The 56,205-nt window shown below is 71.1% G+C and carries 52 protein-coding genes, 1 tRNA gene, 1 other RNA gene and 1 pseudogene (1 of these 55 cut by a window edge); 26 read left to right on the top strand and 29 right to left on the bottom strand.

What is annotated here, in order from left to right:
• Positions 1-158 precede the first annotated feature (158 nt).
• Complete coding sequence (locus AB0P06_RS00995; protein WP_363604060.1) at positions 159-686, top strand: DUF5994 family protein; 528 nt, start codon at positions 159-161, stop codon at positions 684-686.
• Between the two features lie 34 nt (positions 687-720).
• Here the strand turns inward: AB0P06_RS00995 and AB0P06_RS00990 are convergent, their stop codons facing one another.
• The 3 genes from AB0P06_RS00990 to AB0P06_RS00980 all read right to left on the bottom strand — a co-directional run bounded on the left by AB0P06_RS00990 (position 721) and on the right by AB0P06_RS00980 (position 1,865).
• On the bottom strand, positions 721-972 hold the full coding sequence (locus tag AB0P06_RS00990; RefSeq protein WP_363604059.1) for a hypothetical protein: 252 nt from the start codon (positions 970-972) through the stop codon (positions 721-723).
• 87 nt (positions 973-1,059) lie between these two features.
• Positions 1,060-1,305, bottom strand: coding sequence for a hypothetical protein (locus AB0P06_RS00985; protein WP_363604058.1), 246 nt, complete (start codon positions 1,303-1,305; stop codon positions 1,060-1,062).
• 68 nt (positions 1,306-1,373) lie between these two features.
• Positions 1,374-1,865 carry a DUF5994 family protein gene (locus tag AB0P06_RS00980; protein ID WP_363604056.1) on the bottom strand — a complete coding sequence of 164 codons (492 nt, stop codon included), beginning with the start codon at positions 1,863-1,865 and terminating at the stop codon, positions 1,374-1,376.
• Between the two features lie 413 nt (positions 1,866-2,278).
• Between AB0P06_RS00980 and AB0P06_RS00975 the strand changes: the two genes are divergently transcribed.
• Positions 2,279-3,373, top strand: a complete 1,095-nt coding sequence (locus AB0P06_RS00975; RefSeq protein WP_363604054.1) for a hypothetical protein — start codon at positions 2,279-2,281, stop codon at positions 3,371-3,373.
• Positions 3,374-3,747: 374 nt separating this feature from the next.
• Here the strand turns inward: AB0P06_RS00975 and AB0P06_RS00970 are convergent, their stop codons facing one another.
• A complete protein-coding gene (locus AB0P06_RS00970) occupies positions 3,748-6,492 on the bottom strand; it encodes an AAA family ATPase (RefSeq protein WP_363604053.1) in 2,745 nt (914 codons plus the stop codon).
• Positions 6,493-6,710: 218 nt separating this feature from the next.
• Here AB0P06_RS00970 and AB0P06_RS00965 point away from each other — a divergent pair, with 218 nt between their 5' ends.
• The 3 genes from AB0P06_RS00965 (at position 6,711) to AB0P06_RS00955 (ending at position 10,666) form a co-directional block, all read left to right on the top strand.
• Complete coding sequence (locus AB0P06_RS00965; RefSeq protein ID WP_363604051.1) at positions 6,711-7,088, top strand: nuclear transport factor 2 family protein; 378 nt, start codon at positions 6,711-6,713, stop codon at positions 7,086-7,088.
• A gap of 128 nt (positions 7,089-7,216) precedes the next feature.
• Positions 7,217-8,629, top strand: coding sequence for an MFS transporter (locus AB0P06_RS00960; protein ID WP_363604049.1), 1,413 nt, complete (start codon positions 7,217-7,219; stop codon positions 8,627-8,629).
• Between the two features lie 135 nt (positions 8,630-8,764).
• Entirely contained in the window at positions 8,765-10,666 is a 1,902-nt protein-coding gene (locus AB0P06_RS00955; RefSeq protein ID WP_363604047.1) for a prolyl oligopeptidase family serine peptidase, read from the top strand.
• A 64-nt stretch (positions 10,667-10,730) separates the two neighbouring features.
• Here AB0P06_RS00955 and AB0P06_RS00950 read toward each other — a convergent pair whose 3' ends face one another.
• The 11 genes from AB0P06_RS00950 to ffs form a co-directional block, all read right to left on the bottom strand.
• The gene (locus AB0P06_RS00950; protein WP_363604046.1) at positions 10,731-10,991 is read right to left on the bottom strand and encodes a hypothetical protein; all 261 of its coding nucleotides are present in this window, start codon (positions 10,989-10,991) and stop codon (positions 10,731-10,733) included.
• 255 nt (positions 10,992-11,246) lie between these two features.
• The gene (locus AB0P06_RS00945; RefSeq protein WP_363604044.1) at positions 11,247-12,038 is read right to left on the bottom strand and encodes an SURF1 family protein; all 792 of its coding nucleotides are present in this window, start codon (positions 12,036-12,038) and stop codon (positions 11,247-11,249) included.
• A gap of 239 nt (positions 12,039-12,277) precedes the next feature.
• Entirely contained in the window at positions 12,278-13,708 is a 1,431-nt protein-coding gene (locus AB0P06_RS00940; RefSeq protein ID WP_363604043.1) for a hypothetical protein, read from the bottom strand.
• Positions 13,701-14,246 (bottom strand): SigE family RNA polymerase sigma factor, encoded by a 546-nt coding sequence (locus tag AB0P06_RS00935; protein ID WP_363604200.1) that lies wholly within the window; start codon positions 14,244-14,246, stop codon positions 13,701-13,703. Before AB0P06_RS00935 ends, AB0P06_RS00940 begins: the two co-directional genes overlap by 8 nt.
• A 235-nt stretch (positions 14,247-14,481) precedes the next feature.
• Entirely contained in the window at positions 14,482-15,534 is a 1,053-nt protein-coding gene (locus AB0P06_RS00930; protein WP_363604041.1) for an aspartate-semialdehyde dehydrogenase, read from the bottom strand.
• Positions 15,531-16,811, bottom strand: a complete 1,281-nt coding sequence (locus AB0P06_RS00925) for an aspartate kinase (RefSeq protein WP_363604040.1) — start codon at positions 16,809-16,811, stop codon at positions 15,531-15,533. The genes AB0P06_RS00930 and AB0P06_RS00925 overlap by 4 nt, the downstream gene beginning before the upstream one ends.
• Positions 16,812-17,255: 444 nt before the next feature.
• Positions 17,256-17,999, bottom strand: a complete 744-nt coding sequence (locus tag AB0P06_RS00920) for a DUF5063 domain-containing protein (protein WP_363604038.1) — start codon at positions 17,997-17,999, stop codon at positions 17,256-17,258.
• Positions 17,992-18,591 (bottom strand): recombination mediator RecR, encoded by a 600-nt coding sequence (recR, locus tag AB0P06_RS00915; RefSeq protein ID WP_363604037.1) that lies wholly within the window; start codon positions 18,589-18,591, stop codon positions 17,992-17,994. Before recR ends, AB0P06_RS00920 begins: the two co-directional genes overlap by 8 nt.
• A gap of 277 nt (positions 18,592-18,868) precedes the next feature.
• Positions 18,869-19,210, bottom strand: a complete 342-nt coding sequence (locus AB0P06_RS00910) for a YbaB/EbfC family nucleoid-associated protein (RefSeq protein ID WP_363604036.1) — start codon at positions 19,208-19,210, stop codon at positions 18,869-18,871.
• 121 nt (positions 19,211-19,331) lie between these two features.
• Positions 19,332-21,512 (bottom strand): DNA polymerase III subunit gamma and tau, encoded by a 2,181-nt coding sequence (locus AB0P06_RS00905; protein WP_363604034.1) that lies wholly within the window; start codon positions 21,510-21,512, stop codon positions 19,332-19,334.
• A gap of 65 nt (positions 21,513-21,577) precedes the next feature.
• An RNA gene (gene ffs, locus AB0P06_RS00900) (signal recognition particle sRNA small type) lies at positions 21,578-21,668 on the bottom strand.
• A 134-nt stretch (positions 21,669-21,802) separates the two neighbouring features.
• On the opposite strand from ffs, the gene AB0P06_RS00895 reads away from it, so the two are divergent.
• Together AB0P06_RS00895 and AB0P06_RS00890 are read left to right on the top strand one after the other, a co-directional pair.
• Positions 21,803-21,887, top strand: a tRNA-Ser gene (locus tag AB0P06_RS00895).
• A 280-nt stretch (positions 21,888-22,167) separates the two neighbouring features.
• Positions 22,168-23,445: a hypothetical protein gene (locus AB0P06_RS00890; protein WP_363604033.1), complete on the top strand. Its 1,278-nt coding sequence runs from the start codon at positions 22,168-22,170 to the stop codon at positions 23,443-23,445.
• Positions 23,446-23,532: 87 nt separating this feature from the next.
• Here the strand turns inward: AB0P06_RS00890 and AB0P06_RS00885 are convergent, their stop codons facing one another.
• From AB0P06_RS00885 to AB0P06_RS00875, 3 genes are all read right to left on the bottom strand, one after another.
• Complete coding sequence (locus tag AB0P06_RS00885; RefSeq protein ID WP_363604031.1) at positions 23,533-24,783, bottom strand: site-specific integrase; 1,251 nt, start codon at positions 24,781-24,783, stop codon at positions 23,533-23,535.
• Positions 24,784-24,793: 10 nt separating this feature from the next.
• Positions 24,794-25,096 (bottom strand): helix-turn-helix domain-containing protein, encoded by a 303-nt coding sequence (locus AB0P06_RS00880; RefSeq protein ID WP_363604030.1) that lies wholly within the window; start codon positions 25,094-25,096, stop codon positions 24,794-24,796.
• 335 nt (positions 25,097-25,431) lie between these two features.
• Positions 25,432-26,004, bottom strand: coding sequence for a helix-turn-helix transcriptional regulator (locus AB0P06_RS00875; RefSeq protein ID WP_363604028.1), 573 nt, complete (start codon positions 26,002-26,004; stop codon positions 25,432-25,434).
• Positions 26,005-26,234: 230 nt separating this feature from the next.
• On the opposite strand from AB0P06_RS00875, the gene AB0P06_RS00870 reads away from it, so the two are divergent.
• The 8 genes from AB0P06_RS00870 (at position 26,235) to AB0P06_RS00835 (ending at position 34,497) form a co-directional block, all read left to right on the top strand.
• Positions 26,235-27,761, top strand: coding sequence for a DnaB-like helicase N-terminal domain-containing protein (locus AB0P06_RS00870; protein ID WP_363604026.1), 1,527 nt, complete (start codon positions 26,235-26,237; stop codon positions 27,759-27,761).
• Between the two features lie 691 nt (positions 27,762-28,452).
• Positions 28,453-29,832, top strand: a complete 1,380-nt coding sequence (locus tag AB0P06_RS00865; RefSeq protein WP_363604024.1) for a helix-turn-helix domain-containing protein — start codon at positions 28,453-28,455, stop codon at positions 29,830-29,832.
• 104 nt (positions 29,833-29,936) lie between these two features.
• Entirely contained in the window at positions 29,937-30,143 is a 207-nt protein-coding gene (locus tag AB0P06_RS00860) for a hypothetical protein (RefSeq protein ID WP_363604023.1), read from the top strand.
• Between the two features lie 68 nt (positions 30,144-30,211).
• On the top strand, positions 30,212-30,952 hold the full coding sequence (locus tag AB0P06_RS00855; protein WP_363604021.1) for a hypothetical protein: 741 nt from the start codon (positions 30,212-30,214) through the stop codon (positions 30,950-30,952).
• 2 nt (positions 30,953-30,954) lie between these two features.
• Complete coding sequence (locus tag AB0P06_RS00850) at positions 30,955-32,259, top strand: UDP-N-acetylglucosamine 1-carboxyvinyltransferase (RefSeq protein WP_363604020.1); 1,305 nt, start codon at positions 30,955-30,957, stop codon at positions 32,257-32,259.
• A gap of 2 nt (positions 32,260-32,261) precedes the next feature.
• Positions 32,262-33,305 carry a serine hydrolase domain-containing protein gene (locus AB0P06_RS00845; protein WP_363604019.1) on the top strand — a complete coding sequence of 348 codons (1,044 nt, stop codon included), beginning with the start codon at positions 32,262-32,264 and terminating at the stop codon, positions 33,303-33,305.
• A gap of 11 nt (positions 33,306-33,316) precedes the next feature.
• A complete protein-coding gene (locus tag AB0P06_RS00840; RefSeq protein WP_363604017.1) occupies positions 33,317-34,351 on the top strand; it encodes a UDP-N-acetylmuramate dehydrogenase in 1,035 nt (344 codons plus the stop codon).
• 8 nt (positions 34,352-34,359) lie between these two features.
• Positions 34,360-34,497 carry a hypothetical protein gene (locus tag AB0P06_RS00835; protein ID WP_363604015.1) on the top strand — a complete coding sequence of 46 codons (138 nt, stop codon included), beginning with the start codon at positions 34,360-34,362 and terminating at the stop codon, positions 34,495-34,497.
• Positions 34,498-34,639: 142 nt separating this feature from the next.
• Here the strand turns inward: AB0P06_RS00835 and AB0P06_RS00830 are convergent, their stop codons facing one another.
• Both AB0P06_RS00830 and AB0P06_RS00825 read right to left on the bottom strand, forming a co-directional pair.
• Entirely contained in the window at positions 34,640-36,091 is a 1,452-nt protein-coding gene (locus tag AB0P06_RS00830) for a hypothetical protein (protein WP_363604013.1), read from the bottom strand.
• Positions 36,092-36,358: 267 nt separating this feature from the next.
• Positions 36,359-36,556, bottom strand: a complete 198-nt coding sequence (locus tag AB0P06_RS00825; protein ID WP_363604011.1) for a hypothetical protein — start codon at positions 36,554-36,556, stop codon at positions 36,359-36,361.
• Positions 36,557-36,729: 173 nt separating this feature from the next.
• Between AB0P06_RS00825 and AB0P06_RS00820 the strand changes: the two genes are divergently transcribed.
• The 3 genes and pseudogenes from AB0P06_RS00820 to AB0P06_RS00810 all read left to right on the top strand — a co-directional run.
• A complete protein-coding gene (locus AB0P06_RS00820; protein WP_363604010.1) occupies positions 36,730-37,194 on the top strand; it encodes a hypothetical protein in 465 nt (154 codons plus the stop codon).
• A 417-nt stretch (positions 37,195-37,611) separates the two neighbouring features.
• The gene (locus AB0P06_RS00815; protein WP_363604008.1) at positions 37,612-38,412 is read left to right on the top strand and encodes an HNH endonuclease signature motif containing protein; all 801 of its coding nucleotides are present in this window, start codon (positions 37,612-37,614) and stop codon (positions 38,410-38,412) included.
• Between the two features lie 26 nt (positions 38,413-38,438).
• Positions 38,439-38,768, top strand: a pseudogene (locus AB0P06_RS00810) (mobilization protein); the annotation flags it as partial.
• A 278-nt stretch (positions 38,769-39,046) separates the two neighbouring features.
• Here the strand turns inward: AB0P06_RS00810 and AB0P06_RS00805 are convergent.
• Positions 39,047-39,523 carry an NUDIX hydrolase gene (locus AB0P06_RS00805; RefSeq protein WP_363604007.1) on the bottom strand — a complete coding sequence of 159 codons (477 nt, stop codon included), beginning with the start codon at positions 39,521-39,523 and terminating at the stop codon, positions 39,047-39,049.
• 56 nt (positions 39,524-39,579) lie between these two features.
• Entirely contained in the window at positions 39,580-40,497 is a 918-nt protein-coding gene (locus AB0P06_RS00800) for an FkbM family methyltransferase (RefSeq protein WP_363604005.1), read from the bottom strand.
• A gap of 101 nt (positions 40,498-40,598) precedes the next feature.
• On the opposite strand from AB0P06_RS00800, the gene AB0P06_RS00795 reads away from it, so the two are divergent.
• A complete protein-coding gene (locus AB0P06_RS00795; RefSeq protein ID WP_363604004.1) occupies positions 40,599-41,099 on the top strand; it encodes an ATP-binding protein in 501 nt (166 codons plus the stop codon).
• On the opposite strand, the gene AB0P06_RS00790 is transcribed toward AB0P06_RS00795, so the two are convergent.
• From AB0P06_RS00790 to AB0P06_RS00775, 4 genes are read right to left on the bottom strand one after another with little or no spacing between them, the layout of a single operon-like run.
• Complete coding sequence (locus tag AB0P06_RS00790) at positions 41,057-41,947, bottom strand: glycosyltransferase family 2 protein (protein ID WP_363604002.1); 891 nt, start codon at positions 41,945-41,947, stop codon at positions 41,057-41,059. The genes AB0P06_RS00795 and AB0P06_RS00790 overlap by 43 nt on opposite strands.
• The gene (locus AB0P06_RS00785) at positions 41,944-43,179 is read right to left on the bottom strand and encodes a glycosyltransferase (protein ID WP_363604000.1); all 1,236 of its coding nucleotides are present in this window, start codon (positions 43,177-43,179) and stop codon (positions 41,944-41,946) included. The genes AB0P06_RS00790 and AB0P06_RS00785 overlap by 4 nt, the downstream gene beginning before the upstream one ends.
• On the bottom strand, positions 43,176-43,880 hold the full coding sequence (locus AB0P06_RS00780; RefSeq protein ID WP_363603999.1) for a hypothetical protein: 705 nt from the start codon (positions 43,878-43,880) through the stop codon (positions 43,176-43,178). The genes AB0P06_RS00785 and AB0P06_RS00780 overlap by 4 nt, the downstream gene beginning before the upstream one ends.
• Entirely contained in the window at positions 43,877-45,031 is a 1,155-nt protein-coding gene (locus tag AB0P06_RS00775) for a glycosyltransferase family 4 protein (protein ID WP_363603998.1), read from the bottom strand. Before AB0P06_RS00775 ends, AB0P06_RS00780 begins: the two co-directional genes overlap by 4 nt.
• 142 nt (positions 45,032-45,173) lie before the next feature.
• On the opposite strand from AB0P06_RS00775, the gene AB0P06_RS00770 reads away from it, so the two are divergent.
• The 3 genes from AB0P06_RS00770 (at position 45,174) to AB0P06_RS00760 (ending at position 47,805) form a co-directional block, all read left to right on the top strand.
• A complete protein-coding gene (locus AB0P06_RS00770) occupies positions 45,174-46,145 on the top strand; it encodes a helix-turn-helix transcriptional regulator (RefSeq protein WP_363603997.1) in 972 nt (323 codons plus the stop codon).
• A complete protein-coding gene (locus tag AB0P06_RS00765; protein ID WP_363603995.1) occupies positions 46,142-46,711 on the top strand; it encodes a peptide deformylase in 570 nt (189 codons plus the stop codon). The genes AB0P06_RS00770 and AB0P06_RS00765 overlap by 4 nt, the downstream gene beginning before the upstream one ends.
• Positions 46,712-46,824: 113 nt before the next feature.
• On the top strand, positions 46,825-47,805 hold the full coding sequence (locus AB0P06_RS00760) for a TIGR02391 family protein (protein WP_363603993.1): 981 nt from the start codon (positions 46,825-46,827) through the stop codon (positions 47,803-47,805).
• A 159-nt stretch (positions 47,806-47,964) separates the two neighbouring features.
• Here AB0P06_RS00760 and AB0P06_RS00755 read toward each other — a convergent pair whose 3' ends face one another.
• The 3 genes from AB0P06_RS00755 to AB0P06_RS00745 all read right to left on the bottom strand — a co-directional run bounded on the left by AB0P06_RS00755 (position 47,965) and on the right by AB0P06_RS00745 (position 51,653).
• A complete protein-coding gene (locus AB0P06_RS00755) occupies positions 47,965-49,224 on the bottom strand; it encodes a helix-turn-helix domain-containing protein (protein ID WP_363603992.1) in 1,260 nt (419 codons plus the stop codon).
• Between the two features lie 570 nt (positions 49,225-49,794).
• A complete protein-coding gene (locus AB0P06_RS00750) occupies positions 49,795-50,463 on the bottom strand; it encodes a response regulator transcription factor (RefSeq protein ID WP_363603991.1) in 669 nt (222 codons plus the stop codon).
• Entirely contained in the window at positions 50,460-51,653 is a 1,194-nt protein-coding gene (locus AB0P06_RS00745; protein ID WP_363603989.1) for a HAMP domain-containing sensor histidine kinase, read from the bottom strand. The genes AB0P06_RS00750 and AB0P06_RS00745 overlap by 4 nt, the downstream gene beginning before the upstream one ends.
• A 151-nt stretch (positions 51,654-51,804) precedes the next feature.
• On the opposite strand from AB0P06_RS00745, the gene AB0P06_RS00740 reads away from it, so the two are divergent.
• The 4 genes from AB0P06_RS00740 to AB0P06_RS00725 form a co-directional block, all read left to right on the top strand.
• The gene (locus tag AB0P06_RS00740) at positions 51,805-52,746 is read left to right on the top strand and encodes an ATP-binding cassette domain-containing protein (RefSeq protein WP_363603987.1); all 942 of its coding nucleotides are present in this window, start codon (positions 51,805-51,807) and stop codon (positions 52,744-52,746) included.
• The gene (locus AB0P06_RS00735; protein ID WP_363603986.1) at positions 52,743-54,251 is read left to right on the top strand and encodes a hypothetical protein; all 1,509 of its coding nucleotides are present in this window, start codon (positions 52,743-52,745) and stop codon (positions 54,249-54,251) included. The genes AB0P06_RS00740 and AB0P06_RS00735 overlap by 4 nt, the downstream gene beginning before the upstream one ends.
• Positions 54,248-55,048: an ABC transporter permease gene (locus AB0P06_RS00730; RefSeq protein ID WP_363603985.1), complete on the top strand. Its 801-nt coding sequence runs from the start codon at positions 54,248-54,250 to the stop codon at positions 55,046-55,048. The genes AB0P06_RS00735 and AB0P06_RS00730 overlap by 4 nt, the downstream gene beginning before the upstream one ends.
• Before the next feature lie 417 nt (positions 55,049-55,465).
• Positions 55,466-56,205: the 5' portion of a DUF72 domain-containing protein gene (locus AB0P06_RS00725; protein ID WP_363603984.1), read on the top strand. 37 nt of this gene lie beyond the right edge of the window; the window shows 740 of its 777 coding nt (coding positions 1-740); the start codon lies at positions 55,466-55,468; its stop codon lies off the right edge, out of view.

Here is a 56,205-nt window from a genome sequence, read left to right as displayed (position 1 = left end):
ACATCACCGAAGGCACTTCGCATGCCGGCACCGGACACTGGCGTCGTCTCCGGCGAGTGGCAATGCCGGATCCGGCCCCGGGCGGGTCCGGGGACAGGTCCTTGATCATGACTGCGACGCTCGATCGTGCAACGACGCCCGCTGCCCTGGAACCCGCCGTGCGGCTCTCCCTTGCGCCCGACGGCGCGCGGGCCGGACGCCTGGACGGAGCCTGGTGGCCCCGCTCGCGTGATCTTCTTCTCGAACTCCCCTCCCTGGCAGCCGAAATCGACGGGCGGTGGGGCCGGATCACCCGGATCACCGTGAATCCCGCGCAGTGGCCCGTCATCCCCCGGCGCATCCCGGTCACGGGGCACACCGTCCATGCGGGCTGGTTCACCACCGAGCAGGACGAGCACACGATCGCGGTCTACTCCTACGCTCCGCGTCGGCTGAACCTGCTGGTCGTCCCGCCGGCGACGGATGCCGTCGTTGCCGCCCGGCTGATGTCCGAGGCGACCGCTCCCGCCAACACCCGGACCGCGAGTGAGCTGCTCGCCGCCGAGGCGGACAGCGGTGCGGCAGGGCAGGAGTTCCGCCCCGACTTCCTGCCGTCGGCCGCCGCGCCGGGCGACGGCCCCGGCGAGGCGGGAAGGCGCGCGGACGTCGCCCGGAGCAGGGCCGCTTCCTGGCCGGTACCGGCGTAGCCCGCGGACCCTCGTCCGGTCGGGGCCTGGCGCGTCACTCGCGTGACCACTCGGTTTCGGCCTGGGGCTCGCCGGTGGGGTCGGGCCCGTCCCAGAGGCGGATCCTGATCGCCCGGGGGCCGGGAGCGGGCCGGGAGAGGGTGCGGACGAGCACGTCCCGCAGGTGGTTGGCCGCCCGCTGGGGCGGTCCGTCGTACTCCAGCGGGTCCGGCAGGGGTGCGTCGTCGTGCCGGGACCAGCGGCCGTCGTCGTCCTGGGTCTCGAGAACCCACCGGTAGCGCGGCATCCTGGCCTCCTGTGACAACGAACCTGCCCCAGGACAGACCGTAAGGTCCGGACCGGGCGACGGCGACCGGTGAACGTCCGGTGCCGGTTAGTACTCGGAGCCGCTTCGCAAGTAGGTGCCCGCGACCTGGAGCCACGCCGAGGCGCTGAAACACGCTTCGACCGCGTGCGGAGTGTCCTCGAAGACGCGCAGGATCCGCAGTGCCCCGCTCGGGTGCAGGTCGTACTCGTACGTCAAGCCGTCGGCAGTGTCCTGGTACTGCATGTCCAGCGGCCCCTTCGACGGCTCCGATGGCGACCGGGCGTCGGTCGAGAGTTTCACGTAGACGGACATTTCGCCGCCTCGCCTTTCTGTCTTCGAGGAGTCCGCGTTCAAGGAGTCCGCGGTGGAGACCGTCCCCCTCAGGTCGCTTCGGCCGGAGGCTCGGCGCCGATGCCGGTGGCGATGAGGATCTGTCGGGCCGAGTCGGTACCGTCGGCCTGGACCGCTCGCGTCATCGCGGCAAGAGCCGCTTCCTGGCTCGCCTGCGGGGGGACGACGAGCAGACTGAAATGATCGCGGTCGCCCCGCGTGATGATCACCGTGTCGTCACCCACCGGATACCGGTCGATCCGCACCGACCGGCCGTCGACGACCAAACGGGCCGGGACGTCGTCCCACGCCTCCGCGTCCAGACCAACGCTCGCGACGGGCCCCAGATGCTCGGTGAGCGCGGCGACCAGACCGGGCAACTCGGCGCCGATGTCACGCGAACGAGGCCACCACGCGCCGTCGAGCAGCCCCTCGCGCGACCGCGTGGTCTCCAGACGCAGCAGCACCGTACCCGGCCTCGCCGACTGCCGGAACCGGTCCGGCAGAAGCCCCGGGTGCGGAGCACCGGATTCGTCCGACATGGCTCGCCACCTATCCGCAGGAGCAGGTCGGGGCCTGCTGACGTAGGGGGCGCCCCTTCGGTTGCGGCGGCGTTGCGGCGGCTCGGGTCGTCCCGCATATCCCCACGCTACTCCGCCCGTGCCGGGCCGGGCCGGCCGCTCGCCCCGTTTCTCCTTCAGGACATGGGAGAGCGCGCACACGACCGCGCGCACACCGTCCTCCGACCGCCGGCACGGTCGACTCGGTCGATGAGCTGCTCCTCCCCTGCCGTGTTGCCCGGTGCTGTCGCGACCTGAGGGCGGTCGGGTGGGACGGCTGCCGGTGCCGCCGTCACCTGGGTGGCGGTGGGGCCGTTGGGAGGAGTATGAACTCCTTTGCTGAAACGCGGCCCTTTCCTGGCCATCATGGGCCGACGAGCGTGCCGCTTCCGTATGTGGGCCAGCAGATTCAGACCACGCACCTGCAGCGGCTGGACACCGATCGTTGGGATGCGCGGGTGCCGGCCGGGCAGCTGGTGGGGCTTGGCGAAGCCTTCGACGCGGCTGAGCGGTTGGCGGCCAGGCGTGACTTTCTGGCGGGTTCGCCCCAGAACCTGGAGCGGGAACGGGTACTGCGGGAGCGGCCCGAGGACTACGGGGTCGTCGGGCGGTTGATGCTCGGCGCCGAGAACGTCCTCTGGGTTCCGGACGGCAGCCGGACCAGCGGCACGGTCCAGCTTCTCGGGCCCGAGTGCACCGACGGGTACCAGCGGATCGCGCTGGTCGCCCGCCTGGCCACGGACCTCTCGCCGGCGCACCTGGACCGGGCGGTGCTCGATGTCCGGATCGTCACCGGACCGGCCCGTGAACAGGCCCGGGCCGAGCACGACCGGGCGTACCTCTACCACCACCCGACCACCGCGCAGGATCTGCTGACCCGCGAGCCGGTGATGTGCCGGCTGGTCAAGCAGTTCGACCGGGACCGGCTCTACTTCCGGCTGCACCGTGGTGAGCGACGTGGTCCCCACCGGACCGGGTACTCCGTCGACGAGGCGACGACGGCTCTCGCGCTGTTCTCCTGCGACGCCCTCCCCGCTCTGGGGCATCTCGCCCTCGACGAGAGCGGGCGCGAGGAGATCTGGTGGGAGCCGTCCGCGCCGGCGTTCCGGGCACTGTTCAACCAGAAGACGCAGGCGACCGGCGTCCGCATCGCCATCATGATCCGTCGGACCGTTCACCGTGTGCTCGCGGAGATGAGCCGCGTCCGGTCGGACCGGCACTGGCACTTGCTGGAGGACGCGCCCGACCTCGTGGTCTGGGCGGTTGCCCGCAACCTGCCGATCGATCGGCTGCATGACGATGAACGGGCACCTGACGCCCCGGCATGGGAGAGCATCCACGACCACGAGGTGCCTGAGCTGACCCGCCGGACAGCCGAGCGGATGGTCAAGGGCTACCTGAAGGTGCGCCCGAAGGGGGTGCACCGGAAGTCGGAGGTCGGGGAGCTCTCCAAGTGGCACGAGATCCTCCAGGCGGCCAAGGTGATCTGAGCCCCTGAGGGGCCGCCGGGAACGCGCAGTCCACCGCTGTCGCCGTAGGTGCCGATCTTCGCCAGTCCGCCGACCGGTTCGGCGGTGAGCGGCACGGAGGGGCGGACGGGCGGGACGTAGTGCGGCCGGCTCAGGGTGGGCACGACGGACCTGGAGCACCGCGAAGGCGGCCAGGGCGACCGCCATGGCGTCTGCGCCCGGACGTGTGCCTGGTGGACACCAGGATGCCGGGACCGGACGGTACCGACGTCACCCGCGCCCTGGCCGGCCCCGGTGGCTCGGGGTCCGCAACCGGGTGGAGATCGCCGCCTGGGCCTGGGAGAGCCGGCTCATGGACTCCACGGAGCCGCAGGCCGACGGATGGCCTGCGGCGTTCAGAGCAGGGCCGGGAGGTCGGCGCGGGAGGTGATGCCGAGCTTGGGGTAGGCCTTGTAGAGGTGGTGGCCGACCGTGCGGGGGCTGAGGAAGAGCTGGGCGGCGATGTCCCGGTTGGTGAGGCCCTGGGCGGCGAGCCGGACGATCTGGAGTTCCTGCGGGGTGAGGGTGGTGAGAGGGGAGCCGTCGGTCGGCGGGGTGGGCGCGGTGGTGCCGGTGGCGGTGAGTTCGGTGCGGGCGCGGTCGGCCCAGGGGCGGGCGGCGAGGCGCTCGAAGGTCTCCAGGGCGGCCCGCAGGTAGGGGCGGGCGTCGGTGCGGCGGCGTTCGCGGCGCAGCCACTCGCCGTAGAGGAGGGCGGTGCGGGCCTGTTCGAAGGGGCGGTGGGTGCCGTCGTGGAGGCGGAGGGCGGCGCGATAGGCGGCTTCGGCGAGTTCGTCCGGGCCGAGCAGGGCCTGGCAGCGCAGCCGTAGCGCCTCGGCCCAGGGCTGGGCGGCGGCGCCGGCCCAGCGGGCGAAGCGCTCGTACGGCTCCGCGGCACGCTCGGGGGTACCGAGGCGGACGGCGGCCTCGACCAGGTCGGGGACGGCGCGGGTGGCGCTGACATGGTGCCGGTAGCGGCCGGTGGTGAGGGCTCGGAGGCGGTCGGCGGCGCCGGCGGCCCGGCCCTGGCCGAGGTCGAGAACGGCGAGCGCCCACTGGGCCCAGGGCTCGCCGGGGGCGGGGGCGGCGGACCGCGGCGCGGTGGTGAGGGCGGTGGCGGTGCGGGCGGCGCACTCCTCGGCGGCGCCGCCGAGTGCGGCCAGGAAGCCGAGCAGGGCGCTGAGCTGGCTGACCCACTGGTGCTGGCCGGTGTCCCGGGCGAGGGCCAGCGCCTCGGTGGCGGTCACCTCGGCGTCACGGTGGCGGCCGTGGAAGAGCTCCGCCTCGGCGAGGAAGAACTGGAGGGTGGGCAGCACCCCGATGGTGCCCTTGGCCCTGGCCTCGGCGATGAGTTCGCCCGCGAGTTCGATGGTCTCGGCGTCCCGGCCGAGGACGAGGGTCACGCCGCAGAGCTGCACGAGGTCGCTCGGGGTCTCGGCACCGGCCCGGCGGGCCACGGCCGCGGTGTCCCTGGCGGCGGGCAGCGGCGGCGCGGGGTGGCCCAGGGCGGGAAGGACGGCGGCCGGCAGATGGCGGGCCAGCGGGGTGAGCGGGTCGCCCTCGGCGAGCGGGAGCCGGGCCAGCCGGTCGAGGACGACGGCCACCGGCTCCTCGCCGACGTACCAGGCGGTGTGAAAGGCCTGGAGGAGCATGCGGGCCGCGTGCGGCGCCTCGATGTCGGTACCGGCGGCGTCCAGCAGCAGCCGGTAGGCGGTGGGGTAGGAGCCGCGCCAGAAGTGCGCGGTGGCCCGGACCTGGTCGAGCAGGGCGTGGGCGAAGGGGTTGTCGGTCCGGGCTCCGGCCCGGTCGGCGAGCGCCTCGGCCTGTGCCAGCTTGCCCTCCTCGGTGGCGGCTTCGGCGGCGAGCACCAGGCGGCGAGTGGCGCCGTCGCGGTCGGGGGTGAGTCGGGCGGCGCGCTCGTACGCGGCGGCGGCGCCACCGTGGCCGCCCCGGGCCTCGGCCCGTACGGCGGTGCGTTCCAGCGCGTCGGCGAGGTCGGCGTCGGGGGCGGTGGCGGCGAGGGCGAGGTGCCAGGTGCGGCGGTCGCCGTCCTCCAGCGCCTCACCGATCGCCCGATGAACCGTCAGTCGCTGCTGGAGTGGCGCCCGTTGGAGGATGGCGGCGCGCAGCAACGGGTGCCGGAAGGCCAGTCGGCGGTCGGCGGTGGTGGTGACCAGGCCCGACTCCTCGGCGGGCGCGAGGTGTTCGGCGGTCGCCCCGAGGACGGCGGCGGCCGGGAGAATGACGTCCAGGTCGCCGTTCTCCTCGGCGGCGGCGACCAGCAGCAGGTTCTGGGTGGCCGGCGGCAGGCCGGTGACCTGGCCGTGGAAGGCGATCTGCAGGCGACTGGTGAGCGGCAGGACGCCGGGGGTACCGGTCGCGGTGGCGGACTCGCAAAGGGCGATGGGGAGTTCGGTGAGGGCCAGCGGGTTGCCGGCGGCCTCGGCGAGCAGCCGTCGCCGGACCTCGCCGGGGAGTTCCGGCCCGGCGCGGGAGGCGAGGAGTCGGGCCGCGTCCGGCTCGTCGAGGCCGGACAGCCGGAGCTCGGGCAGACCGGCAACCGGGAACGCCTCACCGGGGCCGCCCGGCGGGCCAACGTCCCGGGCGGCCAGCAGCAGGACGACTCCTTCCGCCTGGAGCCGACGGGCGGCGAGCAGCAGCGCGTCGAGGGATGCCCGGTCCAGCCACTGTGCGTCGTCCACCACGCACAACAGCGGCTGTTCGGAGGAGAGTTCGGCCAGCAGGCCAAGGGTGGCAAGGCCGGTGAGCAGCCGGTCGGCGGGCACGGTGGCGGTCTCGCTGAGCCCGAACGCGGCCTCCAGTGACCGGCGTTGCGGTCCCGGCAGAGCGGGGAGCCGGTCCAGGCCGGCCGCAAGCAGCAGACTGAGCCCGGCGAAGGGGAGTTCGGCCTCGCACTCGACGCCGGTGGCCCGGATCACCCGGAACGCGTCACCCGCCGCCGCGACCGCGTGGTCCAGCAGCGCGGTCTTGCCGATGCCCGGCTCGCCGCGCAGCACCAGCACCCCGCTGCGGCCGCCCCGCGCCCCGTCGAGCAGCCCGTCCACGGCGGTCTGCTCCCGCTCCCTGCCGTACAGCGTCCCCATCCCCCGACCCTACCGATCCGGCCGCCGGCCCGCCCCTGGCCGGTCTGCTCGCCCACTCGCCCGCCGACAGCGCACCGGCAGGCCACCAGCCAGGTACGTACGCCGCTACCTATGCGTGACGGATTCGGTCGCCCCGCGATCTCCGTACCGTCATGACCAGCGGGACCGAGCAGCGGGGAAGGCCCACCGAACCACCCCGCAGGACAAGGGAGATGACCATGAACGACATCCAGCCGGCCGACCTCCAGCAGCTTGCCGGGCGCTACGTCGCCACCTGGAACGAGACCGACCCGGCCACCCGCCGCAAGCTGATCGACGAGCTGTGGGCGGAGGACGGCAGCTACACCGACCCACTGGCGGCGGTCACCGGCCGGGACGGCGTCGACGCCCTGATCGGCGCGGCCCAGGAGCAGTTCCCCGGCCTGGAGTTCACCCTCGGACCGGTCGACGCCCACCACAACATCGCCCGGTTCACCTGGAACCTCGGACCGGCCGGGGCGGAGGCCCTGGTGATCGGCTTCGACGTGCTGGTCGCCGGGCCGGACGGCCGGATCGCCTCGGTGCACGGCTTCCTGGACCGCGTGCCGGGCGCCTGAGCCATCGCGGACGGCGGGGGCGGACACGCCTGGTCCGCCCCCGCGCCACGGGCCCCCAAAGACAAAACGCCCCGCCCGCGACCGGCGCCCGACTCCCCCGAGGAGAAACCGAGTGAGGAGCAACCGAGATGAGCACCGCCCTGCGCACCCGGCCGGTCACCGGGGACAACCCGGCCCCCTCCCCCAGGGGCCTGCTGCCGGTGGTCCTGACCGCCACCTTCATGACCGCCCTCGACGCCTTCGTGGTCAACGTCGCCATACCGTCCGTCCAGGCCGATCTCGGAGCCGGACCGGCCGCTGTCCAGTGGGTCGTCGCCGGCTTCGGCCTGGCGCTCGCGGCCGGCCTGGTCACCGCGGGGCGGCTCGGCGACCGCTACGGACGGCGCCGGGTGTTCGCCCTCGGCCTGGCCCTGTTCACGCTCGCCTCGGCGGGCTGCGGCCTGGCCCCGACGGCCTCCGCCCTGGTCGGCGCCCGGGTGGTCCAGGGCCTGGCGGCCGCGTTGATGGGCCCGCAGGTGCTGGCGATCCTGCGGACGGCGTTCAGTGGCGCGGCGCAGGCCCGGGCGTTCGCGAGGTACGGGCTGACCATGGGCCTCGGTGCGGTGTTCGGCCAGCTGATCGGCGGCGCGCTGATCCGGGCGGACCTCTTCGGCCTGGACTGGCGCAGCTGCTTCCTGATCAACCTGCCGGTCGGCCTCACCGCCCTCGCGCTGGTCCGCCGCTGTCTGCCGGAGTCGCGCTCCCCGCACCGGCCCGGCCTGGACCCGGTGGGCGTGCTGCTGATCACCGTCGCGCTGACCGCTCTGGTGCTGCCCCTGATCCAGGGCCGCGAGGAGGGCTGGCCGCGGTGGACCTGGCTCTGCCTGGGCGGCGCGGCCGCGCTGCTGGCCGCCTTCGCCGCGCACCAGCACCGGTCCCGTGGCACCGGCTCGCCGCTGGTCGACACCCGGCTCTTCCGGACCAGGTCCTTCGGTGCCGGTCTGCTCGCCCAGCTCGCCTTCTGGCTCGGGCAGGCGTCGTTCTTCCTGGTGCTCGCCCTGCACCTGCAGCTGGGCCGCGGTCTGGACGCGCTCGGGGCCGGTCTGGTGTTCACCGCGATCGGGGTCGGCTACCTGCTCACCTCCACCACCGCGCACCGCTTCGCCGCCCGCCTCGGCCGCCAGGCGGTCGCGCTCGGCGGGCTGCTGATGACCGCCGGGCTGGGCCTGCTGGGCCTCGCCGCGTACGGCGGCGGGACGACCGGCAGCGTCTGGTGGCTGGCGCCCGGCCTGTTCGTGGACGGCCTCGGGATGGGTCTGGTGATCGCCCCGGTCACCTCCGTCGTCCTGGCCGGGGTCGAGCCGCGGCTGGCCGGTTCGGCGGCCGGGGTGCTGTCGACCGTCCAGCAGGTCGCCGGGGCGCTCGGGATCGCGCTGATCGGCATCGTCTACTACGGCACCGGGGACCCGGTCGCGGCTTTCGGCCGGAGCGTGGGGGCGCTGGCGGTGCTGGAGCTGCTGCTGGTGGGCCTGGTGCAGCTGCTGCCCCGCCGGGCGGGCTGACCCGCCGCCCGGGGAGCGCACGGTCCTCGGGGAGCGCGGTCGGGCCCGGCCGGGCACCGGTCGGGCACCGGTCGGGCACCGGTCGGGCCCACCCGCCCGTTCCGTTCACTCCCCCCGATCGGGTTGGATGGACGGATGAGCGAGGAGAAGAGCGCCGTACCGGCGTGGGAGCAGCGGTTCAGGGCAGCACGCGTCTCACTGCCGGACTGGGCCGAGGACGCCCCCGAGCGGGCACTGTACGTGTCCAACGCGACCGGTACCTACGAGGTCTACGCCTGGGACCGCGCGACCGACACCCACCGCCGGGTCACCGACCGGCCGAACGGCACCACCGACGCCGAACTGTCCCCCGACGGAGCCTGGGTGTGGTGGTTCGACGACCACGACGGCGACGAGTTCGGCATCTGGCGCCGCCAGCCCTTCGCCGGGCGTCCGGGCGGCGAGGACGGCCCCGACGAGGAGGCCGTGCCGGGCCTCGCCCCTTCGTACTCGGCGGGCCTGGCGCTCGGCCGGGACGGCACGGTCGTGGTCGGCCGCTCCACCGACGAGCAGGGCACCACGCTGCACCTGCGCCGCCCGGGCGCGGCCGAGGCGGTCGAGATCTACCGGCACGAGGAGTACGGCGGCGTCGGCGACCTCAGCTACGACAGCTCCCTGCTCGCCATCGACCACACCGAGCACGGCGACGCCATGCACGCGGCGATCCGGGTCGTGCGGCTCTCCGACGGTGCGACCGTCGCCGAGCTGGACGAGGTCACCGGCCGTGAGGACCCGCGCGGGGTCGCCTGCCTCGGCTTCGCGCCGGTGGACGGCGACACCCGGCTGCTGGTCGCCCACCAGCGCACCGGCCGCTGGGAGCCGATGATCTGGGACGTCGCGACCGGCGCCGAGACCGCGCTGCCGCTGCGCGACGAGCACGGGCGCGAGCTGCCCGGCGACGTCTCGGCGCAGTGGCGCCCCGGCGCGCGGGCGCTGCTGGTCGAGCACGAGTACGAGGCGCGCAGCGAGCTGTTCTCGTACGACCTCACCGACGGGGTGCTGACCCGTCTGGACACCCCGCGCGGCACGGTCGGCGGCGCGACCGCCCGCCCCGACGGCACCGTGGAGTTCCTCTGGTCGTCCGCCGCCGAGCCGTCCGCCGTCCGCTCCACCGCCGGAACGGTGGTGCTGCGGGCGCCCGGCGCGGTGCCGCCCGGCTCGGTGCCGGTCGAGGACGTCTGGGTGGACGGACCGGGCGGGCGGGTGCACGCCCTGGTGCAGCGACCGGCCGGCACGGGCCCGTTCCCGACCGTCTTCGACATCCACGGCGGGCCGACCCACCACGACAGCGACTCCTTCGCCGCCGGCCCGGCCGCCTGGCTGGACCACGGCTTCGCGGTGGTCCGGGTCAACTACCGCGGCTCCACCGGCTACGGCCAGGCCTGGACGGACGCGCTGCGCGAGCGGGTCGGCCTGATCGAGCTGGAGGACATCGCCGCCGTCCGCGCCTGGGCGGTGGACAGCGGGCTCGCCGACCCGGCCCGGCTGGTGCTCGCCGGCGGCTCCTGGGGCGGCTACCTCACCCTGCTCGGCATCGGCGTGCAGCCGGAGAACTGGACGCTCGGCGTCGCCGCCGTGCCCGTCGCGGACTACCTGACGGCGTACGACGACGAGATGGAGGCGCTGAAGTCGCTGGACCGCACGCTCTTCGGCGGAACGCCGGAGGAGGTGCCCGAGCGCTGGACGGCCTCGTCGCCGCTGACGTACGTGGAGCAGGTGCGGGTACCGGTCTACATCAGCGCCGGGGTGAACGACCCGCGCTGCCCGATCCGGCAGATCGAGAACTACGTCGAGCGGCTGGAGCGGCTGGGCAGGCCGCACGAGGTCTACCGGTACGACGCCGGGCACGGCTCGCTGGTGGTGGAGGAGCGGATCAAGCAGCTGCGGCTGGAGATCGACTTCGTGCGACGGCACCTCGGCGGAACGGGCGGCGGGGCCGGAGGCGGACAGGACCAGGATCAGGACCAGGCCGGGGCGGCCGACGGGGGGAACGGGTGAGACGTCTGCTGACGCTCATGGGGGTGGGGGTGGCCGGGGCGCTCGTGCTCACCGGCTGCTCGGGTCAGGACAGCAGCAGTTCGGCGGACTGTCCGCCGCCCGCCGCGCCGCAGTCGACGGCTTCGGCCTCGGCTCGGGCGACTGCGGCGGCGACGGCCTCCGCCACGGCCGCGGCCGTGGCGGAGGAGGGGGGCACGGCCGTGCGGGCGGCCTTCCGTACGACGGAGGTCGCGGCCGGGGAGGACGGTGGGACGGTGCTGCTCGCCAAGGGCTCGTCCGGGTCGAAGGGGTCCTCCTCCGGCTCGAAGGGGTCCAAGGGGTCCAAGGGCGGGCGCACCACGCGCCACCACACCGACCACTACGACTCGGACGACAACCGCGGCGGCGGCAGCGGCAGCCGGTGCGGCCGGCAGGCACCACCGACCCAGTCACCGTCGCCGGCCCTGACGCCGCCGTCGCGGTCACCGGTCCCGGCGCCGTCCCTGCCGGGCGCGCCGTCCAAGCCGGTCGCACCACCCGCGAAGCCGTCCCGCTGAGCCGAGCCGAGCCGCCGAGCTGAGTTGAGCCGGGGCGGGCGGCGCTACTCCAGGACCGGGTCCAGCCCGAGGGCCCGGTCCTGCTCGGCCTCGGCCTCGCGGCGCACCAGGCGGAACCACATGAAGACCACGAAGCCGCCGAAGACGAACCACTCCAGGGTGTAGCCCAGGTTCTGGAACGCGCGCAGGGTGAGCCCGTTGCCGCCCTGCGGCTGCACCGTCGGCACCGTGCTCAGCCCGGCCGGCACGGCGTCCGCGGACACCCAGCCGTCGTACCAGCCGTCGTAGGACAGCACGTTGACGAGCGCGGCCCGGTTGATCGTGCCGAGCTGGCCGGACGGGAGACCGCCCGCCACCGCGCCACCGCTGCCGCTGCTCTCCCCGGCCTGCAGGCGCCCGGTCACCGTCACCTCGCCGACGGGCGGTACGGCGGCGGCGGACGCGCCCTCGGCGGGCGTGCCCGGTGCCCAGCCCCGTACGACGGCGACGGCACGGCCGTCGCCGGTGCGCAGCGGGGTGAGCACGTAATAGCCCTGCTTGCCGTCCACCACCCGGTTGGGCACCAGGAGTTGGTGCTCCTCGTCAAAGGTGCCGGTCACCGTGACGGCTCGGCCGACGGTGTCGGTGGTGACCTGCGGCCGGGCGGCGTCCAGCAGTTCGTCCAGCGGCTTGGCCACGCCGGCGTCGTCGACCGCCCGGCTGATCTCCTTGTGCGAGGAGACCTTGTCCTCGAACCGCCCGAGCTGCCAGGAGCCGAGCCAGAGACACACCGCCACGGCCGTCACGGCCAGCGCGGTGCCACTCAGCCAGCGCGGGGTCAGGAGGAACCGGTACACACCCCCCACGGTAACCACTCCTCACACCTCTCCCGACCACAGGGGTGCCGCGCCGCGCCTCCCGAACATCGGGAACCGCTGCCGGGGCGTCCACCGGGGCGTCCGCCGACGGGAGTGGAAAGTCGGCCGGGCCGACTTCCCGGGCACCGTCCGGCCCGCACCGTCCGGCCCGCACCCGCCTGGCCCGGCGCAGGACCGGCGCGGGTTCAGCCCCGCCTCACTCCGGCCTCACCCCGGCCTCACCCCGCCGACGGCGAGGCGCTCGGCTGTGCGCTCGGCGCCGGCAGGGCCTGGGGCGCCGTCCGGTAGACCGTGCCCGCGCAGGCGCCCGGAAGGACGGCCGCGGCGGCGACCGGGCCGCCCGGGGCCGGGGTGTGGGCGAGGGTGACGGCGGGCGGCGGGACGGTGGTGGCGGTGGCCGTGGGGCTGGGAGCCGAGGTCGGCCCGGCCGTCGGCGAGGCGGACACCGGGGGAGGCACGCTCGGTGCCCCCGAGGCGCTGGCCTCAGGGGCACCGCCGGTACCGCCCAATCCGTCGGGCTGCGACCCCGCCAAGGTGCCCGAGCCCGAGGTACCCGAGCCCGTGCCCGAGGTGCCCGAGCCACCCGGGGCGGCGGGCGCGCTGGGCGATGCCCCGCCCGGCACCGGGCAGCCGGTGTCCGGCACCCAGCCGAAGTCCACCCGGTACCCGGACTGCGGTGCGAGCACCAGGCCCTGGCCGCCCCCGTTCGCGGCGGACCCGTTCGCGGCGCCCGTCCCCGCGGCCGCGTCCGGGGCGGGCAGCCCGGTCGCCGGGTCGCCCGCCGTGTGGTCGGCCACCCGGATCCGGCTCTGGTCCGTCCCGGCCGTGGCGGTGACCGCCACCGAGCCCGGACCGCCGAGCCGGCAGCTGCGCGCGGAGGTGTTGAACACCGTGAAGTGCCCGTAGATCTTCCCTCCGCCGTCGGCCGCGCCGACCGTCGAGGTCCCGCGGCCGAGATCCGCCCTGGTGCAGAGCGGGACCAGCGGGTCGCCGGTGCTGGGCGCCGGGGCCGGGCTGGACGCTCCGGCCCCCGCTCCGGCCTTGCTCGCGCCGGGGCTGGGCGGGACGGTGGCGGATCCGGACGGCCGGCCCTGGTCGCCGGGCCCGTCGGCGTCGGGGTGCGGCAGCCGGCCCGGCCCGGCGGAGTCGGCGCCGGCCGTGGCGCCCGCGGACGCCGGGGCCGCACCGCTGTGGGCACTGGGCGAGCCGGGGCCGCTGGAGAGGTCGAGGCGCTCGCCGGAGCGCAGGGCGGGCAGCACGATGGCCACCGCGGCCACCAGCGCGGCGGCCCCGGTCAGGGCCCCCCGGCGGGCGGCCCGGCGGCGGGGCACCGCACGGCGGATCCGGGGCAGGCCGGCCGGGTCGGGCTGGACCTCGGCCACCGCCCGCTGCATCAGCGAACGGACCAGCAGCTCCTCGGCGTTCAGCCCGTCCAGGTCGCGGTCCTGCTCGCCGGTGTCCCGTGCGGCCCGCGTGGCCCGTACGTCCCATGCCGCCGACGCTTCCTGCGCGGCCCGGGTGTCCCGCGTGCTCCGTGCGCCACCCGAACCGCGTGCGCCGCTCCCGCCCGGTGCGCCGTTGCCGTCTCGTACGCCGCTGCCGCCCGGTACGCCGCCCGGGCCGTGGGCGTCGGTCCGGTCCTCAGCCATTCCCGGCCTCCATCTGGACCCGCAGCGCGGCGAGTCCACGCGAGCCGTACGCCTTCACCGAGCCGAGCGAGATGCCCAGGGTCTCCGCGACCTGCGCCTCCGTCATGTCCACGAAGTAACGCAGCACCAGAACCTCCCGCTGACGGCGTTGCAGACCCCGCAGCGCGGCCTTCAACTGATCGCGCTCCAGCGCATCGTAGGCGCCTTCTTCTGCACTGGCCATGTCAGGCATGGGCTTTGGCAGCAGCCGCAGACCGAGGATGCGGCGACGCAGCGTGGAGCGGGACAGGTTCACCACGGTCTGCCGCAGATAGGCGAGCGTCTTCTCGGGCTCGCGCACTCTCCGCCGGGCCGAGTGCACCCGGATGAACGCCTCCTGCACCACGTCCTCGCAGGTCGAGAGGTCGTCAAGAAGCAGCGCGGCCAACCGCAACAGCGAGCGGTAGTGGGCCTGATAGGTCTCGGTGAGCAGGTCCTCGCTGGTACCCGCGTCGGTGTCCGCGCCGGAGTCCGCCGCGCCGGGTGCGACCGCCGTCATCTGGCTGTCTTCCGGCCTATCCGCAGGCCACTGGGCGCGCGGCGAGAACGTCACCGCGACCGTCGTCGAGATGCCCGCCCCTGCCCCCACCATCACGTTCGCCACGCCCGTTGGACACTCGATCCCCTGTCATGGTTGCCCAGCCCGCGAGACATTCTCGCGCATGGCCGAATCCCCCTCCAGGGGATCCGAGGGGGATTCCTGGCAGGAATGCGGAGCAGGGTCTGTCGGCCCCTCAGCCGGACAGCTCGCCCACGACCAGTTCGGCGATCTGGACGGCGTTGAGCGCCGCGCCCTTGCGCAGGTTGTCGCCGCAGAGGAAGAGGTCCAGTGCCGCCGGGTCGTCCAGCGCCCGCCGCACCCGTCCGACCCAGACCGGGTCCGTCCCGACGACATCGTTCGGCGTGGGGTACTCCCCCGCCGCCGGGTCGTCGTACAGCACCACGCCGGGGGCGTCCCGGAGGATCTCCTGCGCGTGCTCCTGGGAGACCTCGCGTTCGAAGACCGCGTGCACGACCAGCGCATGGGTGCGGACCACCGGGATGCGGACGCAGGTCGCCGAGACCCGCAGGGCCGGCAGGCCGAGGATCTTGCGCGACTCGTTGCGGACCTTCAGTTCGTCGGACGACCAGCCGCCGTCCATCAGCGAACCAGCCCACGGCACCGCGTTGAGCGCCAGCGGCGCCGCGAACGGCCCGTGGTCGGCGATCACCGCGCGCAGGTCGCCGGTCTGCTCGCCGACCTCGGTGCCCGCGACCAGCGCGACCTGCTCGCGCAAGGTGTCCACACCGGTCCGGCCCTCGCCGGAGGCCGCCTGGTAGGTGGCGACCATCAGGGCGCTGAGCCCGTACTCGGCGTGCAGCGCGCCGATCGCCGCGATCATCGCGAGCGTGGTGCAGTTGGGGCTGGCGACGATGCCGCGCGGACGGATCCGCAGCGCGGCCGCGTTCACCTCGGGGACGACCAGCGGGACGTCCTCGTCCATCCGGAACGCGCCGGAGTTGTCCACCACCACGACGCCCTTGGCGGCCGCGATGGGCGCCCACTGGGCGGAGACCTCGTCGGGGACGTCGAACAGCGCGACGTCGATCCCGTCGAAGACCTCCTCCGCCAGCGCCAGCACCTCGACGGGCTCCCCGCGCACGGTCAGCTTGCGGCCGGCCGAGCGCGGGGAGGCGACGAGACGGATCTCGCCCCAGATGTCGTGGCGGAGGGAGAGCAGGCCGAGCAGCACCTCGCCGACCGCGCCGGTGGCGCCGACGACGGCGAGGTTCGGCCGCCGGGTCATCGCCCGGTGCCTCCGTAGACGACCGCCTCGTCCGAGTCGCTGTCCAGCCCGAAGGCGCTGTGGACGGCGCGCACGGCCTCGTTGACGTCGTCGGCCCGGGTGACCACCGAGATGCGGATCTCCGAGGTGGAGATCAGCTCGATGTTGACGCCGGCCTCGGAGAGCGCCTCGAAGAAGGTCGCGGTGACGCCCGGGTTGGAGCGCATACCGGCGCCGACCAGGGAGATCTTGCCGATCGCGTCGTCGTAGCGCAGCGACTCGTAGCCGATGCCCTCCTTGACCCGGCCCAGCGCGTCGATGGCCTTCTGGCCCTCGGCCTTCGGCAGGGTGAAGGAGATGTCGGTCAGCCCGGTCGACGCGGCGGAGACGTTCTGCACCACCATGTCGATGTTGACCTCGGCGTCCGCGATGGCGCGGAAGATGCGCGCCGCCTCGCCCGGCTTGTCCGGCACGCCGACGACGGTGACCTTGGCCTCCGAAGTGTCGTGGGCGACTCCGGAGATGATGGCCTGCTCCATCTCGCCCCCTTCGGGCTGGTTCGGGTTGTCGTTGCTGACGATCGTCCCGGGAAGGCCCGAGAAGGACGAGCGTACGTGAATCGGGATGTTGTAGCGGCGCGCGTACTCCACGCAGCGGTCGAGCAGCACCTTGGAACCGGACGACGCCAGCTCCAGCATGTCCTCGTACGCGATCCAGTCGATCTTGCGGGCCTTCTTCACCACGCGCGGGTCGGCGGTGAACACGCCGTCCACGTCGGTGTAGATCTCGCAGACCTCGGCCCTGAGGGCCGCGGCGAGAGCGACGGCGGTGGTGTCCGAGCCGCCGCGGCCGAGCGTGGTGATGTCCTTGCTCGACTGCGAGACACCCTGGAAACCGGCCACGATCGCGATGTTGCCCTCGTCCAGGGCGGTGCGGATGCGGCCCGGCGTCACGTCGATGATGCGCGCCTTGTTGTGGACGGAGTCGGTGATGACACCGGCCTGGCTGCCCGTGAAGGACTGGGCCTCGTGACCCAGGGATTTGATCGCCATGGCCAGCAGGGCCATGGAGATGCGCTCTCCAGCGGTCAGCAGCATGTCGAACTCGCGGCCGGCGGGGAGAGGTGACACCTGCTCCGCGAGTTCGATGAGCTCGTCCGTCGTGTCGCCCATCGCGGACACCACGACGACGACCTCATGGCCGGCCTTCTTGGTATCGACGATTCGACGGGCCACGCGCTTGATGCCCTCGGCATCCGCAACGGATGAGCCGCCGTACTTCTGCACGACAAGGCCCACGTGCGCTCCTCGACTTGTGTCGTTTCCGGGGGCTCTGGGCCCCCGCACCCCCGGGGGGAGGGGGTTGTGCGGTCCGCGCCAGTCTACCGAGCAGGGGTGCCGCGACCGGCGCTTTCCATATGGTGAGACGTATGTTTCAGCAGGTGGGCGCCGTGCGGGGCGGTCCGACCGGCAGGTCTGCGGGGGATCCGGCGCGGCCCCGAAGAATCGGCGGGCGAATGGGCGGTGGCCCCCGGTTTTCGCCGGGGGCCGGGAACCGTGAGGCTTGCGTCACAATCCGCGTTTCCGTCGCCCCGTCCGGGTTCCCGGGCGTTTCGGCCGGGCTTCCACCGCTTTGTCCGGGGCCGTTTTCTCCGGGCCTGTTTTCTCCGGGGCCCGCACTCTCCGGGCCCGCACTCTCCGGGCCCGCACTCTCCGGGCCCGCGCCGTCCGGACCTGCGCCGTCTACCGCCCGAGCCCCAGTTCGGCCGCCATCAGATCGCCGGCCTGCTGTTCCAGCTGCTCGTCGGTCAGCCCGTCGTCGTCGGTGTCCGCACCGTCCGGCACCGCCCCGATCGGACTGTCCAGCCGGACGTGCGCGATCAGCGACTGCAGCGCCCGGAGCACCGCCGAGCAGGTCGTGCCCCAGTTGGAGAGGTACGAGAACTGCCACCACCAGAGCGCCTCGCTGACCCGGCCCTCGCGGTAGTGGGTCAGCCCGTGCTGGAGCTCGCTGACCACGCCGGCCAGGTCGTCCGAGATCCGGAAGGCGTTCGGCTTCTCCGGCGGCCCGTACGGGTCGAAGACCTCGTGGTAGACGTCGATCGGCGCGAGCAGGTCGGCCAGCCGCTCGCGCAGCTGCTCACCGTCCGGCTCCGGCCCGGCATCGGGCTCGAACCGGTCCTCCGGGACGACGTCCTCGATCGCGCCGAGCCGGCCGCCGGCCAGCAGCAGCTGCGAGACCTCCAGGAGGAGCAGCGAGACCGCGCTGCCGGGCTCGTCGCCCTTGGCCACCTCGGTGACGGCGAGCACGAAGCTCTCCACCGAGTCCGCGATCTGCACCGCGAGGTCGTCCGGCTCCGAGCCGTGCGCGTGGATGTGCGGAGTGTGCTGCTGCTCCGCGGCGTGGTGCTGCCCGTTCTGGTGCTGCTGCCCGTGGGACTGCTGGTGGGGCGCGTGGGGCTGCGGGTTGATCGTCCGGTCAGACATCGAGCAGTCGTCTCCCTTCGAAGGCGCGGCCGAGGGTGACTTCGTCCGCGTACTCCAGATCCCCGCCGACGGGCAGACCGCTCGCCAGCCGGGTCACCTTCAGGCCCATCGGTTTGCAGAGCCGGGCCAGATAGGTGGCGGTCGCCTCCCCCTCCAGGTTGGGGTCGGTGGCCAGGATCAGCTCGGTGACCGTGCCGTCCGCGAGGCGTGACAGCAGCTCGCGGATCCGCAGATCGTCCGGACCGACGCCCTCGATCGGGCTGATCGCGCCGCCCAGCACGTGGTAGCGGCCGCGGAACTCCCGGGTGCGTTCGATCGCGACGACGTCCTTGGACTCCTCGACCACGCAGATCACCGCGAGGTCGCGGCGCGGGTCCAGACAGACCCGGCACTGCTCGGCCTCCGCGACATTGCCGCAGACCACGCAGAACCGGACCTTGTCCTTGACCTCCAGCAGCGCGTGCGCCAGCCGGCGGACGTCGGTCGGGTCGGCCTGCAGGATGTGGAAGGCGATCCGCTGCGCGCTCTTGGGCCCGACGCCGGGCAGCCTGCCCAGTTCGTCGATCAGGTCCTGAACCACGCCCTCGTACAACGTCGCGCCTTCCCTCAGGTGTGGATGGTGGTGCTCCTGGTTGGTGGTGCTCCGGTGCCATCATCCAACGAATCGGGCGTCGGACACACCGGCCGACGCCCGACTCCCGCATAAATCACACAGGTCCGTTGTCTGAACTTCAGAACTTCGGAGCGCTACTTCACGCTACTTCGAGCCCCGCAGGCCTCGGTGAGGCTGCTGCGGGGCTCTGTGGGGCCCTGTGTGGGCCCTGCGGGGCTCTGCGGACCTTCTCAGACCCTGCGGGTTCTCTCCCAGGTCAGAACGGCAGCCCGGGGATGCTTCCCCCGCCCAGGCCCTGGGTCAGCGGGCCCATCCGCTCGGACTGCATCTTCTGCGCCGTCTGGTTCGCGTCCCGGACGGCCGCGAGGATCAGGTCGGCCAGCGTCTCGGTGTCCTCCGGGTCGACGGCGGCCGGGGCGATGGTCAGCGCGACCAGCTCACCGGCGCCCGTCACGGTGGCCTCGACCAGGCCACCGCCCGCCGTACCGTTCACCTTCGCCTCGGCCAGCTCCTGCTGGGCCCGGGCGAGTTCCTCCTGCATCTTCTGCGCCTGCTTCAGCAGCTGCTGCATGTTGGGCTGACCACCACCGGGGAACACGGCTCACTCCCTTGCGTTCTGTGTTCGCGTTGTCTCGCTCGCGTCGTCGAACCGAGCCTACGTGCTGCCCGGGCCGACCGCGTACGGCCGCCCGTCGGTGGCGCGGTGGGCGGTGTGGTGGTCAGTTCCCGGTGTGGTGGATCTCCTCCAGGACGGTCGCACCCAGCTCGCGGATGATCAGCTCCTGGCCCGAGAACGCCTCCTCGTTGAGGTCCGGGTCGTCCTCCTCCGGGATGTCGTCCTCCGGCGCCACCGACCGCACCGGCCGCGCGGGGGCCATGGCCGGCGGCGGCGCCTGTACGGGCGTGGGCGCCGGAGCGGCCGGGACCGGCCTGGGCGCGGGGGCCGACACGGGGGCCGGATCGGGGGCCTGCATGGCGGGGGCCTGCATCTGGGGCGCGGGCGCGGCGGGACGCGCCGCCTGCGGGGCACCCCAGCCACCACCGCCACCGCCACCGGTACCACCGGCGAGGCCGCCCGCGGCGCCGCCACCGGCTCCGCCGACCCCACCGGACGGGTCGACGATGCACTCGATCCGCCAGTCCACACCCAGCGCGTCGGTCAGCGCCTGCCGCAGCACGTCGTCGCTGTTGCTGCTGACGAAGCTGTCCCGGGCGCCCGCGTTGATGAAGGACACCTGGAGCACGCTGCCGTCGAACCCGGCCACCTGGCCGTTCTGGCTGAGCAGGATCCAGGTGAAGCGACGGCGGTTCTTCACCGCCTCCAGAATCTGCGGCCAGAGCTGCCGGACCTGCCCGGCACCCTGCTGGGCGGCCGCGGAAGGCTGCCCGCCGGGGGCGGAAGCCGGAACGACGGCCACGGCCGGAGCCGGGGCTGCCTGCGGCTGGGGCGTCTGGGCGGGCGTGGGTACGGGCGCCGGAGCGGCCGCCGGGGCGCCGCCCGCCGGCGGGAAGCTGCGCGGAATCGGCCAGGCACCCGGCGCGGGCGCGGCCGGGGCCGGGGCCGGCTGCGCGGGCGGGGCCTGCGGCACCGGCGGAACCACGGGCGCGGGGGCCGCCACAACCGGCGGCGCCTCCACCGCGGGAGCCGCTGCCATCGGAGCCGCTGCCGCCACGGGCGCGGCCACCGCACCCGGGCCTCCCGTCATGCCCACTGCCGGCGCCGCTGCCGCGAATCCCCCGGCCGCCGCCCGCCGCTCCAGCTTGTCCAGCCGCGCCTGCAGCGACAGCTCGTCGCTGTACGCACCCGGCAGCATCACACGGGCGCAGATCAGCTCCAGCTGGAGCCGGGGCGCCGCGTTCCCCCTCATCTCGGTCAGCCCGGTGTTGACGATGTCCGCCGCCCGGCTCAGTTCGGCGGCGCCGAACGCGTCCGCCTGCGCCTGCATGATCGCGACCCGGTCCGCCGGGGCGTCGATCAACCCCTTCTCCCCGGCGTCCGGCACGGTGGCCAGGATCACCAGGTCCCGGAGCCGCTCCAGCAGGTCCGTGACGAACCTGCGCGGATCGTGCCCGCCCTCGACCACCCGGTCGATGACCTGGAACACCGTCGCCCCGTCCTGCGCGGCGAAGGCGTCCACCACCTCGTCCAGCAGCGCCGAGTCCGTGTAGCCGAGCAGCGCGGTGGCCATCGGGTACGTCACCCCGGCCTCGTCGGCACCCGCGAGCAGCTGGTCCATCACCGACATCGAGTCACGCACCGACCCGGCCCCGGCCCGGACCACCAGCGGAAAGACGGTGTCCTCGACCTGGATGCCCTCCCGGCCGCAGACCTCCGCCAGGTAGTCACGCAGCGTGCCGGGCGGCACCAGCCGGAACGGATAGTGGTGCGTCCGGGAGCGGATCGTCCCGATCACCTTCTCCGGCTCCGTGGTCGCGAAGATGAACTTGAGGTGCTCCGGCGGCTCCTCCACCACCTTCAGCAGCGCGTTGAAGCCGGCCGAGGTCACCATGTGCGCCTCGTCCAGAATGAAGATCTTGTACCGGCTGTGCACCGGCGCGAAGAACGCCCGCTCCCGCAGCTCACGGGCGTCGTCCACACCACCGTGCGAGGCCGCGTCGATCTCGATCACGTCGATCGATCCGGGCCCACCCGTCGCCAGGTCCCGGCAGGACTGGCACTCACCGCACGGCGTCGGCGTCGGCCCCTGCTCGCAGTTCAGACAGCGGGCCAGGATGCGCGCACTCGTCGTCTTGCCGCAGCCGCGCGGGCCGCTGAACAGATAGGCGTGGTTGACCCTGTTGTTACGCAGGGCCTGCTGGAGCGGAGCGGTCACGTGCTCCTGACCGATGACCTCCGCAAAGGTCTCGGGGCGATAGCGGCGGTACAGGGCTAGGGACACACCCCCGACGATATCGGGACGGACCGACAAACGCGTCGCCCCTCGCCTCCCGGCCCCGGGAACGCAAAGACCCCCCGCGCACCCGCCAGAGCCCTCCTACCCTTGCTGCCTTCCGGCCCTGGGGGGGTTCAGAGAGATAACGCCACACGAGGGGCTGACACCCACAGTACCGGATCCCGACCCCCCACCTCCACCACCCACCCCCTTCACCGATCCGCAGGCACCACCCCCCGCTCACCCTCCACATACGTGGTCGCAACCACCCCTGAACATGTACTAAGCTCTCCCACGGAGGATTCGCCTAGAGGCCTAGGGCGCACGCTTGGAAAGCGTGTTGGGGGCAACCCCTCACGAGTTCGAATCTCGTATCCTCCGCCTCCGCCCGCCAGGGCAAACGAAGGGCCCGACCGCACTGCGGTCGGGCCCTTCGTCGTCTCGTGGTCTCAATTTTGGTCTCAGTCGCCAGCTGGATCCATCTGACCGGCCCCGGCGCCACGACGGCGTAGCCACGGCGAGTCCAGCAGACCCCTGGTACGCCCTCGCCGTCGCTACCGCTGGCCAACTCCACCAGCTTCACGATCAGGGCCATGGTGGCTGTTCGATGTGACCGGGAAATTGTCAGGTGCGGCAAGGTGGACACACCTAGCATCTGTGCATGACCTCAGATGACGCCGCGCAGCCGTGCCCGATGCCCAACGCTCATCGGCGGCTAATGGATTGCCATGCCCAATGGCACCGGCTGCATGAGGTGTACTTCGACCCGCACGAGTTCAGGTTGACCATGAACTCGTTGGTCCAGAACCTGCGGAATGTGACCTGGCTGCTGCAAAAGCAGAAGGCTCAACTCGTCGGCTTCGACGAGTGGTACCCGCGGTTCCAGCAGAGTTCCGGCAGCAATGAGATCATGCGGTGGATCGTGAAGTCGCGTAACCGCATCACAAAGGAGGCTGATCTGGAGCTTCTCAGTGAGCTTCAGGTCGTATGGCATCAGGACTGGCTTCAGCGCGTCATCGGCACGTCGTCGAAGTATCCGCCCAGGATGTCGATCCGAGAGATCACAGACGACGTCATGCGACGCTATCGGCCGCCCTTCGGGACCATGACTGTCAGGAGGCGCTGGGTGGACAAGGCGCTGCCCGCGTGGGAGCTCCTGGATGCGACGAGCGAGGCGTACACGCGGCTCGAAGAGTTGCTCGCCGAAGGCCACTCGGTGGCTGGCGTGCCTGTGTGCGACCTGGAGGCACATGACCGAGAGTGTGTGACGTCGAGCCTTCAGGTATCAGGCACGCGCCCGCACTGCATGCTGGACGCCAAGGACGATCTGGAGGCTCACTTCGACTTGGTGGAAGGTGTCGAGATCGAGTCCACCTCCTTGGTCATCGAGCGTGACGAAGAGCTGATCGCAAAGTCCGTTGAGCGTTATGGCAGTCGGGCCAAGATTCCAACCAACGGACCCATCGACGCCGTACCGGAGTTCATGGCGAACGCTCAACGGCTCATGGAGATGGACGGAGAGCACGGAACCTTCGTATTTCTTTACCGAGGGGACGCGCTGATCAAAATGGGTGGGCTCATCTTCTACAACCAGAACTCGAAGATCCTCGCCTTCGAGAAGCTGGCCAGTCAGGTGAAGGCGATGAACGCCGATGGTGTGCTTGTAATCGCGGAGTCGTGGTTTGCGCTTCCCACCAAGAGGGAGGAAGAGCTGGGGACCGTATTCTTCCCAGCTCGGGATCGGCTGGATCGCATGGAAGCGCTGACGGTGTACGCGGCCACTCGCAACGGTAAGACAGCCGGGCAAATCTCGCTGGTCACGCGTGACGCCTCCGGGCGAGCGATCTGCGCAGAGCCAGCTGACATGGACGATGCAGTGGTGAACACACTGGCCCCCATCCTCAGAATCTGGGCCGAGATGGACGCGTCGACAGGCTGACACTGCTGGCGAGAGAGCTGCACCAGGATGGGCGTTGCCGCCTTGCTTCAACTGCATGTGCAGTTGAAGCAAGGCGGCAACGGTCATTCATGCCTCGTGGTCTGCCAGCGGTGACTGGTTGCCCTGCTCCGCCTCCCCACCCCACAGCGCCTCGCCGATCTTCCTGCCGACATCGTTCAGCATCGGCTCGGTGACGTGCTGGTAGCGCTGGGCCATCGAGGTCGAGGACCAGCCCATGATCGCCATCACGATCCGTTCCGGCACGCCGAGCAGGAGGAGGACAGTCGAGGCGGTGTGCCGGGCGTCGTGGAGGCGGCCGTCACGGATGCCGGCCTCGCGCAGGAGCCGCTTCCAGTGGTGGTAGTCGGTGCTGGGGTTGAGCGGCTCGCCGGTCTCCGAGGTGAAGACGTAGCCCTTGTCCGTCCAGAGGTCGCGGGCGAGGGCCCGCTCGCGATCCTGCTCCTCCTTGTGCTGCCGGAGGATCACGACAAGTTGCTCGGGCAGCGGCACCGCGCGGCGCCCGGCGCGGGACTTGGTGTCCTTGGTCTCGCGTCGGATCGGCTCCTTCTGTGGGCAGAAGCCGGGCTTCCTGCCGCAGCGGTCGCCGCAGCCGTGCCGGTACTTGGGACGCAGCCGGCCGCGCTTGACCCAGGCGACGCCGCGAGCGAAGTCGACGTCCTTCCACTGGAGCCCGAGCACCTCGCCCTGACGCAGGCCGAGGGCGAGCGCGAAGATCCAGCGGGCGGAGTTGCGGCGCTTGCGCGCCATGTCCATGAGCGCCTGGACCTCCTCGATCTCGAACGGCTCGACCTCCTCCTCTTCAAGCTTCGGGGCCTTGGCGATCGTGGCCACGTTGTGGGTGAGGTGGTCGCGCCGCAGGGCCTCGCCGAGGGCGACACGGATGGTGCGGTGGGCCTGGTGGGCAGTACCGGCGGCGCTGCCGGCGGCCTGCATCTTCTTGTAGAAGCGCTCCAGGTGCTCGGGTTCCAGCTTCTCCAGGCGGTGCGCGCCGAGGCCGGGTATGAGGTGCACGCGGACGGCGACCTCGTATCCGGCGTACGTGTTCTCGCTGACGGTGCCGGGGACGATCTCCTTGATCCAGTGGGTCAGCCACTTGCCGACCGTCCACTTCTGGCCGGCCTTGGGCACGGTGCCGTTGTCGCGCAGCTTCTCCAGCTTGCGGACCTTGGCCGTGACCTCGGGGCGGGTCTTGGCGCTGACGTGACGGCGGTCGGGGGTGCCGTCGTCCTTGACGCCGACCGTGACGCGGCCGTGCCAGCGGCCGTCCTTTCCCTCGTAGATCGAGGAGTCGCCGTTGGGCTTGCGGGTCTTCGCCATACGCTCCCCCTCAGGCCGCGAGCGCGACGGTCGAAGCGGCGGCCTGCGTACGGGCGGTGACGTACTCCTTGAGCGCCTCGGCGGGCACTCGGCGGAGTCGGCCAATCGTCACTGCCGGGACTTCGCCGGAGGCCACCAGGGCGTACATGGTTGTCCGACCGACGCCAAGGCGGCGGGCGGCCTCTTCGACGGTGAGGGCGACGAGCGTGGGGTCGGCTGCACTGCTCTGATCGGCGATCAGGCGCAGGAGGACCTGCTCTGTGGTGCCGAGGGCATGGGCCACTCGGGCAAGCTCCAGCGATGTTTCGGACATGGGTGTCCTATCCCAGCGGCGCTTTCGGCTACGCGCCGCCGTTGTCGATGTTCCAGGGATGGGCGATTCGGCTGTGCGGGTCCGCGTTGTGACCTCCGGCGTTCGTAGCGCCGAGGGGTTGCGGAAGGCATGGCTGGTTGAAGCTCCATGGGCGGGCAAGGCCCGTGGTCCGACTGGCGGGAGGGGACGTTAGCGGTTGATTCCGGCCGCACCAAACCACCGGACGTCCAGCATGATGCCGGTCGTCATCGGATCAGCGGCAGGAGCGACGTGGAGACCCGACACCATGCAGCAGGTGCCCTTGGGCGGCCAGGGCCGCACTCGGGATCGACAAGTTACGTCGCGGCTCCTGGATCGGCGAGACCTTGAGCCTCGGACGAGCCAGGAGGAAGGCGCTGCGAGCCGTAGTCGCCACCAGCCTCGTCAGCGACGACCCGAGTGATCATCGCGCTGATGAGTTCGGCGAGGTTCGGGTGGTCGGCGCCGTAGGCATCGAGCGCGTCGCGGGCGCGGTCCATCTCCTTGCGCGCGACGACGGACTTCTGCCAACTCTCGGCGAACTCCGCCAGCAGCCGCTTCACGTGGGCGTTGGCGGCGATCTCGGGTGGTCCGACCAGGTTGTCCAGAGAGATGTCGAAGACCTTGGCGAAGCCGATGGCCTCATCCAGGTTGACCCTGCGGCGCGGTTCACCGCTCTCGATGCGCCACACCGCCGACTGGTTGAGCGGGTAGCCGGCCTCGGTAAGGCGCTCCGCGAGCGTCGCGGTACTCCACCCGCGCGCCTCGCGCTCCATCTTGATACGCCGGGCGACGTTCTCCTCCCCTTCCAGCCGCTGTCTTGAATCCGCACCACCCACGGTCAACCCTCCATGCATCGTCATTAACCCCATTTGCAATGCGCCGAGCACGACGTTAACGTGATGCAAGATGAAACGCAACTAAGCCGAACCGCATCGAGCCGGGCCAGCCACCCGGCGTCGCGACACACAAAGGCCCCCGGCGCTACGAACGCCGAGGGCCGAAGCAGAACCTCGAAAACCGCCCATCCCTGGAACAGTCGACAACGGAGGAACCGGGTAGCCGCCCAGCGCCTCCGAGTGAGGACACCGCTGTGGACAAGCCTACGGCCCCGCCGTCAATGCCGTCATCCCACCACGACCGGCGGCCGAGCGACCCATCGAACGCTCACGCCGACCGCCCTTCCGGGGAGCCGCCGCACAACGTCGATGCCGAGCAGGCGGTCCTCGGCGCCTGCATGGTGAACCACCAGGCGGTGGAGAAGGTCCGCAGCACGTTGGACGCACGTGACTTCTACCGGCCCGCTCACGAGACCATCTGGCGCGCGATCCTCGCGCTGCGCGCCGAGGACGCGCCCACCGACCCCATCGCCCTCACCGATCACCTGCAGTGCGCGGGAGATCTTTCCCGCGTCGGAGGCTCGTCCTACCTCCACACGCTGGTCGCCGTCGCGCCGCCCTCGACGGACAACGCCGACTACTACGCGCAGATCGTGCGCCGAGCCGCCCAGCTGCGGACTCTGCATGCCACCGGTATCCGCACCGTCCAGCACGCGCTGGCTCCGGGCGCCGACCCGGACGAGATCCGTACGGCCGTCGAGACCGAGATCCGTGCCGAGCGCGAACGCGCGCTGGCCTCCGGCAGCAGCCGTCTGTCCCGCTACATCGTCAACGGCTGGGACTTCGTCACCAAGACCGGCGCGGACAAGGAACCGTTGTGGGGCACCCGGGAGCAGACCGCCTGGGCCTCCGGCGAGAGCCTGATGATCGTCGGCGCGCCGGGCGTCGGCAAGACCACCATCGCCCACCAGGTCGTCCTCGCTCGCCTCGGGCTCCAGGCAGCCGTCCTCGACCTCCCCGTCGCAGAGGGAGAACGCGTCCTCTACCTCGCCATGGACCGCCCCCAGCAGATCGCCCGCGCCATGTCCCGCCGCATCATGCCTGCCGACGAGGCCCACCTTCGCGACCGCCTCGCTGTGTGGCAGGGACCACTCCCCGCCACCCTCGACAAGGAACCCGACCTCCTCGCCGAACTCGCCGCCGCCCACCGCGCCGACACCATCGTCATCGACAGCCTCAAGGACGCGGTCAGCACCCTCGTGGACGACTCCCTCGCCGTCGCCTTCAACAACGCCCGCATGCGGGCCCTGCGCGCCGGCGTCGAGATCATGGAGCTCCACCACCAGCGCAAGGCCACCGCCGACGCGCCACGCGGCCAGCGTCCCACCCTGGATCGGGTGTACGGCTCGACCTGGCTGACCGCCGGAGCGGGCAGTGTCCTGTTCATTTCCGGCGAGGCCGGCGACCCGGCGGTCACCCTTCACCACCTCAAGACCGTGACCGGCGAGATCGGCCCGCTTCCGGTTGTCCACGACCACCAGCGCGGAACCACCTACGTCGAACCGACCCTGGATCCGGTCACCCTCCTGAGGGCCGCCACGGACGGCCTGACCGCTCGTGACCTGGCGACCGCCCTGACCGGCGAGGCCAACCCTGACCGCGCCGACATCGAGAAGGCTCGCCGCCACCTGGACCGCCTGGTCAAGAGTGGGTTGGCGGTCAAGGCCGAAGGCACTGCTGGTGGTGTCGGGGGCGGCCAGCAGGCCCGTTACCGCCCCTCTGCCCGGCACATCACGGCCGTCTCCTGACCGCCACCACGACTGGAGTGACCGAGGCAAGCGTGAGTGACCGCGTCCCCGGTCAGTCCGTCGTTCTGACCGACCGCAGTGACCGGGGTCCGGTCACTGCGGTCACGCCAGTCGACAGAACTGACCGAGGTGACCGCACGGGCCAGCGGACAGCGCCGACCGTTGTACCCGGCCGCCGGCGCACGAGCGGACCATCGCCGCCACTGGGCGCTCCCCCGGCGTGGACCGTACACAAGACCGTCCACGCACGCCTCCCGCGCAGAGCCCTGCGAAAGCCATTCACACCGTCCACGCTCAGCGAAGAAACCGCAGGTAGAGCGATCACGGAGGCGCACACGCCGTCCACGCGACCCAGCGTTCACGCGCGAGCCCCCCTCTAGAAGGGGGCTCGCGTGTACGCCCCGTCGTGAACCCCGTGCCATCGAGGAGATTGCCGAGCTTCCACCGCACGCCGTAACGTCCACTGGCCCGGCCTGCAAATGGTCACCCGCATTCCGAACTGAGGTCAGTCCACCGGAAGCCGGAGCAAGTTGTGAGGCAAGGAGTCCTTACCCCGCCTGCACCTCGCAGCGGATGGCGCTGCCCTCGCCCAGGGGTGAGAGGGCAGCGCGGATGACCCTCAGGGACCAGCAACGCAGCCCGACCCAAGCCGGTCTGCGACGTGCTGGCTCGATACCGAAAGCCCTACACCATGGCCCCGACCATCGGTACGGTAGCGATCCGTAGTGGCTTCGACACGGTATCGGGGGCCAGCGTGAGGGGCAGCGGTATCACGTTCGGCAAGTTCATCGCGCTCCGTCGCGCCGAGATGGAGTGGACCCAGCTCCGCCTCGCCGCTGAGCTCGACCGCAGCGAGGTCTGGATGTCGCTGGTCGAACGGGACTTGCAGCAGGTGAAAGACCTGACCCTGCTCCGGCGCCTCGCGGAGGTACTGAGCTGCGAGCTCAACGAGCTGATGGCCTTACCGCAACCGGCCGCAGACCGGCCGAGGTCCCGCCCCCGCAAGTCCACCTCGGCTACGCTGACGAGCAGTTCCGCTGCCGAGGAGGACGATGTGCGACGCCGCCCGTTCCTGACCCTGGCGGCTGCCGCCCTGTTCACCCCGGTCGTCGGCCAGCAGGCCGCGCACGCCGAGGCAGCCTCACCGCTGGCCGGCCTGGAGGACCTGCTGCTCTACGGGACAGGGCGGGTTCCGGTGCCCCGCAGCGAGCCAACCCATGAGACCGTCGCTGCCTCCCTCCTGACGTCTCGTCGCGAGTTCAAGGCAGCCAAGTACGACGCGCTCGCTGAGGCTCTGCCGAGCCGGATCGCTGCCGCCCAAATGGTCGGCAGCACCGAGGACCGGGCTCGTAACGTCGCCCGGCTCTACAATCTCGCAGTTCGACTGTGCATCAAGATCGGTGACAACAACCTGGTGGCCATCACCGCCGACCGCGCGCTCACCGCCGCCCGGTCCGGTGGCGACCCGCTGGTGGTCGCCGAGGCACAGCGGATGGTCTCCAGCGCATGGCGCCGCCAGGGCAGCCTGGCCCGAGCAACCGACATCGTGGTGGTCGCCGCCGAAGACCTCCTGGCCGACACCACGGTGTCCGAGTCCGCCCGCCTGGCCGCCCGCGGCGACCTGTACGCCACCGCGGCCTACACCGCCGCAAAGACCGGCGACCGCGCCTACGCGCACTCGCTGATCCGTGAGGCTGCCGACAGCGCCGCAGCCGCCGGCCGGGCCTCCGGCCTGGTCGACGGCATCCAGGGCGTCGCCCTGCACGAGTTGTCGGTGCATTACGAGCTCGGCGACGCTGGCCGGGCGATTGAGCTGGCCTCCACGATCGACCCCACCGCGCTGCCGACCGCCGAGCGGCAAGCCCGCTTCTTCACCGATGTGGCCCGTGCGTTCGACCAGTGGAACAAGCCCGAACAGTGCTACCGGGCTCTGCTGGCCGCCGAGGAGGCGGCCCCACAGGAAATCCGCCGGGGTGCCGTCCGTGACCTCGTCACCCCTCTGCTCCGGCACGACCGCAAGCTGCCCGGCGTACGGGACTTCGCCGCCCGAGCGGGCGTTCAGACCGTCTGACCCGTAGCCGGACTACGGGCCGTAGTCCGGCTACGGATCCAGACTTCCGCTCGGCAGTTCACTGGGGAACGTCCACTCCTCCCCCCGCTGCCGAAGGCCCTCCCATGCCAACGCCCAGCACCTCCCCGCCGCCCGCCAGCCGGCGGCACGCCGCCCCGGCGAACAAGGACCGGCTCGGCACCTTCCTCACCGCCTCCTGGGCCGCCCTGCACCTACCCGTGCTCGCCCTGCTCGGCCTGGCTGTCCACAACCACCCGGCCGAGGCCGACCCCCAGGCGGCGGCGACCGTGCCCGACCTTCCTGCCTCCTGAGGCCCTGGGGGCCGCCGTGACGGCCCCGCCCCTTACTTCCACTCGCTCGCCCGAGAGGAGATCCAGCCATGCACCGGCTGACCGACGCGCCCGCACTGCACTCCGAGCTGCAGCGCATCGACTACCGCACCACCCCCGAGTACTACTTCGACACCGAACACGTCACCGACCCGGTCGTGCTGGAGCTGCTGAACTGCTGCCCGACCGTCTTCGGCATTAAGAAGGCGATCACCGACCTGCTCGCCGGCAACCTGGACATCCCGCTGCCGGAGGCGACCGGGATCATCGAGCCCGGCGCCAGCGTCCGGGGCCACGTGATCGTGGCGCCCGGGGCCGTCGTCGCCGAAGGCGCGTTCGTCACCGGACCGGTGCTGGTCTGCCCCGGCGCGGTGATCGAGGCCGGCGCCCGGGTACGTGACAACACCGTCGTCGGCCCCGGCTGCCGCATCGGCTTCGGAGCCGAGGTCACCCGCTCCCTGCTGACCGGCGGAGTGTTCATGAAGCACACCAGCTTCGTCGGCGACTCCGTGCTCGGGCTCGGCGTCAACATCGGCGCTTTCGTCTCCACTACCGGCCTGCGGGTCACCTCCGGACCGGTCACCGAACCGGCCACCGAGGAGGTCTGCGCTCACCTCGACGGCCGGCGCGTCGCCACTGGCCAGACGAAGTTCGGCGCGGTGGTCGGCGACGGCGTGATCGTTCCCGCCGGCACCGTGCTCCAGCCCGCCACCCTGATCGGCGCGCACACCCTGCTCTACCCGAAGACGCAGGTCGGGGGCTTCTTCCCGGCCGGAAGCCAGGGAAGGTGACCATGCCCAGCACCGACACCACCACGACGACCGACGAGAGGGCCGTGCGGATCACCGGGGGCCGCCGCCTCGCTGGTACCGCCACCGTCCAGGGCAGCAAGAACATCGCCCTGCACCTGTACGCCGCCGCGATCCTCGCCGACGCCCCGCTCACCCTGGTCGGTGCACCCGCGATCCTGGACACCCTGGTCGTCGCCGACGTCCTGCACCGCACCGGCACCCGCGCCACCGTGACCGGCGACGAGTTCGCCACCCGACCGGCCGACTCCTACTTCCCGGTCATCCCGGACGACCTCGGACGGCGCATCCGCACTACCGCAGTGATGGGCGGCGCCCTGCTGGCCCGGGCCGGCAAGGTCACCTTCCCCACCCCCGGCGGGGACGCCTTCTGCGCCCGCTACATCGACCGACACCTGGCCGCGATGGAAGCCGCCGGGGCCGAGGTCGAGGCGAACCGGGGCCGGGTACGGGCCCGCTTCACCGGCAAACGGCTGCCGTTCATCACCGACGCCGAGACCCGCTCGTGGGGGCCGAGCCTGGGCGCGACGGTCACCGCGATGCTGCTGGCCGCCCGGACCCCGGGCACCTCCGCGATCCTCAACCCCAGCGTGGAACCTGAGGTCACCCACACCGCAGCCCTGCTCTCGCAGGCCGGAGTCGGCATCGAGTGGCGAGGCCGGACGGCCCTGAACGTCACCGGCACCGACCGCATCCGGGGCGGGGTATTCACCGTGCCGCCGGACCGGCTGGAGGCCGCCACCCTCGCGCTGGCCGCCGCCATCACAGGCGGCACCGTCCACCTGGACGGCTTCCCGCCGACCGCGTTCCCGGACGGGCTGGTGTCCGTGTTCGCCGACGCCGGAATCCAGCTCGACCCGCTGGACGGCGGAACGGCGGTCAGCACCCCGGCCGGGCCACGGCCGGTACAGATGGCCACCGGCCCGCACCCCGGCTTTCCCACCGACGTGCAGCCGCAGCTGACCGCCTTCCTCACCCAGGCCGAGGGCACTTCCCGCATCGACGAGCGGATCTACACCCAGCGCGACACCCACCTGTCGGCCCTGGCCGCGTTCGGCGCCGCCGTCAACGCGACCGGCTCGGTGATCACCGTCCGGGGCCGGTCCGCCCTCACCGGTGCCGACGTGGCCGGGGAGGACATCCGGGCGGTGACCGCTCTCGTGATCGCCGCCCTGGCCGCCGAGGGCACCTCTACGATCCGAGGGATGTATCACCTGCGGCGCGGATACGGCAGCCTGCTGCCGAAGTTGGCCGCGCTCGGTGCCGACCTGACGATCGACCAGGAGTAGCCGTGACCAACACCGTGCCGTGGACCCCGAACGCGCTCGCCGACCTGCGCGAGTGCCTGGACCTGATGACCGCAGACGGCACCGTGCCCGGCGGGGTCATCGCCCACGGCACCTTCGACACCGAGCCTGGCTACCTGGCCTCCGGCGTCGTCGCCCCCGAGTGCGGCGACGCCCGGCCGGGGCCGGACACGGTGTACGACGTGGCCTCGCTGACCAAGGTCCTGGCCACCTGGCCGCTGGTCGGCACCTCCCTCATGGACGGCTTCACCCTGGACACCACGATCCGCGAACTGCTGGCCGGCATCCCGGCCGAGGCGCCCGGCGGCCGGGTGACGGTCGGCCAGATCCTGGCCCACACCTCCGGCCTGCGGGCCGACACCCGCCTCGACCAGTACCGCAACCGCCCCGAGCCGCTGGCCGACCTGATCTGCGGAGAGCCGCTGATCGCCGACCCCGGGGCAGGTCACCGCTACATCAACCGCGGCTTCATCCTCCTCGGCCTGGCCCTGGCCCACTACCGCTGCCGACGCCTGGACGAGCTGGCGGCCGAGCTCTGGCAGGACCTCGGCATGACCGGCACGACCTACGGACCGGTGCCCCGCTCCGCTCAGGTCGCCCCGACCGAGCAGCGGTTGAACGGCGGGCCCCGGCTGTGGGGGATGCCGCACGACGACAACGCCGCCCTGCTCGGCGGAGTCGCCGGCCACGCCGGGGTGTTCACCACCCCGGCCGACCTCGCCGTCTTCGCCACCCACCTGCTGTCCTCGCACGCCACCGGCGGGCCCTTGGGCCGCTGGCTCGCCTACAGCATGCAGCCGCAGGCCGAGATCGAGCCGGGCCTCGACCGTGGCCTGGCCTGGATCCTCGCCGACGAGGGCAGGCTCGCCTACCACCACGGCTTCACCGGGACCAGCCTCTACCTCGCCCCGGCCACCGGCCGCTACCTGGCCATCTGCACCAACGCCGTCTACCACCACCAGGACAACCGCACCCGCCTCGCCCCGCTGCGGACCCTCTCCCTCAAGGCGATCACCGACGAACCCTAGGAGGGCCTACCGTGCCCAGCACCACGTTCGCGTCCCTCACTACCCTGCGACTCGGGGGCCCCGCCGAGCACGTTCTGACGATCTCCACCCCCGCCGACTGGGCCGACGCCGTCAGGACGATCGGGCAGCGCCATGAGCAGGCCCCCGTGGCGCTGGGCCACGGCAGCAACGTCATCGCCTCCGACGCCGGCCACCCCGGCACCGTCCTGGTCATGAACACCCGGGGCATCACCGCCACTCGTGTGGACGACACCACGATCGACGTCACCGTGCAGGCCGGACACCCGCTCACCGACCTCACCGCCTGGGCCGCCGCCGAGCACCTGGCCGGGATCGAGTGCCTGGCCGGGATACCCGGCACCACCGGGGCGGCCCCCGTTCAGAACGCCGGCGCCTACGGTCAGCAGATCTCCGACACCCTCCACCACCTGACCGTGTGGGACTGGGAGATGGGCCGCATGCGGACCCTGCCCGTCGAGGCATGCCGCCTGCGCCACCGTGACAGCAGGTTCAAGAGCAACCCCGGCCGCTGGACCATCCTCACCGCGACGTTCCACCTCACCCGCTCACCGGCCGCCCCCGTCACCTACCAGCCGCTCGCGGACGAACTCGGCACCTCCATCGGCACCCGGCCGCCCGTCGCCGACGTGACGGCCGCCGTTCTCGCCAACCGCCACCGCCGCGGACTTCTCCTCGACCCCCACGGCCCTGCCGCCCGCCAGGCCGGATCGGTCTTCCTCAACCCGCCCGTCACCGCCACCCAGGCCACCCGCCTGTCCGGCACCGGGTGCCCCGTCCACGCTGACAGCGACGGACAACTCCGGGCCAGCGCCGGCTGGCTCCTGGAACACATCGGCTACCGCCCCGGCTACAAGATCGCAGACGGCATCCACTGCTCGGAACGCCGCACCCTCACCCTCACCGCCCACGACAGAGCGACCGCAGCGGGCTTTGCCCAGGCCCTCACCGAGCTCTCGACGCAGGTCGAGATCGCAACCGGGATCAAGCTCCGGCCCGAGCCGATGTTGGTCGGCGCCTGGGCATGAGGAGTCCCGTGGGAACCGGGACCTCCATGACCGCCGAGACCGTGCCCCTCCGCACCGTCCTCAGCAGCCACGGCGACGGCAGGCGTCGACACTTCGCCCGAGGCACCGGCGACCCGCCGCTGCACGCCCGTTTCCGCCCCGAATAGCGCTTCCGCGCCACCGCCAACAGAAACCGACGGGTTCCCGGGATCCGGAAGCAGAACAGCCACGAACCCGCCGCAGAAGGTCTGTTCTGACCGGAAACCTGCAGCGGGTGTTCGTGGCCGCTCTGTGAGGACTACTTGGTTCTCAGCTCGGCAGCGCGGCGAGGTGACGCTTGATGCCGGAGTCGAGGCGGAGCTTGTCCGGGGTGCCTGGGAAGTCGCGGACCGCCTGCAGGAGCTCGCGCTCGGGCCGTCCCGTGATCTTGACGTCGATAACGTTCAGGAGCTCGTCCCACTTCTTCTGGGACAGCTGACGCTGCAGCTGGCTTGAGATCTCGGCGTCGGCGAACGCTTGGAGGGCGAGCGATGCCTGCTCCGGGTCGAAGCGGCTGATCAGGTCCAGGTAGATCTCGTTGGCCGCGAACGCCTCGCCGTGGCCGTTGGTGAGGAACACCGTTATCAGGGTTTTGACGTACTGTCGCGCGAGGCTGTCCGGAACCGCCCCGTGTTCTCCGACGAGTTCAGCGAGGCGTCGCGCCACTCGGGGCTCGTTGTAGAAGTTGTCCCGGGCGAGGTGCACGTTCAGCAGGTCTTCGACCGCCTCGGCCATCTCCGCGACCTTGATCTCGTCGGGCAGGTAACTTCCGCCCTGGACAAGGTCGATGAGTTGGCGGGCGAGGACGGCCTGGGCCTGGTCGGCGTTGGCCAGGAAGCGCGCGAGGCGGGTGCCAACCCAGAACCGGGTGTCCTCAGAGACGTAGGGCCAGAGCTTCGGCCAGAGGTCGCGGATGTTGTCGAGAGTGTGCGGCTCACCGCCGATGGTGGTGTAGACCCCGAAGAGTCCGATGGTCAGGGTGTCGGCCTGCTCCCCGGGGAGCCCCTTGAAGAAGACCGCTGTCTGCGCCAGGTAGTTGCTGTCCAGCCTGTCAGCCTGGACGTTGACCAGCAGCTTCTTGATCTCGGCGACGACGGTGTTGTGCGGGAGCGTGATCACCTCGCGGATGCACGTCTCCAGCCAGTCGGCGAGCTGGAGGCCCGTCAGCGAGACCTGGTTGGGGTGGGCCGCGCTGGCGTAGTTGCGCATGAACCGGATGTGGTCGACCTGGTGATAGCCGACGTCGCTGATGAGCCCGATTTCCCGAGCCCCGCTGAGGAGCTTCGCGTCGTCGAGCTTGACCAGGTCCTCGGCTGTCTTGAGCTCCTTGCGGCGGCTCTCGCTCTTCTCCGCGACGGCATAGAAGTACGAGATGTCGTAGCCGATCACGCGCTTCCGCAGCTCGATGACCGTCTCGTCCCAGAGGTAGTTGAGCGCCGCATCGAACAGCCCGACGGAGCCCGCCATGATCATCTTGGCTATGTAAGCCGACCGCGCCCGCTGTTCATCGTTCAGGCCGGCCAGGGCGTGCTCGGTGGTCGCCAGCAGGGCAAGCCGGTGGTTGAGGGCAACCAGGACGTCCTCGGTCGGCAACCCCAGGTCGTCGAGCCGGGTCAGGATCAGGTCCTGGAAGTCTCGGAGCCCGTCAAGGGCGTTTTGCGGCTCTCGTCGTACGACTTCTCCAGAAGCGCTGGCAGCTGGCAGCGACTCACTCTCTGTCATGCCGGAAGGGTAGGTCCAGGATGGCGTCGGCGTCGCCGGATTTCACCTGATTGTCAGTTGATCACACCTGGATTGGATCAACCTTCTTGTCCGGGTGGGCGGCGGCCACGTGATCTCGTGGCGGTCGCGCTGCAGATGCCGAAGACGCGCATGAGGCGAACCGGGTCGGCGGCTTCCTGGGCCTCGTCGTAGATCCAGTCCTGCCCGAGCTTGCCTGCGCTGATGCCGACCCGCTCGAACGGGTTCTTGATGACCCTTCGACCGTGCCTACTCGGTCGCTGGAGCTGATTCGTTGGCTGGGCGCTCGACGAGACCGCTGAAGAGGATTTCCGCGAGCCGCCGCGTCTTCCACTCCGGCCACTCTTCGACCTCGAAGTGGACCTCAGTCTCGCCGTCCTTCCAGCAGTTGTACTGGCCTACGGAGGCCCCCTGAGGGTGGTCGCACCCGGCCGGTTCCTTCTTCATGCCTGGAGCATCGCACAGCTGAGGTCTCGGGATGAGAGGTTCAACTGAACGTGCCCCGTGGCGTTCACGGGCTCTGGCAGGGGGCGTGGACGTGTCTGCCGTACGGGGGAACACACGCCGAGGCCGCCCTCAAACGAACGGCATCAGGCAAGCCCGCCGTGACAATCGCCGCTATGACATCGATGACGGCAACCTTCCACCAGGCCCTGCAAACTGCGCTGGCCAGCCGGGCGACGGTGAGCATCCGCAGGACCGTGGTCGAGATGCTCGAACGGGAGCCCTCCAAGACAGAGATCTCGGCAGCCTACAAGGCTGCCCGAATGATCGCCGAGGACGGGGACGCCATCCTCATCTCGCTACTTCCTGCCCAAGCTGGCGCCGATGCGTACGTGCCTGCGGCCAGGGGGCAGCGTGCGTCGAACTACCTGACCGTCGACGAGAAGATCATCAAGGACTTGCCCTGCCGCGTCAGGTTCGCCACGGAGAAGTGGGACACGATCATCGACGAAGGCATGCGGTCAACCCAGCAGATGATCGAAAGCGACCCGCTTCTGTCCGCGTTCCTGCCCGGCTGGAAGGCCGAACGGCGTGCTGAGAAGCGGGCTCGCCTCATGGCGGAGGCGGCAGGAGCCAGCTGACCAGAGTCGTCGTGAGCAGGGATTGTCGGGCCTGATGAGCAAAGCCAGCTGGTCTCAGTTTTGGTCTCATTCACCCCCGTCCGGCCAGGTTCAGCCGCCGCCCAGCGGTTCGCTCCGCTGCAGGTCAGGACGGGTGTGAACCCCGGCGGACGGCGTTCGGGAGAATTGGAAAGCGTGTTGGGGGCAACCCCTCACGAGTTCGAATCTCGTATCCTCCGCCTCTGCCCAACTGGGCAAACGAGGGCCCCGACCGCAACGCGGTCGGGGCCCTCGTCGTTCCGTGGTTGCAGTTTTGGTTGCAGTTGCCGGGATCCACCGGATGGGGCGGGTGCACGACCGCATTCGGCTGACAGCCCCTCTGACCGAGCCATCGCATTCGCGCCCGCTGGGCACCGCTCCTCTGGCAGGGCGCAATCCATGGCCGTGTCCGAAAAGACCCGCAAGATCATCTGGTGTGAAGCAGGCGGCAGGTGCGCGATCTGCCGGGCGCAGGTGGTGACACCCGGGACTGACTGCGACGACCCCTCGGTCTTCGGCGAGGAGGCCCACATAGTCGCCCGCTCGAAGGGCGGACCGAGAGCCGGCTTGCTGGACGACGCATCCATCGACAGCCATACGAACATGGTCCTGCTGTGTAGCAAGCATCACAAGCAAATCGATGACCAGCCAGGCCACTTCACGGCGGATCGACTGTGCGAGATCAAGGCCAAGCACGCCGCATGGATGCGCTCGCTCGGCGAGACAACGCCAGGCCGGCTGAAGTTGGTGCCCGACCCAGAGTTCCCCCAGCCTCGGATCCTGAAGCTGATCACCCGCGGCAACCCGCTGTGGAACATGATCAAGTCCAGCGTCACCTTCGAGTACGCGCTGCCAGACGGTCTCCCCGAGGAGGATGAAGACCTCATTCTGGAGTTCCTGGACGCGGTCCAGGACTACTGCGACATCGCAGCTGAGCTTCATAGTGTGCGCGAGAACCGCGACGCCGAGAAGGGGTTGCAGAGCTACCTGAGCAAGCTCGACGAGCGCAACTTCCTGGTGGGCGCCTTCGTACGCCACATGCTCTTGATCGATGGCTCCGGTCAGGAGGGCACGCCCTGGCCCATGCTCCGCGTTGAGGTCCAGCCAGCTTCGCACGCCACGATCACGGACGGGAGCGGCAGGCCGTATCCCGATGAGCCACCGAGTGCGGGAACGCCTGACGAGAAGCAGAGCGCATGACTGAGCGAACGATCTATCTTGACCCCGTCCCCGACCACGCCACCCGGATCCTCGCCGACCCCAACTGGCCCGCCCTCGCCACCGCCCTTGCCGACGCCAAGGCCCTGGGCCACCACCCCGGTCAGCTCCTCACCGAGGCCGCCGCACGGCGCGAACTCACAACCGCCCGCCTGCCCGCCAAGGTCCTCCTCGGCCGCATCCAGCACACCAGCCGCAACCCCGCACCCAACCCCGTCGCCGAAGCCGCGCGCCTCCGCTCGTCCGCCACAGCCGTGCTCGCCTCACAACCCACGATCACCGGCGCGACCTCACTGCCCACCGCACCTACCGGAACGGCGCCCCGCCCTACCCGCTGAACCCACGATGTCGCCGTTCACTGAGTGAACGGGCCCGCTGTTCACTCGGTGAACGGTGGCCGTGTTCACCAAGTGAACGGCGATTCTGGTTCAGAAACTGAACGACCGCGCCGTTCAGACTCTGAACGGCCGTCCTGTTCAGACACTGAACAGCGAAGCCCGGCCTGCCGAGTGCAACCGAGGCCGTGACCAACTTGAACGATGGTGACGTCCCCAGCACTTGACAGCCAGCCGAAGACGGAGGTCCAGCTTGCGGCAGTCGCCCTTGCACCCGCCTGTCACTCCGTGGTGGCCGACCAGCCGAAGCGGGAGAAGGCGGGGCCTCCGTCCCAGTAGGCGGCCAGGGCCTGCGTGGCGGTCGGGAAGGCGGGCTCGGGAAGACGGTTCGCGGTGACCCACTGGGCAGCCAGGTGCTTGTCCGGCTCGGTGTTGGTCAGTTCACCGGTCCACCTGTCGGCGGCGAAAACGAAGAGGACGAAGTGCCCGGCCTGGTCCCAGCCCTGCGCGACGTGGATGACGTGGACAAGGACGAGGTCGGCCGGGTCGACGAGCAGGCCGGTCTCCTCCTTGAGTTCTCGGGCCGCGGCCTCGTCGAGGGCCTCGCCGGGCTCGGCCTTGCCACCAGGGACGGTCCAGGACGGCTGCGGGGACCAGTTCCGGGCTCCGTAGAGCACGGCGGCGATCGTGTCGTTGTCCTTGTCGTGGACGATCACGCACACCGCGTTGCGGCTGTTCATCACGCTGGTGTTCGTCACGGTATCCACTCCTTGTCAGCGTGCCGGAGGATGTCAGTGGAACGCTCGGGTACTGGTCAACGCCCGAGCGCGAGGCGGTCGGCATCGGTGCGGGAGAAGACCAGGTCGGTCATGCGCTTCGGGATGTCGGCGCACCGGACGGGCGGCTTCGGCCGGCGCATGGCCAGGAGGTAGCTGGCCGCGTCGTAGTCGTTGGCGAGCGTGTACGTGTGGAAGCCGTGCCCGCGCAGGGCCTCGATGATGCCGACGGCGCTCTCGCCCTGTTTCGCCAGGAGTCCAGGGGTGACTTCCACGACGAATTCCACATCCTCGCGCAGGTGCGGGAGTGCTGGCATCAGTCCTCGGATCGCAGCCGCCTCGGCGCCTTCGACGTCGATCTTGATGATGCGGGCGCCGGCGAGTTCGGCCCGGCTGACCAGCTCGGCCAGGGGCGCGGTGGTTGTCTGGAAGGCCGTGTGGACGTGACGGGGACGCACGGCGATGGTGTGGCCGAGGTTCGCGGGGTCCTCCAGGTACAGGGTCAGCGTGCCGTGGGCGTCGGAGGCAGCCGCGCACACGGCCCGAATGTTGGTGCGGCGGTTGGCGGTGGCGGCTGCGGTCAGGTCGTCGTGGAACCGGGGGGAGGGCTCGATGGCGACGACGCGGCCCTGTGGGCCGACGGCGTGGGAGGCCAGGAGGCTGAAGGCCCCGCGGTGGGCCCCGACGTCGATGAAGGTGTCCCCGGGCCGGAGGCGGTCGCGCAGGAAGGCGCTCAGGTTCGGCTCCCACTCGCCGAAGAGGTACTGGTAGCGCTGGATGACGTCGCTGGTGGCGACGGTCACCAGGTCGCCGGAGATAAGCCGGACGGTGGTGTGGACCGGGTGGGTTCGCAGGTGCTCGTCGAGGAAGCGGCCGACGAGCTGCGCCTTGCCCACGGTTGTCGGTGCGTGGCGGACGTAGGCCCGCAGCGCGCGGGCGAGGAGGGCGGCGGACACGGAGCGGCTCCTTCGGGCGGTGGCAGGCCAATCGGGCTCGCGGGCGGGCCCGCGGTGGCAGACTGGCCGGTGAACGCCGTTGGTGGTGAGGAGAGTTGGCAGTGAGTGAGAGCGGTCCCGTCGTGTACCTGCTGGTGGGGCTCACCGGTTCGGGGAAGACCACCTATGCCCAGCGAGAGCTGGAGCCGCGCGGGGCGGTGCGGCTGTCGGTGGACGAGGTCGTCCACGAGCGGCACGGCCGGTACGGCGTCGACTACCCGGAGGACACCTACTTCGAGAAGGAGGCTCCGGTCGTCGCCGAGCTGCACGATCGGCTGGCCGAGCTGATCGCCGCGGGCCGGGACGTGGTGTGGGACCAGGGGTTGTGGCCGCGCAAGGACCGTGACGCGATCAAGGAGCTGGTGGAGTCGGCCGGCGGGCGGTGGCGGCTGCTGTACTTCCCGGTGGAGCGCGACGAGCTGCTTCGCAGGCTGGCCGAGCGCAACCAGCGGGGGGACGCGAACTCGCTGATCGTGACGCCGGAGGCGCTAGACGACTTCTTCGCCCGCTTCGAGGCTCCTCACGGAGAGGGCGAGGAGATCGTGGAGCCGGGCCGGTCCTGACGGGGCGGGCGCCAGGTGGTGGCGATCCGGGCGGCTTCGGCGGCCCAGCCGTCAGGCAGCCGGTCGAGGGTGACGTGGCGGAAGCCGAGGCGGGGGTCGGAGACGTCGATGCGCCCGTGGTGGCGGTCGACGTGCCGCAGGAGACGGGATGCCTCGCTGCGGACGGCGGGGCTCTGCTCGGTCCAGGTCCCGGAGGTGAAGCTCTCGACACGGCGCCGCAGGTCGCCCAGAACGCCCGAGCGCCACTTGAAGTGATGGACGCACGCGAGCGCGTGGGGGTCGGGTTTGCGGCCGGGGGCTCGGTGGTTCCCGGAGGCGACGGCGACGTCCGAGAGTGCGAGGACGATCTTTCGGGGGTCTCCGCGTAGGAGGTGGTGGGTGAGGTGTCCGCCGAGCGGGAAGGCGCGGTCGAGCCCGATCTCGGGGCGCCAGAGGGCGAGGCGGCCGTCGGAGGTGACCCGGTCGAGCATCAGCCCGCCGACCACCGCCCGGCCGTTCTCCTCGGCCGCCGTGGTGACCTCGCCGAGCGAAGCCGGGTAGGCGTGGAACTCGTCCGAGTCGGCGAGCAGGTGCCAGCCCGGCCCGGCCTGCTCGCGCAGCGCGTCGCGCAGTTCGGTGTTGGTGTGCTCGTGCCACGGACCGGTACTGACCTGTCCTGTGGGCAGGTCGAGTTCCCGGGCGGTGGCCAGCAGTTGGCGGCGCCAGGCGTCGGGTACGTGGTCGGGGAAGTGGAAGGCCAGGTGGAAGGACTCGATGCCGAGCCGGCGGTAGTGGGCAGTCCAGGCGGTCAGCAGGGCCGGCTCGACCGGTCCGATCACCGCGACCAGGGCGGCGGGTGCGGGCGTCATCGGCGCTCCTTGGTCAGGCTGGTGTAGAGGTCGGTGAGGAAGGCGGCCTGCTCGGCCGCCGGGTGCATGTCCAGCGCCCGCGGTGCCTGCGGCCCCGGCCGCCTGGGCGGCTCGCAGGAGAGCCGGTCCAGGGCGTCGGCCAAGGCGTCCGGGTCACCGGCCGGGTAGAGCCGGGCCCAGGGCTGGCCGCCGAGCCGTTCGGTCAGGTCCGGGTCGTGGTCGGAGACGATCAGCGGGACGCCGAGCCGGGCGGTGTCCATGACCAGGCCGGATTCCTTGCCCACCCCGGGTTTGCGGGCGACGAGCGCGGCGTCGGCCGCGGCGTACACCAGCCGCAGTACTTGGTCTTCGACCGGGCCGGGCACGGTGTGGAGCGTCACTTGCGGCAGTTGGTGCCAGCGGGCGAGCACGTTCTCGTCCAGCGGGCTGCCGCACACCAGGACGTGCAGGGGCTTGGTGAGGTGCGCGAGGGCGGCGTCGATGGTGGTGATGTCCTTGTAGGGCCACCAGCCGCCGACCAGGCAGACCGCCGTCGCGTCGGTCGGGATGGTGAAGGCGGCGCGCGCGCCGTCGCGCTCGGCATCGGTCAGGCGTCGGCCGTCGTCGACCGCGAACGGTCGCACCTGGCCGCGGAGGCGCGGGAACGCCCCCTGGAGCTGGTTGCGGACGGAGCTGGTCGGGTAGAGCGTGACCACTCGTTCCGCGCCTCGGCGGGCGAGTCGGCCCAGTAGCCGGGTGGGGAGGTCTTCGCTGGTGACCAGTTCGTGGATGAACCGCAGGTGCGGGGTGCCGCCGAGGAGGGCCGCAGTGCCGTGCAGGGCCTCGCTCGCGCTGAGGATCACCACGGCGGCCGGCTGCGGTACGAGGCGCCGGGCGGTACGAAGGCAGGCTGCCTCGGTCAGGCACCGGGCAAGCAGAGTGACCTGGTGCGGCAGGCGACGCAGCGCTACCGGCCATCGTCGCGAGCCGAAGGCCCGCTTTCCAGCGGTCGCCACGCATGCTGCGGCTCGCGCTCCGGCCAACAGAACCTTCGCCGCCGTACCCACCGGTCCGGCGGTGATGCAGGCCCCGGATCGCAGCAGCGCACCGGGCCCGTCGGCGATCCCCTCCGGGGTGATGACCACGGCGCCCGGGCGGGCGGCGGCGAGGGCGGTCAGTGTGCGCTGGTGGTGCCCGCCGCCTCGGTGGGCGTTCGGCTCGATCAGGACCAGCGGGCCGGGGCGGTTGCTCATCCGGCGACCGCCTGTTCGCCGTGCAGCGTGATGAAGTGCCGGTGCAGCCACGACGGGTCGTTGAGCGCCTCGAAGCGCTCGGGGTCGCGGGCCGCGGCATGGGCGAACTCGATCCCGTCGCGGGCGCCGGCGGACGCGTAGTCGGCGAAGTCGCCGTCCTTGCCGGCCTTCCAGGCGTCGATGCGCTCCTGGGCGGAGGCATCGGTCATGCCGTACTCGCTGCCGCGCGCGAGCATCGCGCACTCGCGGAAGCCCGCCTTCCAGGCGTGAAACGGGGTCTGGTTGAAGAGCGTGATCCCGGCCGTGTGCCGGCTGAACTCGACCCGGCCGGGCAGCGCGGCGAGCACGTCGACGGCCTGGCCCATCTCCCGCAGCGCGCTGGTGCGGATGAGCTTGAGTCCGCCGTAGCCGTAGGTCAGGCCGTTGACCGGGTTCACGGCCCGCCAGACCCGCATCGACACCCCCGCGGCCAGCGGCTCCACCGAGCTGGTGAGGAACTCGGGGTCGATCGCGAAGTCGCCGTCGGCGAGGAAGAACTGGTCGGTGTCGACCAGCTCGGCGGTGAGGCGGTAGGCGCGGCGCATCCCGCGCACCCCGTGCAGGCGCTTGACGCTGCCGCCCAGTACTCGGGCCAGGCGGGTGTGCAGGGAGTCGGCCAGCGGCTCGTCGTAGGAGAGCTGGACCGCGTCGAAGCCGGTCACTTGATCGCCTCCAGGTAGCGGGCGGCAACCGCGTCGGGCGTGAGGTCGGTGGTGGAGACGTACGCGCGCTCGGCCTGCAGCAGGTAGAACTCAGGGTCGGTGGCGAGGCGTTCGGCAATCCGGACCGCCTGGTCGTCGTCGTCGAAGAGCAGCTCGGGGTCGAGGTGCTCGGCCAGCCAGCCGGTGCGCGGGCCGATCACGGGCAGGCCCATCGCCTGGCAGTCGACGACCGACATGGACCAGGGGCAGCCGGGCCGGAAGGGCGCGATGCCGAAGTGGGCTCCGGCGAGCAGGTTGCGGTAGCGGATGCGGTCCCCGCAGTCGGTTGCGATGTCGACGCCGTCCACGGCGGCGAGTTCCTCCAGGTTCCGCTCAGGGCTGGGATCCAGGCGGACGCGCTCGGCGCTGCGGGTGCCGAACAGGTCCATCACGGTGAGCCGTACCGGGGCTTTGGCGACGAGGTGGCGGGCGAGCCGGGTGAAGCGCGAGGTGCCGTAGTGGGCGTACAGGCGGTGGTTGTAGATGCCGACAGCGGCGCCCGCGGGGGCGGTGAAGTCGGCCGGCTCCCGCACCAGGCGCACGTCCCTGGGGGCGGGGACCACGTGCAGCTTCTCGGCGAGTTCGACACCGGTGCGGGTGGCGACGGCGGCGGTCCACGAGGCGGCCGTGCCGGAGTGGACCAGGACGCGGTCACAGACGGCGAGGCCGGCGGAGAAGGCCAGGAGCACGCTGCGGCCGAGCCCGCCGTCGTCCATCGCGGGGTCCAGCGCCAGCTGCCCGGTGTCGGTGAAGGAGAACGGCAGGTAGTGGCAGTAGCCAGCGATCAGCGCGTCCACTCGGGCTTCCAGGAGCGCCGCGCGAATGGCAGGAGCGGCCTCGATCTGGTTGGCCACCACCACGTCGGGCCGGTGGCGGCGGAACAGCCGCACCAGGGCGCCCACGCCCGGGTTGAAGCGGGCCCGGTACTTGGTCGACGGCGAGGCGGTCCGCACGAACTGCACGCGGTCGTCGCCGGCCGGGACGGGAGAGGCCAACGTGACCTCGATCCCGGCATCGACCAGGGCCGGGGTCAGCATGTCGGCGAAGGTGTAGCCGGAATCGGCGGTCAGCTGGCTGGAGTTGGAGACGTTGAGCAGGTAAAGCAGGCGCATCGCTTGGGCCCTCCCTCTCTGGGCCGGGGGTCGACCCGGGCCGGTAAAAGAAGGAAACTGGCGACCGGGGCCGTGACAGAATGATGAATCCAGATCACTCACGGTTCATTCATCTCATCCAGCAGCCAGGGCGGGGGCACTGATGGACGCGCGAGGCGATGCCCCGACGGTCGAGCAGGCCGCGGAGGCCTTCGCGGCGGAGGTCTCCTACTGGCGTGAGGTCCGGGGGCTGCCCAAGCGGGAACTGGCCCGCCAGATGGGCTTCGACCCGTCGTACGTGAGCCACATGGAGTCCGGCCGGCACAAGCCGACCGAGGACTTCGCCCGCCGGGCCGAGGAGATCCTCAACGCGGGCAAGGCCATCTGGAAGCGCTGGCTGGAGTACGAGGCCGCCAAGTCCCGCACGGCGCCGTCCCCGTCCCCACCGGCACCGCGGCGGCCCGAGCAGCCGTACGCGACGGGCTCGGCGATCGTCGTGGCCCACGACGGAGCCCGCCTGGACTACGACGGCACCCACTACCGGCTCACGATGCGTCGCCTGTTGCGGAACACCGGCAGCGAGCCGATCACCCGCTACCTGATCCGCATCAGCGTCGACCGCTACCCCGGCGAGCCCGAACGTTCCAACGCCCACTACCGCCAACACCCGTTGACCTGGGAAGAACTCGCGCTCACCGCTACCTGCCGCGGGGAAGCGATGCGCTGGCAGGCCAAGCACGACCGCGACGCGTTCAAGGAGATATGGCTGCTCTTCGAGAACGAGCACGGCCGCTTCCCGCTCTACCCGGGCGAGGAGGTCTGGATCGAGTACGCCTACTCGGTAGGCGAGGAGAAGTGGGGCCGCTGGTTCCAGCGCGCGGTCCGCCTGCCCACCGAACACCTCGAAGTCGAACTCGCCTTCCCCGCCGACCTCAACCCGGCCGTGTGGGGCATGGAGACGTCCATGACCGCCGAAGCGGCACCGCTTCGAACCGCCCCGATCCGGCGCGAGGAGGGCGACATGCGCGTCTTCTCCTGGAGCACCTCCACACCGGACCTCCACGCCCGGTACCGTCTCGAATGGCGATTCCGGGCCCGACCCGAACGCGACACGATCCAAGGGGAGTTCAGGTGATCCAGGTGCGGCCCAGCGAGCAGATGCGTGACCTCGGCGTCGTCCAGGAGGGCGCGCCCATCCTCGCCGAGCCCGCCCGCCCGTTCGACCTGCCGGCCGAGCGCGAGGCCGCCGAGCAGGTCATCGAGAAGCTGTTCATCGCGATGGAGCGCATCGGCCAAGTCCACCCTTTCGCCAAGGGCATGGGTATCGCCGCACCGCAGATCGGCATCGGCCGCGCCGCTGCCATCGTCCAACCTGCTGCCCCGGACGCTCCGGCGATCGTCCTGCTGAACCCGCGGATCACCGACCGCTCCGACGAGGCTGACGAGCAGTTCGAGGGCTGCCTGTCCTTCTTCGATGTCCGCGGCATGGTGCCCCGCCCACTGCGGATCACCGTGGAGACCACCACCCTGGACGGCCAGCTGGCCACCACCACCTACGAGCGCGGACTCGCCCGCCTGATCCACCACGAGATCGACCACCTCGACGGCCTGCTCTACACCGCCCGCATGCGGACCGGCATCGAGCCCATCCCTGTCGAGCAGTACAGGCAGACCGGCCAGGCATGGGGCTACGACCAGTGATCCCGCCCCAGCCAACCCTGGACGATCACCATGTGGAGGCTTCTGCGTTGACTTCAGAGCCCAACGTCTTGGATGGGGTCGACACGCCTTCGGGCCCCCAAGGCGTAGTCCTGATGGAGGCGGTCTGGGAACACTTCCGCAAGAAGGGGACCTGGCCCTATTGGCACGATCTCAAACGCCCGTTGAAACGCGCCCATGTTGACCCCCGTCTCGCTTTGGAGCAGCTGAGCGAGCAACTCGTCATCACGCCAGCCCGCAGACGCCCTTCGGTGAAGAACTGGCCCGAGGGTGAGGTCCGGTTGTCTGTTGCATCTGTGTCCCAAATGCACAGATCCGAGGAGTACTTGCGGTCGCTGTTCGGTCTGATCGACTTGCTTGCCGAAGTGCAGCAAAGTCAGGCAATGGTGCACGGACAAGCCGTCGAGGTCTCGACCAGCGACCTGCACTATCTGCGGCAGACCAAGTCTTCGAAAGAGGGAGACTCACTGTCCTTTGCTGCAATCCCCCTAGCCTACGGCGAACCGTGGTGTGCCGGTGGAAGCCCTGCAAATGGCTGGGCCGGCACCGAGACGACGATTGTGGTCGACCACCGCGTACAGCGATTCGCCGGGGTGAGCGACATCCACGATTATTGGAGGCGCCGGAGGGAGGCGATCGAAGCGTCGATGGTGTCTCAGCCACAGACACCCGAGGCCGCTCCCACGCTCGGCGCGATACACCCAGTCATCGCCGCCGCTTCATCGCAGCTCTACCGCGACGGCCACTTCACCGATGCCGTACTGAGAGCGTTCAAGGCCGTGGAGCACCGAGTCCAGGAAGCCACTGGAAGCAGCGAGATCGGCCAACGGCTCATGAACAACACCTTCGGCGGCACCAATCCTCGACTGGATGTAGCCGACAGTTCAGGACCATCGTCGGCGGGCGAGCGAGACGGCCACAAAATGCTGTTCATGGGCGCGATGGTTGGAATTCGCAATGTGCTGGCGCATGGGGACCATCGGGTCGATGATGCAGATGAAGCACGTGATGCCATCGCGTTCGCAAGCCTCCTCATGCGTCGTATCGACCGCGCCGCAGCACGACTCCGGACATGACGAGGGCCCTGCAGCTACGTGATTCCAGCTGAACGAGTTGGCGACCTTGATCAGCTCCTGGGCCGATGGATGCGAAGGAACTTCGGGCTCACCCGCCCATGACAGCGAAGCGAATGTCCACAACACTGGACATGAACGTTCAGAGAGCGCCAGCCACCATCATCGCTCCAACAATCGCGCGAGCCAGCTGCGACGGTACCTACGCTCGCGCTCACGCCCCTCCGCCTCTGTCTGAGCAAGCTGGTAGAGCTCGGTCTCACGGCGATCGCCTGAATTCCACCCATCAGGGATGGATTTCAGGACATTCTCACGCAGCCTCGCCCCCAAGTCTGCAGCACCATTCTCGCCGCAGGCACGGTGGAATCGCAGGAGCGACTCCTTTGGAGCATGCAAAACGAGCACGGGAACCACATCTCGAACCCATTGCATGGCAGGGGATGGATTCAACAGATGCACCAGCCTCAGGGGCTCATGGACTCTGGCGCCAGCGAAGTCGGTGAGCGGCTGTTCCTCGCCCTTGGATGGTTCCAGGTTCCTGGTGAAGTAGAAAACGGCGACTGGGTCGTGCGATCGGGCCGTCGAGGCCAGGAGCCGCTGCCCGTCGAGCTTGCGCCCCTTGTTGAGGAACATCTCATAGAGCCCAAATAACAACGTGATGTCACTACTCGTCGCGAGCCGCTCCATCAACTGATCCGCCTGCTCATCCTGGTCATAGTCACGCCAGTCGACGAGCACCTGATAGAGCTCGTCCACGCCAACTTCCTCTGCCTGATCCCACAGGAGGAGTTCGGCGTCGGTAGCGTTTGACAGATCCGCCATGGCGCGGGCATCGCGCTCCTGCAACCGCAAGAGCGCCTCGGCTTTCCGAATCTCTTCCTCGATCTCCACAACACGGCGCTTAGCAGCATCGCGTTGCTCAGTGAGCGCCCGTACTTCGTCCCGGGCGTGGACGCTGAGAGCGGCGAGGGCGTCCTCCGCTGCCTGGCGTTTGCGACGTTCTGCCACAAGCTCCTCGCGGAGTGCACCGAGCTGCTGATTGGTGCGGAGGCGCTGATGCTCGATCTCCTCCCGCGCGCCAGCAAGTTCGAACTCGCGCGCCTGCAGCGGGTTCCGGGTCCGGACCACGTCATACATCAGTTTCCGGGTCTGAACGACTTCCTCATGCGAGACCTCACCGCCCTCCTGATCGGCGACCACCTGGTGGATCCGCGCCGCAAGCTCTCGACGCGGGACGTCACGGCCGTTCAGATACTTCGAGAGCCGAGTCTTGTCCACACGCAGCCTGTGGGCCAGTTCCTCGGAGCTGAGGCTAGTCCGATCGCGCAGATCCCTCAGCCGCTGGGCACAGCGCCGCTCCGGCTCGGACAGCCGCTCGTCGAGTTCTGCGAGACCACGCCGTGTCGGAAGCTGGTGCGTCATTCTCCAGTGCCCCTTTTAGGTTGCGAGCCAAGCAAGGTGCGGCCGTGTGACGCAAGGTGCGGTTGCGACCTGACGCACCCATGCCCCTACCGATTGTGATTGGACCCTACCGAACCAGTCGCATCTCGGAGGTTCACATGGCTCTGTCCCGTCCGCCCCGCCCGTTCCTCGACATCCGCATCGGCGGGACGCGGCTAACCATGCAGCGCTGTCCTCGTCGGCTGCTCATACTGGTGGGATCCGCTGCCGGCGCCCTGAGCGGTGTGCTCGCGCTGCACCGGTAGGCGAGCAATCAATGCGGGCTGAGCAACGACTTTGGTCTCAATTCTGGTCTCGTTCACCCCCGTCCAGCCGCCGCCCAGCAGTTCACTCCGGGGCAGGTCAGGACGGGTGTGAACCCTGGCGGACGGCGCCGAGGAGAATTGGAAAGCGTGTTGGGGGCAACCCCTCACGAGTTCGAATCTCGTATCCTCCGCCGGCAGAAGGCCCGGACCGCACAGCGGTCCGGGCCTTCGTCGTCAGCGGGTCGCCGCTGCCGCGAGTAGTGCGTCGGCGGCTCGCAACCGGCGGTCACTCTCCCGAGTCGGCGATCCGGTAGCCGACCGTGGGCGTGGTGGCGATCACAGGTGGTTCGCCGAGCTTGCGTCGGAGTCTGCCGATGGTCACCGCGACGGTGTTGGTGAACGGGTCGGCGTGCTCGTCCCACACCTGCTCCAGCAGGACCTCCGCACTGAGGAATGCGGGGCTGGCCTGCAGCAGGGCGGCGAGGACCTCGAACTCCTTGACCGAGAGGTCGAGCCGTCGCCCGTCCCGCGTGGCGGCGCGGCGGACGGGGTCGAGTTCGATGCCGGCCGCGCGGAGCACTCGGGCGCGGGCGTAGGGCCGCCGGCGGGCCAGGGCACGCAGCCGGAGAACGAGTTCGGGGAAGTGGAAGGGTTTGACCAGGTAGTCGTCGGCCCCCAGGCTCAGGCCGCCGACGCGGTCACCGGGCGAGTCGGCGGCGGTAAGCATCAGCACCATCGGCCTCTCGTCCCGGTCGGTGACCATCTGGCAGAGCGCGTCGCCGTGGATGCCTGGCAGGTCGCGGTCCAGCACGATCGCCTCATACGCGGCGGTGTCCAGTTTGGCGGCGGCCTCCAGACCGTCATAGGCGACGTCCACCGCCATGCCCTGGTCGCGCAGGCCCTCGGCCACGAGGTCAGCGAGCACCCGCGCGTCCTCGACCACCAACACCCTCATGCCGTGGCCTCCTGGTTGCCGCCGGCCTGCGGCAGGGTGACGGTGGCCCGCAGACCGCCCCCGGAGCGGGCATGCAGCTCCAGCGTGCCACCGTGCGCCTCGGCGACCGCCGCGACGATGGCGAGCCCGAGACCCGATCCGTCGCTGCCGCGGGTTCGCTCCGCGCCGATCCGGCGGAACGGGCGGACGAGCTGTGCCGCCTCGTCCTGCGTCAGCGCCAGTCCGCCGTTGTCCACGACCAGGTGCACGAGCGCGTCGCTATCGGCGTGGACGGCGACGCGTAGCCAGCCGTCGGGCTCGTTGTGCTGCGCCGCGTTGTCGACCAGGTTCTGCACCAGTCGGCGCAGCAGGGTCCGGCTGCCGTACACGCGAACGGCGGAGCCGCTCTCGTGGGTTGCCGTCAGACCGCGGCGAGCGATGGCGTCGGCCCGCTCGTCGAGGGCTTCGGCGGCGAGCTCGTCCAATCGGACGGTCTCGGAACCCGGCAGCACGCCGTGCTGGGCGCGGGCCAGGGTCAGCAGGCCGTCCAGCAGCCGGTCGACCTGGTCGAGCTCAGCGCGGACCCGGCCCGCCAGCATCCGCGTCTGCTCGGGGAGGGGGCCCGGCTTGGCGAGCGTCACGTCCACTGCCGCCCGCATGGTGGCCAGCGGGGTACGCAGTTCGTGGGAGGCGTCGGCGACGAATCGCCGCTGGGCCGTGAACGCGCCCTCCAGGCGCGCCAGCAGCCCGTCGATGGTGTCGCCGAGGTTCCTCAGTTCGTCGCGCGGGCCCTGGACGGCGAGCCGCTCGTGCAGGCTGTCGGCGGAGATCCGGCGGGTGGCGGCGGTCATCGCGCGCAGCGGGTGCAGCACCCGCCCGGCGGCATACCAGCCGAGCACGACCGAGACCAGGCCCATCACTGTCAGGCCGACAGCCAAGCCGAGGAGCAGTTGGTGCATCTGCTGGATGTGGGCCTCGGTGAGTTGGTGCTCAAGGCTGGCGATCCGCTCCTGGGCGCCAGGCGGGACGGGCCCGGTCCCGTTGTCCGGGGCAGGCGCGACGTCCACCGAGCCGCCCGCGATCAGCCCGACCACCGCCAGCGTCGTGGCACCCGAGGCCACGAAGAGGGTGGAGTACAGGGTGGTGAACTGCCAACGGACGCTGCTGCGGCGCAGCACCGATGGCGTGAGCAAACCCTGGTCCACCGTCATCGGTCCTCTCTCCCCCGCCACCCGGCTGCCTGATCAGGCTAGGGGAGGTGCCCTAACAGCGGCATGACAGCGCCCGTTCCGCCCGTGTCACGCAGGCGCACGCAACGTGGTGCCCGGAGTCGAAGACCGAGGGAGAGGACAGGCGGCCGCGATGAGGGACGACGTCGGGATCGAGATGGCGGGCCTGCGGAAACGCTTCGGGGCGACGCAGGCACTGGACGGGATGACGTTCGCGGTCCGGCCCGGTCGGGTGACCGGGTTCGTGGGTCCGAACGGCGCGGGCAAGTCCACCACAATGCGGGTGGTGCTGGGTCTGGACGCACCCGACGCGGGCCGCGCACTGGTCGGCGGCCGGCCGTACCGGAGCCTGCGCAGTCCGTTGACGCGGCTGGGCTCGTTGCTGGACGCCGGAGCGCTGCAGCCCAGCCGGACCGCCCGTAACCACCTGCTGTGGCTGGCGCATTCACAGGGCCTGCCGGCGCGCCGGGTGGATCAGGTGCTGGAGCAGGTGGGGCTGGCCGACGCGGCACGGCGCCGGGCGGGCGGCTTCTCGTTGGGCATGCGTCAGCGGCTCGGCATCGCGGCGGCGCTGCTCGGCGACCCGCCCGCGCTGATGTTGGACGAACCGTTCAACGGCCTGGACCCGGAGGGTATCCGGTGGATCCGCGGCCTGCTCACCTCGCTGGCGGTCGAGGGCCGCGCGGTACTGGTCTCCAGCCACCTGATGGGCGAGCTGGAGGACGTCGCGGACCACTTGGTGGTGGTCGGGCGCGGCCGGGTCGTGGCCGACACCGGTGTGCGCGAGCTGCTGGCTGGGGTCGCGGCCGGCCGGGTGATGCTGCGCACCTCCGAACCGCTCGCTGCCGCCGAGGTGTTGTCGCACACCGGCGCCACCGTGCAGGTGACCGGACCCGGGACCCTCGGCATCACCGGGCTGCCAGGCGAGGCGATCGTTGCACGCCTCACCGCGGCGGCGGTGCCGTTCGCCGAAGTGGCCACCCACCGCGCGACGCTGGAGGAGGCCTATCTCACGCTCACCGGGGATGCCGTCCAGTACCGGAGTGCCGACTCTGCGGCGGGGGTGGAGCGATGAGGGCGCTGCACGCCGAGTGGACCAAGTTCCGCACCGTGCGCGGCTGGGTGCTGGGCTCCGTCGGCGCGATGCTGGCGTCCGTGCTGTTCCTGCTGGTCGGCACGGCCTCGTCGAACCAGCACCCACAGGGCGTGACAGCGCTCCCGGTCGGCCCCGGCGGCGAGGCGGTCAACGACAGCTTCTACTTCGTGCACCGGGCGCTGACCGGCGACGGCAGCATCACAGTCCTGGTGACAGCGCTGACTGGCGTACTGGCTGATCCGGCGGGTGGGCCGGGCGGAAGCACGTCCGGCGTCACCCCGTGGTCCAAGGCCGGGATCCTGGTCAAGGAGAGTCTCGACCAGGGTTCACCCTACGCGGCGATGATGGTCACCGGCGCGCATGGGGTGCGGATGCAGAACGACTTCACGCACGACCGCGCGGGCCTGGCCGGAAGCCCCTCGACCACCGAGCCGCGCTGGCTGCGGCTCGTCCGGACGGGCAGGACAGTCATCGGCCTCGACTCATCCGACGGCGTGCGTTGGGCCGAGGTCGGCACCGCGCGGCTCCCCGAGCCGGCGACAACGGTGCAGGTGGGGCTGTTCGTCGCCGCCCCGGCGGCGGTACAGGCGAGTGGTGGCGGCAGCAGCAGTCCGGCCACGGCCACGGGAGACTTCCGTCGCGTAACGCTCAGCGGCGCCTGGGGGCAGGCGGCCGGAGGCTGGCAGGGCGGGCAGGTGGGCGGCGACGCCGGGACCTCGGGCAGCTACGCGCCCGGCACCGTCGGCGGCTGGACGGCGACGACCGGCGAGGGCTTCACCGTCACCGGCGCGGGCGACATCGCCCCCGTGGTCGGCGGGCCGGCGCTCGGACCGGCATTCACCGTGGAGACCTTCCTCGTCGGCACGTTCGTGGGCTTGATCGTACTGACAGTGGTGGCCGTGCAGTTCGTCACCACCGAGTACCGCCGCGGGCTGCTCGGACAGACCCTCGCGGCGACACCGCACCGCAGCAGGACACTCGCCGCAAAGGCCACGGTGGTCGCGACGGTCGCCTTCGCCGTCGGTGCGGCAGCCGCCACCATGAGCATCCCGCTCGGTGAACTGCGGGCGCACGCCACCCACTTCGCCGTGCTCACCGTACCCACAGCGGTCCAGGCGCGCGCGGTACTCGGCACGGGGCTGCTGCTGGCCGCGACGGCGGTCCTGTCGCTGGCCCTCGGTGTGGTGCTGCGGCGCAGCGCCACAGCGATCACCGCGGTGGTGGCCGCGACGGTGTTCCCGTACCTACTCGCCTCTGGTGGCATGCTTCCGAGCGGCCCGGCCGAGTGGGTGCTCCGGCTCACCCCGGCGGCGGGCTTCGCCGTCCAGCAGACCCTGCCGCGCCACGACCAGGTGCTCAGCGTCTACGCTCCCTCGTCGGGTTACTTCCCGCTCTCCCCCTGGGGAGGCCTCGCCGTGCTCGGTGCCTGGAGCGTGCTCGCTCTCGCGGCGGCAGCCGTGCTGCTGCGCCGGAGGGACGCATGAGTGGCGTCGACACCATCGGGTTCCGCCGGGCCTGCCGCGCCGAGTGGACGAAGCTCCGCACCGAGGCCGGACACGGCTGGCTGCTGCTCGGCCTGGTTCTCGTCACGGTCGGCGTCGGCGCGGCTGTGTCCGCGGGCGTCCCGTGCCCGGCGTCGGGCTGCGGTCAGGACCAGGTGCGACTCAGCCTGGCCGGGGTGTCGGTGAGCCAGGTGCTCGCCGCTGTCACGGCCGTCCTGCTCGTGGGCGGCGAGTACGGCACCGGCCTGATCCGCACCACGCTTGTGGCACTGCCCAGGCGCGGCACGGTGCTGGCAGCGAAAGCCACCGTGCTCAGCGGAACGGTCCTCGCAGTCGGAAGCGTCGCCGTGCTCGCCTCCATCCTCGCGGGACACCTGCTCCTGCCGGGCGCCGGATACACGCCTGCCCACGGCTACACCCAGCTCTCCCTCGCCGACGGGCCGACCCTGCGCGCGGCAGCCGGCTCGGTGCTCTACCTGGTCCTAGTGGGCCTGCTCACCCTCGGCGTCGCCGTCGCGGTTCGGGACGCGGCGGTCGCGGCGGGCGTCGTGTTGGCGCTGCTCTACCTCTTCCCGCTGCTCAGCCATGTCGTCACCGAGCCGCACCTGCAGCGGCTGCTGGCACGGCTCGGCCCGATGCCGGCGGGCCTCGCGATCCAGGCGACGACGAACCTGAGCCATCTCCCCATCGGCCCCTGGGCGGGCCTCGGCGTTCTGGCCCTCTGGGCGGCGACCGCGCTGTTCCTCGGGGGCACGATCCTGCGGCTGCGGGACGCGTGAATCCACACGCGCGGCGCCGGCCCGGACGCTTCTCGTGCCCGGGCCGACCTCGTCACGGTGGTGAAGTTGCCGCCCGTGGTCTCAGCTCTGGTCTCATTCACCGCAGTCCAGCGAGGTTCAGAGCCTGGGCAGCGCCCCGCTTCACCCCAGGTCAGAACGGGTACGGACCCCGGCGGACAGGGTTCGGGAGAATTGGAAAGCGTGTTGGGGGCAACCCCTCACGAGTTCGAATCTCGTATCCTCCGCCTTGATCGAAGGCCCGGGCTGTTCACCAGTCCGGGCCTTCGTCGTTCCCGGCTGGCTGTTGTCTGCCGGCTTCGCGCACGCAGTTGACTCTTCCACGACACCGGCGCCCACGGCGACGACCTGCCTCAGGGCCCCCGCCGGCAGGCGGGCACTCCGTGCTTCCATGGATGTGTGGTCTTGTATGTCGGCACCTCGGGCTGGCAGTACGACGACTGGCGTGGCGTCCTGTACGCGCCGGGGATGCCGCGGCGGTTCTGGCTGGAGGAGTACGCCCAGCGGTTCGCCACGGTGGAGAACAACAACGCCTTCTACCGCCTGCCCGCGGCGGAGACCTTCGCCACCTGGCGGGAGCGAACCCCGGAGGGGTTCGTGATGGCGGTCAAGGCAAGCCGCTTTCTCACGCACATCAAGCGCCTGCACGACCCGCAGGAGCCGGTGCAGCGGCTGCTGTCGGCCGCCGAAGGGCTGGGCTCGCGGCTCGGACCGGTCCTCCTCCAGCTCCCGCCTACCCTGCGGGCGGACGTCGGCCTCCTCGACAGTTGCCTGGGCTGCTTCCCGGCCGGGGTGAGGGTGGCCGTCGAACCCCGGCACGATTCATGGTGGGTGCCGGAGATCCGGGCGGTGCTCGAACGGCGCGGCGCCGCCCTCTGCTGGGCGGACCGGCAGGCACGCCCGGTCACACCGCTGTGGCGGACCGCCTACTGGGGCTACCTGCGCTTCCACGCCGGCCCGGCGCAGCCGCCGCCCCGGTACGGTCGGCAGTCGCTGGCCACCTGGGTGGCCAGGGTCGCCGAGGCCTGGTCGGATGAGGCCGACGTGTACGCGTACTTCAACAACGACCTCGGCGGTGCGGCTCCCCTGGACGCCGTCGCCTTCGCCCGAGCGGCCGCCAGGGCCGGCCGGACGGTGAG

It is taken from the genome of Kitasatospora sp. NPDC088351, assembly GCF_040685575.1.
Lineage (GTDB): Bacteria > Actinomycetota > Actinomycetes > Streptomycetales > Streptomycetaceae > Kitasatospora.
This window is presented reverse-complemented; position numbering and strand designations above follow the sequence as displayed.

Coding starts and splice junctions, on each gene's coding strand:
- AB0P06_RS00825 (WP_363604011.1), bottom strand. CDS start 36,556: ATGAAGAAGGAACCGGCCGGGTGCGACCACCCTCAGGGGGCCTCCGTA.
- AB0P06_RS00865 (WP_363604024.1), top strand. CDS start 28,453: ATGGCCCCGACCATCGGTACGGTAGCGATCCGTAGTGGCTTCGACACG.
- AB0P06_RS00770 (WP_363603997.1), top strand. CDS start 45,174: ATGGACGCGCGAGGCGATGCCCCGACGGTCGAGCAGGCCGCGGAGGCC.
- AB0P06_RS00920 (WP_363604038.1), bottom strand. CDS start 17,999: ATGTCTGACCGGACGATCAACCCGCAGCCCCACGCGCCCCACCAGCAG.
- AB0P06_RS00820 (WP_363604010.1), top strand. CDS start 36,730: ATGACATCGATGACGGCAACCTTCCACCAGGCCCTGCAAACTGCGCTG.
- AB0P06_RS00890 (WP_363604033.1), top strand. CDS start 22,168: ATGACCTCAGATGACGCCGCGCAGCCGTGCCCGATGCCCAACGCTCAT.
- AB0P06_RS00960 (WP_363604049.1), top strand. CDS start 7,217: ATGAGCACCGCCCTGCGCACCCGGCCGGTCACCGGGGACAACCCGGCC.
- AB0P06_RS00755 (WP_363603992.1), bottom strand. CDS start 49,224: ATGACGCACCAGCTTCCGACACGGCGTGGTCTCGCAGAACTCGACGAG.
- AB0P06_RS00980 (WP_363604056.1), bottom strand. CDS start 1,865: ATGTCGGACGAATCCGGTGCTCCGCACCCGGGGCTTCTGCCGGACCGG.
- AB0P06_RS00990 (WP_363604059.1), bottom strand. CDS start 972: ATGCCGCGCTACCGGTGGGTTCTCGAGACCCAGGACGACGACGGCCGC.
- AB0P06_RS00985 (WP_363604058.1), bottom strand. CDS start 1,305: ATGTCCGTCTACGTGAAACTCTCGACCGACGCCCGGTCGCCATCGGAG.
- AB0P06_RS00760 (WP_363603993.1), top strand. CDS start 46,825: ATGGAGGCGGTCTGGGAACACTTCCGCAAGAAGGGGACCTGGCCCTAT.
- AB0P06_RS00745 (WP_363603989.1), bottom strand. CDS start 51,653: ATGACGGTGGACCAGGGTTTGCTCACGCCATCGGTGCTGCGCCGCAGC.
- AB0P06_RS00730 (WP_363603985.1), top strand. CDS start 54,248: ATGAGTGGCGTCGACACCATCGGGTTCCGCCGGGCCTGCCGCGCCGAG.
- AB0P06_RS00965 (WP_363604051.1), top strand. CDS start 6,711: ATGAACGACATCCAGCCGGCCGACCTCCAGCAGCTTGCCGGGCGCTAC.
- AB0P06_RS00775 (WP_363603998.1), bottom strand. CDS start 45,031: ATGCGCCTGCTTTACCTGCTCAACGTCTCCAACTCCAGCCAGCTGACC.
- AB0P06_RS00750 (WP_363603991.1), bottom strand. CDS start 50,463: ATGAGGGTGTTGGTGGTCGAGGACGCGCGGGTGCTCGCTGACCTCGTG.
- AB0P06_RS00735 (WP_363603986.1), top strand. CDS start 52,743: ATGAGGGCGCTGCACGCCGAGTGGACCAAGTTCCGCACCGTGCGCGGC.
- AB0P06_RS00815 (WP_363604008.1), top strand. CDS start 37,612: ATGGCCGTGTCCGAAAAGACCCGCAAGATCATCTGGTGTGAAGCAGGC.
- AB0P06_RS00885 (WP_363604031.1), bottom strand. CDS start 24,783: ATGGCGAAGACCCGCAAGCCCAACGGCGACTCCTCGATCTACGAGGGA.
- AB0P06_RS00970 (WP_363604053.1), bottom strand. CDS start 6,492: ATGGGGACGCTGTACGGCAGGGAGCGGGAGCAGACCGCCGTGGACGGG.
- AB0P06_RS00855 (WP_363604021.1), top strand. CDS start 30,212: ATGCACCGGCTGACCGACGCGCCCGCACTGCACTCCGAGCTGCAGCGC.
- AB0P06_RS00940 (WP_363604043.1), bottom strand. CDS start 13,708: ATGGCTGAGGACCGGACCGACGCCCACGGCCCGGGCGGCGTACCGGGC.
- AB0P06_RS00740 (WP_363603987.1), top strand. CDS start 51,805: ATGAGGGACGACGTCGGGATCGAGATGGCGGGCCTGCGGAAACGCTTC.
- AB0P06_RS00935 (WP_363604200.1), bottom strand. CDS start 14,246: ATGACGGCGGTCGCACCCGGCGCGGCGGACTCCGGCGCGGACACCGAC.
- AB0P06_RS00860 (WP_363604023.1), top strand. CDS start 29,937: ATGCCAACGCCCAGCACCTCCCCGCCGCCCGCCAGCCGGCGGCACGCC.
- AB0P06_RS00785 (WP_363604000.1), bottom strand. CDS start 43,179: ATGAGCAACCGCCCCGGCCCGCTGGTCCTGATCGAGCCGAACGCCCAC.
- AB0P06_RS00880 (WP_363604030.1), bottom strand. CDS start 25,096: ATGTCCGAAACATCGCTGGAGCTTGCCCGAGTGGCCCATGCCCTCGGC.
- AB0P06_RS00955 (WP_363604047.1), top strand. CDS start 8,765: ATGAGCGAGGAGAAGAGCGCCGTACCGGCGTGGGAGCAGCGGTTCAGG.
- AB0P06_RS00930 (WP_363604041.1), bottom strand. CDS start 15,534: ATGACCCGGCGGCCGAACCTCGCCGTCGTCGGCGCCACCGGCGCGGTC.
- AB0P06_RS00850 (WP_363604020.1), top strand. CDS start 30,955: ATGCCCAGCACCGACACCACCACGACGACCGACGAGAGGGCCGTGCGG.
- AB0P06_RS00830 (WP_363604013.1), bottom strand. CDS start 36,091: ATGACAGAGAGTGAGTCGCTGCCAGCTGCCAGCGCTTCTGGAGAAGTC.
- AB0P06_RS00870 (WP_363604026.1), top strand. CDS start 26,235: ATGCCGTCATCCCACCACGACCGGCGGCCGAGCGACCCATCGAACGCT.
- AB0P06_RS00790 (WP_363604002.1), bottom strand. CDS start 41,947: ATGACGCCCGCACCCGCCGCCCTGGTCGCGGTGATCGGACCGGTCGAG.